The sequence below is a fragment of the Nonomuraea sp. NPDC052634 genome (genome assembly GCF_040678535.1).
GTDB classification, from domain to species: domain Bacteria; phylum Actinomycetota; class Actinomycetes; order Streptosporangiales; family Streptosporangiaceae; genus Nonomuraea; species Nonomuraea fastidiosa.
On the sequence record NZ_JBFATY010000001.1, the window covers coordinates 2,755,919 to 2,812,594 of the forward strand.

A 56,676-nucleotide genomic window follows, 5' to 3' on the forward strand; every position below is an offset into this window, starting at 1 on the left:
GCGCAGCGGCAGATCGACAAGGGCAAGGGCCCCTACTTCTACCTGCCGAAGATCGAGTCGCACCTGGAGGCCAGGCTCTGGAACGACGTCTTCGTCAGGGCCCAGGACCTCCTCGGCATCCCGCAGGGCACGATCAGGGCGACGGTGCTCATCGAGACCTACCCGGCGGCGTTCGAGATGGAGGAGATCCTCTACGAGCTGCGCGACCACTCGGCGGGGCTGAACGCCGGCCGGTGGGACTACCTGTTCAGCGTGATCAAGAAGTTCCGCACGCGGGGCCGCGAATTCCTGCTGCCCGAGCGGAACGCGGTGACGATGACGGCGCCGTTCATGCGGGCCTACACCGAGCTGCTGGTGCGCACCTGCCACAAGCGGGGCGCGCACGCGATCGGCGGGATGGCGGCGTTCATCCCCTCGCGCCGCGACCCGGAGGTCAACGCGGTGGCGCTGGAGAAGGTGCGGGCCGACAAGACCCGCGAGTCCAACGACGGCTTCGACGGTTCGTGGGTCGCGCACCCCGACCTGGTGCCGATCTGCCGCGAGGTGTTCGACGGGGTGCTCGGCTCGCGGCCCAACCAGATCGACCGGCTGCGCGAGGACGTCAACGTCACGGCGGCGGACCTGCTTGCGGTGTCGGACACGCCGGGCGACATCACCGAGGCGGGGCTGCGCAACAACGTGGACGTGGGCCTGCGCTACCTGGCGGCCTGGATGGGCGGGCAGGGCGCGGCGGCCATCCACAACCTCATGGAGGACGCCGCCACGGCCGAGATCTCGCGTTCGCAGATCTGGCAGTGGATCCACAACGACATCACGCTGTCCGACACCGGAGAGCAGGTGACGAAGGAGCTCGTGGAGCGGATCATCGGCGAGGAGCTGGCCAAGATCGCCGAGGAACCGGGCTACGACGAGGGTCTGTACGCGCAGGCGACGGCGCTGTTCAAGCAGGTCGCGCTGGACGACGACTTCGCGGAGTTCCTGACCCTTCCGGCCTATGCTCAAATGCCATAAAGAAGCGTACAAAGGGGGATCGGTGATGAAGACGCTGATTACGGCCCTGCGCTCACTGCTGCCGCACGACGCGGTGATCACCGATCCCGTACGCCTGCGCACGTACGAGTGCGACGGCCTGACCCATCACCGCGCGACGCCCGGCGTGGTCGTGCTGCCCGAGACGGCCGAGCAGGTCGCCGCCGTGGTCCGCCTGTGCAACGAGCACGGCGTGCCGTTCGTCGCGCGGGGCTCGGGCACCGGCCTGTCGGGCGGCGCGCTGCCCCGCGAGGACGGCGTGCTGATCGTCACCTCGAAGATGCGCGCGATCCTGGAGATCGACCTGCCCAACCGCAGGGCCGTGGTGGAGCCGGGGGTGACGAACCTGGCCATCACCGAGGCCGTGCGCGCCCAGGGCTACTACTACGCCCCCGACCCGTCCAGCCAGCAGGTCTGCTCGATCGGCGGCAACGTGGCGGAGAACTCCGGCGGCGCCCACTGCCTCAAGTACGGCTTCACCGTCAACCACGTCGAGGCGTGCGAGATCGTCACCCCGGAGGGCGAGCTGGTCACGCTCGACCGCATGGACCCGGGCTACGACCTGCTGGGCGCGTTCATCGGGTCGGAGGGCACGCTGGGCATCGCCACCAAGATCACCGTACGGCTGAGCCGCGCGCCCGAGGCGGTGACCACGGTGCTGGCCGCGTTCGACAGCATCGAGCAGGGCGGCAGGGCGGTGTCGGCGATCATCGGGGCGGGCATCGTGCCGGCCGCGATCGAGATGATGGACGCCCTCGCCATCGAGGCGGCCGAGGCGGCGGTGTCCTGCTGCTATCCCGAGGGCGCGGGCGCGGTGCTGATCGTCGAGCTGGACGGCCCGGCCGCCGAGGTCGAGCGGCAGTTCGCGCGGCTGCGCGAGCTGTGCTCGGAGGCGTTCGAGCTGCGGGTGGCCGACGACCCGGCCGAGCGCGCGGCGATCTGGAAGGGCCGCAAGTCGGCCTTCGCCGCCGTGGGGCGGATCAGCCCGGCCTACATCGTGCAGGACGGCGTGGTGCCCCGCACGTCGCTGCCCGCCGTGCTCGCGGCCATCGACCGGCTGTCGGCCGAGCACGACATCAGGGTGGCCAACGTCTTCCACGCCGGCGACGGCAACCTGCACCCGCTGGTGCTGTTCGACGACGGCGATCCGGGCGCGGGCGAGCGGGCGGAGGCGGTGTCGGGGGCCATCCTCGATCTGTGCATCGAGAACGGCGGCTCGATCACGGGCGAGCACGGCGTCGGCGTCGACAAGTCGCGCTACATGCCGAAGATGTTCAGCGCCGACGACCTCGACACCATGCAGCTCGTGCGCTGCGCGTTCGATCCCGCGGGGCTGGCGAACCCGGGCAAGGTGTTCCCCACCCCGCGCCTGTGCGGCGAGGTGCCGGGGGTGCGCAAGGGCGTGCACCCGCTGGTCGAGTCGGGGAAGGCGGAGCAGTTTTGAACGGCGGTACGGCGAGCGCGGCGATCGGCGGGGTGACGACCCGGCAGGCGGGACCCGACGACGTGGTGGGCGGCGTGCGGCCCCGCTGGGTCGTGCTGCCCGAGACCGTCGAGGAGGTCTCCGCCGCGCTGCGGGCCTGCGCGGAGCAGGACCTCGCGGTGGTGCCCGCGGGCGGCGGCACGAAGCTGCACTGGGCGCCGCCGCCGGAGCGCTGCGACGTGCTGCTCGACATGTGCTGCATGAACGAGGTGATCGAGCACGCCGCCGGTGACCTCGTGGTGCGCGCGCAGGCCGGGGTGACGATGGGCGCGCTGGCCGGGACGCTCGCGGCCGAGGGCCAGGAGCTGGCGCTCGACCTGCCGTACGCCGATGACTCCACGGTCGGCGGCACGCTGGCCACCGGAGGGCCGCCGGGGCCGCGCGCGTTCCGCTACGGCACCGCCCGCGACCTGCTCATCGGCATCACGGTCGTGCTGGCCGACGGCACGATCGCCCACTCGGGCGGCAAGGTCGTCAAGAACGTCGCGGGCTACGACCTCGGCAAGCTGTTCACCGGCTCGTACGGCACGCTCGGCGTGATCGCCGAGGCCACGTTCCGGCTGCATCCGCTGCCCGCCGATCGCCGCTGGGTGATCGCCCGCCTGCCGTCGGACGGCGCCGCCAAGCGCGCGGCCGGGGCGGTGGCGGCGCTGTCCGCCTCGCAGGCCGAGCCGAGCGCGATCGAGATCGACCGTCCTGAGCCAGGCGGGCCGATCACCATCGCCGCGCTCGCCGAGGGCACGGCGGCGGCCGACAGGGCTGCGGCGCTGCGCGAGCTGATCGGCACCGGCGAGGTCGCCGAGGAGCCGCCGGTCTGGTGGGGGCGGCTCCTCGGCGATGACGTGCTCATCGAGCTGCGCTTTCCTCCTGCGGCGACGGCGGCGGTGCTCGAAGCGGCGGACGCCGCGCGGATGGTGCTGCGCGGCTCCCCCGCCTGCGGGCGGCTGCTGCTGGAGCCGGTGCGGCCGATGGCGGAGGACGAGCCGGCGGCCGTCGTCTCCGCGCTGCGCGCCGGGGTCGAGGCGGCGGGCGGGCGGGCGCACGTGCTCGCCCTGCCGCCGGGGAGGCCGTACGAGAACGTCGACAGGTGGGGACACGTGGGCTCGCTGCCGCTGATGCGGCGGGTCAAGGAACGGTTCGATCCCGGTCGCAGGATGTCTCCCGGCCGGTTCGTGGGAGGCGTGTGAGGTGGACCCCGAGCTGATCAACGACTGCGTGCACTGCGGTTTCTGCCTGCCGACCTGTCCCACGTACGTGTTGTGGGGCGAGGAGATGGACTCGCCGCGCGGCCGCATCCACCTGATGCAGCAGCATGTCGAGGGCACCCCGATCACCCCCGAGATGGCCGGGCACTTCGACGCCTGCCTGGGCTGCATGGCCTGCGTGACGGCGTGCCCGTCCGGCGTGCGCTACGACCGGCTGATCGAGCAGACCAGAGTCGAGGTGGAGCGGGAGCACGTACGCGAGCCGCAGGAGCGCGCCATCCGCGGCATCGTGTTCAGCCTCTTCCCCTACCCGCGCAGGCTGCGGCTGCTGCGCCCGGCGATGAGGCTGGCCAGGCGGATGGCGGCGTTCCTGGAGCGGGCCCACCCGAGCCTGGGCGCGATGGCGGCGCTGGCGCCCCGCGTGGAGCACCGGCAGCGGCTGCCGCGCCTGGTCAAGGCCAGGGGCGAGCGCCGCGCCGTGGTGGGCATGCTCACCGGGTGCGTGCAGCGGGAGTTCTTCCCGCAGGTCAACGCGGCCACCGCGCGGGTGCTCGCGCTGGAGGGCTGCGACGTGGTGATTCCGCCCGAGCAGGGCTGCTGCGGGGCGCTCAGCGTGCACTCCGGGCTCGACCGTCAGGCGGGGCGGCTGGCGCGCAGGACGGCGGAGGTGTTCGAGCGAGCCGGCGTGGACACGGTCGTGGTAAACGCGGCCGGCTGCGGCTCCACCATGAAGGAGTACGCCGAGCTGCTCGGCCGCGAGCCGGGCTTCCGCGTCATGGACCTGTCCGAATACCTGGCTGAGCTGGGGCCGGTGGCCAAGCGGCACCCGCTGCCGCTCACCGTGGCCTACCACGACACCTGCCACCTGGCGCACGCGCAGGGCGTGCGGGCGCAGCCGCGCGAGCTGCTGTCCGGCATCCCCGGGCTGGAGCTGCGCGAGATCCCCGAGTCGGCGATCTGCTGCGGGTCGGCGGGCACGTACAACCTGCTGCGGCCGCAGGCCGCCCGCGACCTCGGCGACAGGAAGGCGGCCTCGGTGCGCACGACGGGGGCCGAGCTGCTGGTGTCGGCCAACCCCGGGTGCACGATGCAGATCGCCGCGGCCATGCGGCGGGCGGGCGCGGACATCAGGGTCGCCCACACCGCCGAGGTGCTGGACGCGTCCCTGCGCGGGGTCACGCTGTGAGCGTCCAGTCGGTCGAGCGGGCGCTCGACGTGCTGGAGGCGCTGGCCGAGCACGGCGGCGAGGCGGGGCTGTCGGAGATCGCGGCGCGCACGGGCCTGCCGTACGGGACCATCCACCGGCTGCTGCGCACGCTGCTGGCGCGCGGCTACGTCCGGCAGGAGTCCGACCGGCGCTACGCGCTGGGCGGCGGGCTGGTCAGGCTGGGCGGCATCGCGGAGAGCATGGTCGGGGTGTGGGCACAGCCGTACCTCGCGAAGATGGTCGAGCTGTCCGGCGAGACCGCGAACCTGGCCGTGCTGGAGGGCGACTTCGTCGTCTACGTGGCGCAGGTGCCGTCGCCGCGCAGGCTGCGGATGTTCGCCGAGGTCGGCAGGCGGGTGCTGCCGCACAGCACGGCGGTGGGCAAGGTGCTGCTCGCCGGGCGGCCCGAGGCGGAGGCGGTGGCGGTGTTCGAGCGCACCGGCATGCCGCGCCGCACCCCCAACACGATCACCGAGCTGGACGCGATGAGGGCGGAGCTGGAGACCGTCAGGCGCCAGGGGTACGCGCTCGACCTGGGCGAGGAGGAGCTGGGCGTGCACTGCCTCGCGGTGCCGGTGCGCGATGGCGGCCGGGTGGTCGCGGCCATGTCGGTCTCGGGTCCCGCCGAGCGCATCGACGCGCTCGACCGCGATGAGCTGGCCGAGGGCATGCGGAAGATCGCGTCGCAGTTCGGTGACGAGCTGGGACCGATCGCCGACTGAACGATATTCTGTTGCGGCATGAGCAACAGCACGTCGGTCCAGTCGGTCGATCGTGCCATCGCGATCTTGGAGATCCTCGCCCGCGACGGCGCCAGCCGGGTCACGGACCTGGCGACCGAGCTGGACGTCCACAAGTCCACCGCCTTCCGCCTGCTGTCGGCCCTGGAACAGGGCGGGCTCGTCGAACAGAGCGGCGATCGAGGACGCTACCGGCTCGGCTTCGGCGTCGTACGGCTGGCCGGCGCGGCCACCGCCCAGCTCGACCTGTCGGGCGAGAGCCGCCCGGTCTGCCTGCGCCTGGCCGTCGAGATCGGCGAGACCGTCAACGTGGCGGTGCCCCGCAACGGCGACGCCATCAACATCACGCAGGTGCGCGGCCCCGCCGCCATCAGCGGCCACAACTGGGTCGGCCAGCGCACCCCTGCACACGCCACCTCCAGCGGAAAGGTGCTGCTGGCCTTCGGGGCGCTGCGGCTGCCGTCCGAGCTGGAACGCTACACGCCCAACACCATCACCGAGCCCGACGAGCTGGGCCTTGAGGAGATCAGGGAGCGCGGCTGGGCCGCCGCCGTCGAGGAGCTGGAGGTGGGGCTCAACGCGGTCGCCGCGCCGATCAGGGGCTCCGACGGCACGGTGGTCGCCGCCGTCAGCGCCTCCGGGCCGTCGTACCGGCTGACGCCCGAGCGGCTGCCCGAGGTCGGGGCGATCCTGGTGGCGGGCGCGAAAGAGATCAGCCAGCGCATCGGCTATTACGGTTGAGTCATGTGTAGAAGCATCAAGACCCTCCGCCCGCCTTACACCGAGAGCGTGACCGAGGAGGACGTGCGGGCCGCGGCGCTGCAGTACGTCAGGAAGATCTCCGGCTTCCGCACGCCCGCCGCGCACAACGCGGAGGCGTTCGACCGCGCGGTCGAGGCGATCACGCGCGCGTCGGAGGAGCTGCTGGGCGCGCTACAGGTCCGCGGGAGCCGTTGACAGCCCTCACGAGCGAGACGGCTCCCGCGCGGGCGCGCCGGTGGTCCGCCACCGACGGGCGCGACGCCCGCCCCGGCGGCGGGGCCGTGTTTGACCGGCCGTTTCACCGGCCGCAGCACCGGCCGCAGCACCGGCCGCAGCACCGGCCGATGCTGTGACCGTGCGTGAACGGCCGCGCCGAGGCGGGCCGACAGCCGGCGTCAAAGATCGGGCAAGCCGCCCGCAAGCCGTGCTCCCTAGCATGAGAACCCGCACCAGGACCGGGCTCTCACATAGGAGGCAGCGGTGCCGCCACCTCGCGCACGTGCCGTCGTCAGTCTGCTGGTGCCTTGGCTCGCCGCCAAGCGCGCGTTCAAGCCCCCGGTCGGCTCGACTCCAGAGGAGCGGCGGCTGGACCGGCTCGCGTTCTGGCGGACGATGCTCGGCCTGATCACGGTCGTCATCGCCACGCATCACTATCGGAATGTCCTCGAGGTCCTCGCGAGCGCCACCGCGAAGACCTACGACACCCTGCAGTACGCGCTGGCTCTGCCGCCGCTGGCCTTCCTCGCCGTCTTCCTGCTGACCCGCCGCGACCGGCGCCGCACGCTGTGGCCGCGCGTCCGGCGGTACCTGGTCCGCGGGGTGCCCGGCCTGCTCGTCCTCCTCATGCCGTTTCTGCTCTCCCAGCTCTACCTGTGGCTGAACGACGGCGACGGCGCCATCCCCGGCTCGGCCATCGGGCCGAGGGAGATCTTCATCTTCCTCTGGGCCGCCTGCTTCTACGGCAGCACGCTCTACTGGGCGACGCGCACCGGGCTGTGGATCTCCGACATGCACCCGTTGCTCGCGCCGGTCGGCTCCACGCTCGTCATGCTGCTGGTCAGCGGACAGGAGCTCATCAGCCTGGAAAGGAACGGCGTGCCCTCCTGGCTGTGGCTGACCCTGAACATCAGCGGCGTCGTCTCGTCCCTGACGCTGGCCGTGATGGAGTACCGGCTGCTGCGCACGATGGGCTACCGCTGGCGCGAGGGGCCTGACCCGGTCACCGGCCCGCAGGGTCAGCTCTCGCGGACGACGGGCTCACCGTCCGAGCAGACGATCTTGAGTTCGACCTCCTCGCCCTCGTCCGGCTCGAACTCCACCTTCGCCTCGTGATCCGGCCCGGGATCGACCGAGTCCACCTTGTAGCCCTGGGCGGGGCTCCACGAGCGCAGCGTGACCCGGCCGCCCTCGCAGGAGGCGATCACCGTGCCGCCCGCGCTGCGGATCAGCCTGCTCTGCCCCGTCGGCGACGCCGCGGGGACGGGCGCGGCGGTGGCGCGGGAGGTGGCCGTGGCCAGCTCGGCGCGCACCTCCTCGGGGGCGAGCACGTGGCGGTCGGTGCCGGTCAGTCCGTTGCCGAGCAGGCCGAGCACCGCCACGGCGGCGCCGGTGGCGGCGACGGCGGTGGCGGCCCAGGCCGCGACGAGTCTCTTCATCCCGCTCAGGTTCCCCCCTGTCCGGCTAAGGCCAGGTTAAGGCGACGCTAAGGCTGCTCTAGGCAGCGGAAGAAACCGTCTACGTTCTTCCTATGGCTGACATCCTGCTCATCGAGGACGATGTGGCGATCCGTACGGCGCTCAGCAGGGGGCTGCGAGACCTCGGCCATGCCGTCTCCTCCTCCCCCACCGCCATGGACGGGCTGCGCCTGGCCGTCCAGGACCGGCCCGATCTGATCGTGCTCGACCTCGGGCTGCCCGACCTCGACGGCGTCGAGCTGCTGCGCATGCTGCGGGCGGTCAGCCAGGTGCCGGTCATCGTGGCCACCGCGCGCGACGGCGACGCCGAGATGGTGCCGGTGCTGGACGCGGGCGCCGACGACTACGTGGTCAAGCCGTACAGCGCGGCGCAGCTCGACGCCCGGGTACGCGCGGTGCTGCGGCGGGCGGGCGGCTCCGCGCCGGAACCGCTGGCGGTGGGCGGTCTGCGCGTGGACCCGCGCGCCCGTACCGCCACGCTCGACGGCCAGCCGCTGGACCTCACGCCGCGCGAGTTCGACGTGCTGCACTACCTCGCGGCCCGGCCAGGCGAGGTGGTGACCAAGCGGGAGCTGCTGACCGAGGTGTGGCAGCTGCCGTACGGGGGCGCCGACAAGACCGTGGACGTGCACCTGTCGTGGCTGCGCAGAAAGCTCGGAGAGACCGCCGCCGCGCCGCGCTACCTGCACACCGTGCGCGGCGTGGGCGTCAAGCTGGTCGATCCGTCATGAGGCGCTGGCTCGCGCTGCTCGTGGCGGCCACCACCTCGCTCGTGCTCATCGCGCTGCTGGTGCCGATGGCGCTGCTGATCAGGGCCGTGGCCGAGAACGGCGCGATGAGCCGGGCCACCGCCGCAGCCGAGTCGGTCGCCGTCGCGGTCGGCACGCCCGATCTGCCGCTGACGGTCGAGCAGGTGTCCCGCCCCGTGACGGTGTTCCTGCCGGACGGCGGCATCGTCGGCACCCCGGCGCCGCGCTCCGACGCCGTACGCCTGGCCGCGACCGGGCGCAGCGTCACCGCCACCGCACCCGGCGGCAGGGAGGTGCTGGTCTCCGCGCAGTCGCCCGGCGGCACGGCGGTGATCAGGGTGTTCGTGCCGGACGACGAGCTGGTGCGCGGCGTGCGCGAGGCGTGGCTGGCGCTGCTGCTCATCGGGCTCGGGCTGATGGTGCTCGGCATCGTGCTCGCCGACCGGCTGGCGCTGGCCGTCACCCGGCCGGTGGACGGGCTGGCCAGGGTCTCGCACCGGCTCGCGGGCGGCGATCTGACCGCGCGGGCCGAGCCGGGCGGGCCGCCCGAGGTGCGGTCGGTGGCGCTCGCGCTCAACCATCTCGCCGGCCGCATCGACGAGCTGCTCGCCGCCGAACGGGAGTCCGCCGCCGACCTGTCGCACCGGCTCCGCACGCCGCTGACCGGCCTGCGGCTGGACGCCGAGTCGCTGCGCGACCCTGAGGAGAAGGCCCGCCTGCAGGCCAGGGTGGACGCGCTGGAACGGGCGGTCAGCGCGGTCATCACCGAGGCGCGGCGGCGCACCGCCGACCGGGAGTCGTGCGACGCGGCCGCCGTCGTGAGCGAGCGGGTGCGGTTCTGGTCGGTGCTCGCCGAGGACCAGGGGCGCGAGCTGACGGTCACGCTGCCCGACGGCCCCCTGCAGGTCGCCGCGGGCGCGGGCGAGCTGGCCGCGTGCCTGGACGCGCTGCTCGGCAACGTCTTCGCGCACACCCCCGAGGGCGCCGCCATGTCCGTACGCCTCCAGAGCCGCCCACCCGGGGCCCTGCTGTCCGTCGAGGACGCGGGACCCGGGTTCGAGCCCGCGCTGCTGGAGCGCGGCACCAGCGGAGGCGGCTCGACCGGGCTCGGCCTGGACATCGCCCGCCGCACCGCCGAGTCGTCGGGCGGCGGCCTCTCGGTCTCCAGCTCCGAACTCGGCGGCGCCCGCGTCGACCTCCACCTGGGCGCGCCTTGAGCCTCCTCCTGCGCCTCCAACTGGGCGCGCCTTGAGCCTCCTGTGCCTCCCCATTGACGCGCCTTGAGCCTCCTTCTGCGCCTCCCCCTTGGGCACGCCGTAAGGCTCCAGAGCGCGCCCATTTCGGCCTTCTCCCCGCCTTAACCGCCGTTTAGCGCGCGATTACCGGGGCCGGCGGTTTCGTAGAGGCATGCGAATCACAAAGAAGCTGCTCGTGGCCGGTGCCGGTGTCGTCTCCCTGATCGCGTGCGGTGGCGCGGCGTACGCGACCGCCTCCGCCGCGGCGGAGGCCGCCGCTCCCATCGCTCTGACGGCCACCGCGCCCGCCGCTCCGAAGGTCACGGCCGAACAGGCCATCGCGATCGCGCACCGGCAGGTGCCGGGCGCCTGGATCCGGGAGGTGGAGCTCGACAGGAACGGCGCCGCCCCCGACGTCTGGGAGGTGAAACTGATCAAGGGCTCCCAGCGGTACGAGGTGAAGGTGAACGCCGCCTCCGGCAAGATCACCAAGTCGGAGATCGACAGGGACCATGACCGCGACGACGACCACGGGGGCCGTGGCCGCGACCACGCCGAGGACGACTGATCCTCACCGACCTCTCCGGCTGCGCCGGCTCACCCCCACGGTGGGCCGGCGCGCTCATGCGGTCAGCAGGAGCTCAGGACGTTCTTCATGGCGTCCTTCTCCGCGGCGGTCACCCACACGCCGTACTTGGCCTTCACATCGATCTGCCGGGCGATGTAGGTGCACCGGTACTCCTTGCGCGGCGGCAGCCAGGTGGCCGCGTCGGAGTCGCTCTTCTGGCCGTTCAGCGGGCCGTCAACGGCGAGCAGGTTGAGCGGGTCGTTGGCGAACTCCTTGCGCTTGGTCGCCGACCACTGCTGGGCGCCCTTCTGCCAGGCGTCCGACAGCGGTACGAGGTGGTCGATCTGCACGGCGCTGCTAGTGCTCTGGCCGCGCTTGAACTTGATGGTCTTGCCGCTGTAGGGGTCGTGCAGGGTGCCGGTCAGCACGATGCAGTCGTGGGTGCCCGGCTTGAACGTCTCGTCCTCCATGTCCCGCTTGAGGATGTCGTTACGGGTGTCGCAGCCGTTGCGATCGACGTCGGCCCAGGCCGGGCCGAACTTGTCGCGGTCGAACCCGGTTTTGGGCGCGCGGCCCTTGACGGTCAGCTTCTCCAGCTTCTCCTTGGCTTCGGCGATCGCGGCCGAGTCCGGCTTCGCATCGCCGATCGAGCCGCTGGTCTGCGCTTCGAGTCCGCCGCAGCCGGCCAGCAGTCCCACCGTGGCCAGACCGGCCATGAACGCCCGTACGCGCACGCTCTTCTCCCCAGACTTCAAGCAAAAATCTTCGTAAAGTCTAGGTAATTCCCAGGTATGGCGGTTATCACCCCTGAAGGGCGTCGAGCAGCCACTCCGCCATGTACCGGGTGAAGGACGATCTTACGTAGATCCAGTACATATCGGGCGCTCGCCGCTCCAGGACGACCGGCGCCTTGCCGAGCAGGGTCTGAGCGTGCCCGGCGAAGGCCGACGGGTGCAGGTCGAGCGGGCATCCGGTGATGAGCACGTCTTCGGTCCCAGGGCCCGACAGCTCCAGGATCGTCCGCTGGCCCGAGACGTCCACCCAGCGGGGGCCAGGCGTCGCGTCTCTGGCAGCGTCCCCCACGACGAGCCACCAGGACGGCCCGAGCCGCAGCCCCGTCCCCGGATCCGCGCCCCTGACCTCCCACATCGGTTCGAACGGCACCTCGCGCAGCCGCACCCGCTCACCGCTCGCCGCCGCGAACCGCGCGGCGAAGGAGGCGGCCGGGCTCTCCGCGCGGCAGCCGGTCAGCGGCGCGATCTCGCCGGGCGGCAGCGGCTCGCCGTCGCGGCGGGCGTTATCAGGGTCGTAGAAGACCGGCTCCACGACCGTCACGGGCAGCGCCGCTCCCCCGGACACCGCCGTCAGCCGGTCGCCGGGGGCCGCCTCCTTGGCCAGGGCCAGGCAGAACGTACGGCCCAGCACCTCGCTGTGGTAGCTGGAGGTGACGTGGCCGAGCATCGGCACGACACCGGTGAGTGCCTGCCCGGCCGCCACGAGCTGCGCGCCCTCCTCCACCCGCGCGGCGGGGTCGTCGGGCAGCAGCCCGACCAGGCGCTTGCGATCGGGACGCGCGGTGTCGGGCCTGGCGTGCGAGCGCTTGCCCACGAAGTCCGGCTTGCGCGTGGAGACCAGCCACGACATGCCGAGGTCCTGCGGGGTGACCGTGCCGTCGGTCTCCTGACCGACGATCGCGAAGCCCTTCTCGGCGCGCAGCACGTGCATGGTCTCGGTCCCGTACGGCACCGCGCCCAGCTCCAGCACCGCGTCCCACAGCGCCCGCCCGTAGGCCCAGGGCACGTTCACCTCGTACGCCAGCTCGCCGGAGAAGCTGATCCTGAACACCCGGCCGGGCACGCCCATCACGTCCACGGCCGCGTACCGCATGAACGCCAGGTCGAGCGCGCCGGGCGCGACGGCCGCGATCACCCGCCTGGCCTGCGGTCCCACCACGGCGACCGTCGCCCAGTGGTCGGTGACCGAGGTGAACGACACGTCCAGGCCGGGCCACTCGGTCTGGTGCCACTCCTCCAGCCAGTCGAACACGGCGGCGGCGTTGCCCGTGGTCGTGGTCATCAGGTAGTGGTCGCCGGCGAGCCTGGTGGTGGTGCCGTCGTCGAACACCATGCCGTCCGCCCGGCACATCACGCCGTACCGGCAGGCCCCGACGGGCAGCGTGGAGTACATGTTGGTGTAGATCCGGTCGAGGAAGACCCCGGCGTCCGCGCCCCTGATGTCGATCTTGCCGAGCGTGGAGGCGTCCATGGCGGCCACGGCGGTGCGGGCCGCCCGGCACTCGCGCCGTACGGCGTCCTCCATCGACTCGCCGTCCTGCGGGAAGTACCAGGGGCGCTTCCACTGGCCGACGTCCTCGAAGACCGCGCCGCGCGCGACGTGGGAGTCGTGCATGGCGGTGGTCCTGACCGGGTCGGACAGCTCGCCCCTGTCGCGCCCGGCCAGCGTGGCGAACGACACCGGCGTGTACGGCGGCCGGAACGTGGTCGTGCCCACCTGACCAGGCTCGGTGCCGAGCAGCGCCGACATGACGCCCACCACGACCGCGCCCGACGTCTTGCCCTGGTCGGCGCCGGTGCCCGCGGTGGTGTAGCGCTTGACGTGCTCGACCGAGCGCATGCCGGTGCCGGTGGCCCTGGCCAGATCGGCCACGGTCACGTCGCGGTGCAGGTCGGCGAAGGCCGGCTCGTCACCGCCCGCCCCCTCGCCTTCGACCAGCCACAGCGCGGCGGGCGGCGCTGTGATCGGCCGCTCGTCGCACTCGGGCACCCGCAGCTCGCCCGGCCCGCCCCGATCGCGCATGCGCGTCTCCGGCCCTGCCTCACCGGAGTCGCGGGTGGTGCCGAGCGCCAGGGACGCCGCCTCCGCGCCCGCCGCGTAGCCGTCGGCGATGGCCGCGGCCGTGCCGTACACGCCTTTGCACGCCCCCGCCGACCGCTCGGCCTGGGCGGACGTGCCCGGCACGAACGCCTGCAGCTCCTCGTCGAACCTGACCCGCCCCTGCGACTGGCTGAACAGGTGCACGGCCGGGTTCCAGCCGCCGGCCACGGCGAGCAGGTCCGCCTCGACGTGCCGGGAGCCGATCGAGACGCCGGTCAGCACGCCGTCGGCGTCGCCGGTCGTGCCGGTGACCACCCGCCCGTCCACGCGCGGGTCCACGATCTCGGCCACCTCCACCCCGGCCGCCGCCAGGTCTCCGGCCGCCTCGTACGCGGAGTCCGCGCAGGCGAACACGACCGCCCGCCGCCAGGGCGCGACGCCGTACCGGTTGGCGTAGGCGCGGGCCGCCGAGGCGAGCATCACGCCGGGCCGGTCGTTGCCGGGGAAGGCGACGGAGCGCTCGTGCGCGCCCGTGGCCAGCACCACCTGGCGGGCCCTGAGGTGCCACAGCCGCTCACCGCGCGCCCGCCGTTCCACGGCCACCACGTAGTTGTGGTCGTAGTAGCCGATGGCGGTCGTCCTGGTGAGCACCCGGCCCGGCAGATCGAGCCCGTCCACCCAGTCGAGCGCGGGCGCGCCGTCGATGCGCAGGCGGGAGTTGAGCAGGTCGCCGCCCAGGCGGGGCTGATCGTCCACCAGGATCACCCGCGCCCCGGCACGGCCCGCCGCCACCGCCGCGGCGAGGCCCGCCGGTCCGCCGCCCACCACGAGCACGTCGCAGTGCAGGTAGCCCTTGTCGCAGCGGCGGTCGTCCACAAGCTCGGCCGCGGTGTGCGGGTCCACCCGGCCCTTGCCGCGCAGGCTCCACGCCTGAAGTCCGTCGTACAGCTCGACCGTGGTGGCGGGCAGCATGGGGTCGGGGCCGACGCGGACGAGCGCGTTCGGCTCCTCGGGCCCGGCGGTGAAGACGCCGCGCGGCCGGCCCAGCGCGACGCTGCGGCCCACCACCCGCACGCCGTTGCGCAGCAGGGCGGCGGCCAGCGTGTCGCCCGGCTCGCCCCGCAGCGGGCGGCCGTCGAAGGTGAACCTCATGAGGGCTTCCTGATCTCGTGGGTGACGGTGTGCCGCTCGACGTCGAACCAGGTCCGGCAGCCGTGCGCGTGGAACCAGCGCTCGCAGAACCAGCCCTTGGGGTTGTCACGGAAGAAGACGTACGCGGCCCACTCGGCGTCGGTGGTCTCGCCCGTGGGGCAGGCGATGCCGGCCTGGCCGCCGTAGCGGAACTCGGTCTCGTCGCGTGGACCGCAGTGCGGGCAGTCGATGAGCAGCATCAGTGGGCCACCGCCGCCGCGCCGTGCTCGTCGATGAGCGCCCCCGTGGTGAACCTCTCCAGCGCGAACGGCTCCGCCAGCGGATGCGGGCGGTCGTGGGCGATCGTGTCGGCGTAGACCCAGCCGGAGCCCGGGGTGGCCTTGAAGCCGCCGGTGCCCCAGCCGGCGTTGATGTAGAGGCCGCCGATCGGCGTGCGGCCGATGATCGGGGAGGCGTCGGGCGAGACGTCCACGATGCCGGCCCAGGTGCGCAGCACGCGGACCCGGCTGAAGATCGGGAACAGCTCCAGGGCCGCCGCCATCTGCGCCTCGATCACGTGGACGCTGCCGCGCTGTCCGTAGGAGTTGTACGCGTCGATGCCCGCCCCCATGACCAGCTCGCCCTTGTGGGCCTGGCTGACGTACACGTGGACCGCGTTCGACATCACCACGCAGTCGAGCACCGGCTCCAGCAGCTCCGACACCAGCGCCTGCAGCGGGTGCGACTGGAGCGGCAGCCGCAGCCCGGCCCGCGCGGCGAGCACCGAGGTGTGCCCGGCGGCGGCCAGCGCGACCTTGCCGGCGGCGATCCTGCCGCGCGAGGTCCCGACGGCGGCCACACGGCCGCCGGTGATCTCGAAGCCGGTGACCTCGCAGCCCTGGATCAGATCCACCCCGTACGCGTCCGCCTTCCTGGCCAGCGCCCAGGCGACGTGGTCGTGCTTGGCGATGCCGCCGCGCCGCTGCAGGGTCGCACCCATGACCGGGTAGCGGGCCTGCCGCGAGACGTTGATGATCGGGCAGAACTTCTTGACCTCGTCGGCGTCGAGCCATTCGGCGTCCACGCCGTTGAGCCGGTTGGCGTTGACCCTGCGCTTTCCCTCGCGCACGTCGCTCTGGTTGTGCGCCAGGTTGAGCACCCCGCGCTGGCTGAACTGCAGGTCGTAGTCCAGCTCCTCGCTCAGCCCCTCCCAGAGCTTGAGCGAGTGCTCGTAGATGGCGGCGCTCTCGTCCCACAGGTAGTTGGAGCGGATGATCGTGGTGTTGCGCGCCATGTTGCCGCCGGCCAGCCAGCCGCGCTCCAGGACGGCGACGTTCGTGATGCCGTGGTTCTTCGCCAGGTAGTACGCGGTGGCCAGGCCGTGCCCGCCGCCGCCGACGATGACGACGTCGTAGGAGGGTTTCGGGTCGGGGTTGCGCCAGAGGAAGTCGGGGTGGGTCACCGTCGGATCTTCTCCATCCCGGGGTCGTACAGGGGCTCGGCGGCGACCTCCGCGGGGATGCGGCGGCCGAAGTAGGAGATCTCCACCTGCGTCCCGGGCTCGGCCAGCTCCGCGGGCAGCCAGGCGTAGGCGATGGGGCGCTCGATCGTGTGGCCGTAGGCGGCGCTGGTGACGTAGCCGACCGTGCGGCCGTCGTGCCTGACCGGTTCCTTGCCCATGACGACCTCGGCGCTGAGCAGCGGCACCAGTGTGCGGGTGACGTCCGTGGTCAGCGCGTCGCGGCCGATGAAGTCCTTGTCCGTCTTGACCGCGAAGCCCAGCCCCGCCTCGTACGGGGTGTGCTCGGTCGTCATGTCCACGCCCCACAGCCGGTAGCCCTTCTCCAGCCGCAGGCTGTTGAAGGCCGCCCGGCCGCCGGCGACCGCCAGGCCCGGGGCCCACAGCGTGTCCCACAGCTTCAGCCCCATGTCGGCGCTGGTGTAGAGCTCCCAGCCCAGCTCGCCCACGTACGACACGCGCAGCGCGAGCACCGGCACGTGGCCGACGTAGCCGCGCCGGCAGCCGAAGTAGCGCAGGCCCTCGTTCGACAGGTCCATGTCGGTCAGCGGCTGCACCAGCTCCCTGGCCCGTGGTCCCCACACGCCGACGCAGCAGGTGCCGGGCGTGATGTCGCGCACCCGCACGCCGGACGGCGCGTGCCTGGCCAGCCATTCGAGGTCGAGGTTGCCGTTCGCGCCGACCTGGAAGGTGTCCTCGTCGAGCCGGGCCACGGTGAGGTCGGAGCGGATGCCGCCCCGGTGGTCGAGCAGCAGCGTGTACGTGACGGAGCCCGGCTTTCTGTCCACGTTGTTGGTGGTCATGCGCTGCAGGAACGCCGCCGAGCGCGGCCCGCTGACCTCGATCCGCTTGAGCGGCGTCATGTCGTACAGGGCCACGCTCTCCCTGGTGGCGCGGGACTCGCCGGCGGCGATCGGCGACCAGTAGCGGCTCGCCCACGCATCGCGCAGCTCGGCGCCGGTGGCCGCGCGGGGCAGCCCTTCGTTGGCCTCGAACCAGTGCGGGCGCTCCCATCCGGCCGCTTCGAGGAAGAACGCGCCCAGCTCCCGCTGCCGTACGTGGAACGGGCTCGTCCGCAGCGGGCGCGGCGACTCCATCGGCTGCAGCGGATGGACGACGTCGTACACCTCGATGAAGTTCTGCTTGCCGCGCTCCTCGATGAACGCCGGCGAGAGCTGCGCCTGCTCGAACCTGCCCAGCTCGCACTCGTGCAGATCGATCTCGGAGCGCCCGTTGACGAGCAGCTCGGCCACCGCGCGCGCCACCCCGGCCGAGTGGGTCACCCAGACGGCCTCGGCCAGCCAGAACCCGTCGAGGTGCGGGGCCTCGCCGATCAGCGGGAATCCGTCGGGAGTGAAGGAGAAGATCCCGTTGATGCCGTCCTCGTACTTGGATCCGGCCAGGGCGGGCAGCAGCTCGACCGCGTCGCGCCAGGCCGGGTCGAAGTCCTCCTCGGTGAACGCCTGCACCGACGGCATCGTGGTGGACTTGGGGCCGATCTCGTGCTGGGCGACCGGCATCGGGCGGTGGGAGTAGGAGCCGATGCCGACCCGGTCGCCGTGCTGCCGGAAGTACAGGTCGCGGTCCTGGTGGCGAAGTATCGGGCCGGGGCGCAGGTCGCCGAGGGGGCCCGACTTGGCGTACTGGTGGGCGAGCGGCAGCAGCGGCACGGTCAGCCCGGCCATGGCGCCGATCGACGGCCCCCAGAAGCCGGCCGCGCACACCACCACGTCGGCGGGGATGGTCCGGTGCTCGCCCCCGGCCACGACGGCGACGCCGGTCACCCGGCCGCCGCGCTGGTCGATGCCGGCCACGGTGTGCTCGCCGAGGAACGTCGCGCCGCGCTCGGTGGCGCGCGCCGCCTGACGCTCGCCGCAGGCGACCGCCGCCGCGAGCCCGTCGGACGGCACGTGAAAGCCGCCGAGCACCTTGGTCTGGTCGAGCAGCGGCCATAACCGCGCGCACTCCGCCGGGTCGATCAGGTGCGCCTCGACGCCCCACGACTCGGCCCAGCCGAGCTTGCGGTGCAGGTCGGCCCAGCGTTCCGGGGTGGTCGCCACCTCCAGGCCGCCGACCTGGGCGAAGCAGCCGGCGCCGAGCGCGGTGTACTTCCTGACCGTGTAGGCGGCGAACTCCGTCATCGTCTTCGACGGGTTGGTCTGGAAGACGAGGCCGGGCGCGTGGGAGCTGGAGCCTCCGGCGGCGAACAGCGGGCCCTGGTCGACGACCGTGACGTCCGTCCATCCCCGCTCGGTGAGCTCGTCGGCGAGGGCGCAGCCCACGATGCCCGCTCCCACGATCACCGTACGCGGTCGGCTCATGGTCGCCTCCGGAGTTGTTCCTTAATACGCAACACGCACCGCACTACGCAACGACCATAGATTCCCGGGACCGCCGGTACAAGAGTCACCTTCGGTGCGCGATCCGCCGGGGGACGAACGCCGCGAAATGTGATCATCCACAGCGGGCGTACCAGTACGCTGACCTCGGATCATCGCACGGGGAGGGGGCGTCACGAGACCATGGCGCAGCGGCGCTTACTGGAAGGGCTCGGTGTCACGGCGGCCGAGGAGACGGCCTACCGCGCACTGCTGCGGCACGGCCCGGCCACGCTGAGCGAACTGGGGGCGGAGACCGGCTCGTCCGCCGGCGCCATCCGCCGCATGCTGCCCAGACTGGAGGACCTCGGCCTCGTCTCCCGCGTGGCCGGCCGTCCGCTGCGCCTGGTCGCCACGCCGCCGAGCATCGCCATCGACATCCTCGTCGCCCGCCGCCAGGAGGAGCTCACCCACAGCAGGGCCGCCGCCGCGCTCCTCGCCACCGAGGTCGCCGACCGCGGCGGGCCGCACCCTGAGGAGGTACTCGAGGTGGTGACCGGGCGCGACGCCGTCGCCCGCCGCTACCTCCAGCTCGAACGCAACGCCACCCAGGAGCTGCTGGTGCTGGTGCATCCGCCGTACGCGGTGGACATCAGCGACGATCAGGAGAACCGCCGCCGCGCCGCCCGCCGTGGCGCGCCCGTCACGCGCGGCATCTACAGCCCGCTCGCCTTCGAGCAGCCCGGCATGCTCGCCCACACCCGCCGCGCCGTCGCCGACGGCGAACTCGCCCGGCTCGGCCCTGTGCCCGTCAAGCTCGCCATCGCCGACGCCCAGACCGCGATACTCCCGCTGGTCTCCGACGAGGACCAGGCGGTGGAGAGCGCCCTGGTCGTGCACCCGTCGGCGCTGCTCGACGCCCTCGTCGGGCTCTTCGAGACGCTGTGGCGGGCGGCCGTACCGCTACGGCTGTCGGAGGACGGCCTGGAGACCGAGTCCTGGCCCTCGCCGTCCGACACCGAGGTCCTCGCCCTGCTGGCCGCCGGCATGAAGGACGACGCCATCGCCCGCCAGCTCGGCCTCAGCCCCCGTACGGTGCAGCGCCGCGTCCAGGTGCTCGCCGAACGCCTCGGCGCCCGCACCCGCTTCCACGCCGGCTACCTCGCCGCCCAGAACAAACTTCTCGCCCGCGACCCCTGACGACCACCTGCCGCACCCTCCGGCGGCCAGGGGCCGCAGCCCGCGCCCTCTCACGGTCGCGAGGCGATGCATGCGGCCCCTTACGACCATCGGCTGCGGCCCGCACCCTGACCGCCGCAGGTCCGGCCGGCACACCGGATAGACATCCTGCTATCCCGCTGAGGGACCGCCTTCCAGAGCGCTGGATTCTCCCTCCCATCGCGATGCGCAACCGGGCGGAACGCGATCGTGAGGCCCTGCATCGCCGGAAGGTGGTCTTGGCCACCCGCTGGCGCTCCGGGCGTCGGCTTCGTCTTCGAGCCGCGGGCCGCTAGGTGAGGAGGAGGCCGCCGTCCACGGGCAGGGTGACGCCTGTGATGTACGACGAGGCGTCGCCGGCGAGGAAGACGGCGGCGGCCACGAGCTCGGCCGGGTCGCCGGCGCGGCCCATGATGACGCGGGCCTCCGTCATGCGTTCGAGGTAGCCCGGCTTGTACTGCTCGGTCATCTCCGAGGCGAAGAAGCCGGGCTCCAGGCAGTTGACCCGGATGCCGCGCCGCCCCGTCCACTGCTGGGCCAGGTCGCGGGTGAGACCCACGACGCCGGCCTTGGAGGCGCTGTAGGCGGCCTGCGGCAGCCCGGCCGTGGTCTCGCCGAGCACGCTGCCGATGTTGACGATCGACGAGCCGGGCCGCATCACCCGCGCGCACGCCTGTGCCATCCAGTACGTGCCGTGCAGGTTGATGTCGATGACCCGCCGGAACTCCTCGGGCGTCTCCCGCAGAGCGGGCACGGCGGTGCCGACCCCGGCGTTGTTGATGAGCACGTCGACCGCACCCATGCCCTCGACGGCGGCGGCGACCAGCGCGTCGCACTCCTCGGGCTTGGACACGTCGGTCTGGACGGCCAGGCACCGGCGGCCGGTCTCCTCGACCAGCCGCCGCGTCTGCTCCAGGCGTTCGGCGCGGCGGGCGGCGATCACCACGTCGGCCCCGGCCTCGGCCAGGCCGCGGGCGAAGGCGACGCCGAGGCCCGAGGACGCGCCCGTGACGATCGCCACCTTGCCGTCGAGCCGGAACCGCTCCAGCACCACCGGCCGCCCTCCGATCGGTCTAGAGCCCGTATTCCTTCACGATGCGCTCGTGCCGCTCGACCTCGACGCCGATCTCGCGCGCCAGGTCGAGCCAGGCCAGCGGGTGGACCCAGCGCTCGGTGGCATCGTCGAGCAGCGCGTCGACCTCGGCGGGCGTGACGTTGGGCGGCACCGCGACCCAGCCGAACACGCCGGGCAGCGGCTCGCCGGTGCTCGGGTGGGTGACGGTGTAGTTCTCGTCGCTGTAGACCCACATCGGCCAGCCGCGCTCGGCCATGACCTCGGTGAACTCCGCCCAGTCCTCCTCGCTCGGCGCGGCACCGTCGAAGAAGTAGCTGGTGTAGCCGCCGGGCCGCAGCATGCGCACCGCGGCGAAGGGCGGCACGAAGTTCTGCTGCTCCTCGGGGTCTTCGGGCACCGGCTCGAGCAGCTGCGGGTCGAAGACGACGAGGTCGCCGGCGTTGTAGTCCATGCCGCGCGGCTGCGGCAGGGCGAGCCGGGCGGTGGCGGGGCCGGTGCGGATGGACAGCACCTGGCGCTGGCCGCCGTCGGGCGCGGGCAGGACGAGCCGGATGAGGCCCATCTCCTCCTCGATCGGCCCCTCGGTGGACTTGAGCGGCATGCCGATCTTGGCGGCGCCCTTGCGCACGATCTCCCAGTCCTCGGCCGAGGTGGCCATGACGATCATGCGCCAGGTGTCCTCCTCGGTCAGCTCGTCGAGGGCCTCGGCGAGCACCTGGGCGGCCCTGGCGTTCTGGTCGATCTGCTGGGCGGCGCCGGCCAGCAGGCGGCGGGCCTCGACGCCGGCCCCCGCCGCGATGGCGTGCTCGGCCGCGTCGACCGCCTCGGGCCAGCGCTCGCGGGCGCTGTGCAGGCGGGCGAGCGCGAACTGCTGGTCGGCGTGCGGCAGCATGGCGGCCATCTGCTCGAGCCGCTCGTCCTGGCGGGCCTCGATGAGCAGCGTGGTGAGGTAGGCGACGTCGTCGCTGTGGGCCGTGGCGATCTCGCCGGTGTCGACCAGCATCTTCCAGTAGATGTCGGCGCCGGCGGCGGGGTAGCCGAGGAAGCCGAGCGTGGTGGTGTGGCGGCGGGTCGCCTCGATGTCGCTGCCGGACAGCGGGGCCAGCCATTCGACCCACTTCTCGGGGTCGGCGTTGAAGCCGTCTTCGGCGTCGAAGCGCCCGACCCGCTCCTCCAGGGGCACCTCAGCGGGCGGCGGCTCGGTGGCGTCGGCGGCGGCGCGCAGCGCGGCGATGCGCTCGGCCAGGCCGGCGGTCTCGCGCAGCTCGGCGGTGCCGGACTCGGCCAGGTCGGCGAGCAGCCTGGCCTGCCACACGCCCTTCCTGCCGATGGCGAGGTCGCCGCCGACCAGCGCCAGCTCGACGCGGGCGCGGTAGCCGCCCATCATGCCGAAGTAGTCGATCCACTGGCGCACGACGCGGCCGAGCTGCCAGGTGTTGGTGATCACACCGGACGGCGCGAGCTTGCTGACCGCCTGGGTCCACTCGACCCACACGCGCGGGTGGTCGCCCACGACGTCGAGGTCGGGCAGCGCGTCGACGGACTCGGCGGTACGGCCGAGCGTGGCGAGGATCAGCGCCCTGCGCACGCCGTCGCGGTGCTCCTTGGCCACCGGGTCGTCGGGCTTGAAGCCGGATGCGGCCTGCAGCGCGGTGAGCGCGTCTTCGGCGCGGCCCGCGGCCAGCAGCGCACGGGCGCTCTCGGCGCCCAGCTCGAAGCTCGCCTCACGGCCGGCCGCGCGCAGCCGCTCGACGGCGGACTCCGCGTAGCTGACGGCCTCGCCCGGCTTGCCGGCGTCGATGAGGGCCGCGACGTACTGCGTCACGAGACCGGAGAAGGCCGGGTTGTCCGGGCCGACGCCCTCGATGACGGGCGCGAGCGTCTCCAGCCGCTCGGCGGCGTAGCCGGGGCCGTCGGCGTTGGCCAGCGCGATGGCCATCGCCTCGGCCGCCGCGGGGGTGGCCGGGCAGTCGCGTACGTCTTCGCGCTGAGCGAACGCCACGAGCTGCCTGGCGTCGTCGATCGCGACCGCGCCCTGGGCGCGGTCGCCGATGCGGCCCATCAGATGCCAGTAGCGGGCGTAGAACTCGAGCCAGGGCAGCTGGAGGGTCTCCGCCTGCCCGGCGATGGCCGGCGCCATGACGTCGAGCTGCGGGTATCGGCCCTCGTAAGCCTGTGCGGGAAGGTCTCCCAGCGCCATGGCGAGGCCAACGTTGCCCGCCTCGGAAAGCTGCTGCTGGGTTTCGCCGACCCAGGCCCAGATGTCCACGTCCATGGGCAGTCAGTCTGCCAGGTCAACGAGCGTGCCCAAAACGCAGAAGCTCGATCAGCTCGTCCGATTCGCCGTCGCTCATGACCGAGAACACCTCCGCCATGAGATCGTCGGTGGCCTCTTCCACGGCCGCGCGCTTGGCGACGACCTCGGGACCGGGCTTTTCATACGGTTCCGGCCACTGGAAGAACCGCGCCAGGTCCTCCCCGCTCCGCCGCCCGAAGGGGGTGGCGTCGTGGTCGGCGGCCAGCGTCGCCTCCAGGGGGTGCAGCCCTGCCGCGAGCACCGCGTTGGCGTGCAGGCCGCCGCGCAGCTCGCGTACCAGATGCATGAGCTGGACGGCCCTGGCGGGCGGGTCGTCGGGCAGCGGCACCGCCCGCCAGCCGGCGAACAGCGGCGCGCCGACGGGGGACGCCTGCTCGATGACGGGCTCCAGCAGCTCCGCGATCCTCGCGCAGCCGTCGTAATCGCCCAGCTTGCGCCGCGCCCACTGGTGGCAGGCGGCGGCGTACAGCTCGACGGCGCGGTCCGTGGCGAGCTTGCGCCCGCCGTTCCAGCTCTCCTCGACGTGCTCGGGCGGGAAGAAGACCGCGACCGACGTGACGACGTCGGCCGCGCACTCGCCGAGCACGCCGCAGCGGCCGCGGAAGTAGAACTCGCGACCGCCGAGGCCGTACTCGTCGCAGACGGCCTTGACCTCGCGCGAGATCATCCATCCGCCGCCGAGCTGCCCGATCGGCCCCTTGACCTGGGCCGCCGTGGTACGTGGGTGCGCCATGTCCACCTCTCAGTCCGGAATGTGGACTCAGCATCCCCTACCAGAACATCATTCTGCAATAGTGAGTTCGCCCTGGGCGATGATCACCGCAGGGCCGGACAGGTAGCTGGTCTCCTCGTCCAGGATCACCGTCAGCGTGCCGCCCAGCACCTCGATCGTCCACGTGCCCGTGGTCTCGCCGCTCAGGGCCGCCGCCGCGACCGCCGTGGCCACCGCGCCCGTGCCGCAGGCCCGCGTCTCGCCGGAGCCGCGCTCGTAGACGCGCATGACCGCCCGGCTCGTGCCCACGGGGTTGAACAGCTCGATGTTGACCCCCGCGGGAAAGACGCCGGTGTCGAAGCCGGGCTGGCGGTCGAGGTCGAGCTGGGCGACCGGGTCGCCGATCGCGCAGGCCAGGTGCGGGTTGCCCATGTCGACGTGGAGCCCGGTGTACTCCTGGCCGCACACCGTCGCCACGCTCTCGCCGTGGACGACGGGCTTGCCCATGTCGACCGTGATGTCGCCGTTCGGCTCGACGCGCACCCTGCGTACGCCGCCTCTCGTCGCCACGGCGAACTCCGTGCCGTGCGCGAGCCCGGCCTCCAGCAGGTAGCGGGCGAACACCCGCACGCCGTTGCCGCACATCTCGGCCGTGCTGCCGTCGGCGTTGCGATAGTCCATGAACCACTCGGCCTGGGCCGCCTGATCGGCCACCTCCGGGCTCTGCTTCGTGGGCGCCACGCGGAGCACGCCGTCGGCTCCGATGCCGGCTCTCCTGTCGCAGATCTTCGCGACCAGCGAAGCCGACAGATCGACCTCACCGCCGGGATCAGGCAGGATGACGAAATCGTTCTCGGTGCCGTGCCCCTTGAGAAAGCGCATCTTAGGAGTTTATTCGTACGGGTGTCCGCCTATGAGCGCGAGGGAGCGCTCCAGAAGATCGGGAGCGTCGTACGGCAGCCAGTGCACCCGCGGATCCCGGCGGAACCACGACTCCTGCCGGCGGGCGAAGCGCCTGGTCAGCCTGATCGTCTCGGCCTTCGCCTGCTCCTCGCTCCACTCCCCCTCCAGGAAGCGGATGACCTGGGCGTACCCCAGGGCCCTGCTCGCCGTGCGCCCCTCGGCCAGGCCCTGCCCGAGCAGCGTGCGCACCTCGTCGACCAGCCCGGCCTCCCACATGCGCTCGACCCTGCGCTCGATCCGCTCGTCGAGCACCGGCCGCGGCACCTCGATGCCGATCTGAACGCTCGGGTAGACCGCGTCGTACGACGGCATGGTGGCCGAGAACGGGCGGCCGGACAGCTCGATCACCTCCAGGGCCCGCACGATGCGGCGGCCGTTGCTGGGCAGGATCGCGGCGGCCGCGGCCGGGTCGAGCTCGCGCAGCCGCTCGTACAGCGGCGCGGAGCCACGCTCGGCCAGCTCGGCCTCCAGCCTGGCCCTGATCTCCGGCTCGGTGCCGGGGAACTCCAAGTCGTCGATGGCCGCCCGCACGTACAGGCCGCTGCCGCCGACCAGCACGGGCACCTCGACGGCGTCGAAGACGGCCCTGGCCAGCTTCTGGTACTCGGCGACGCTGGCGGTGACCGTGACGTCCCAGATGTCCAGCAGGTGGTGGGGCACGCCGCGGCGCTCTTGCGGGGTGAGCTTGGCCGTGCCGATGTCCATGCCGCGATAGAGCTGCATGGAGTCGGCGTTGACGCACTCACCGCCCAGCCTGAGGGCGATGTCGACGGCGAGATCGGACTTTCCTGCCGCCGTGGGGCCCACGACGGCGATCACTGGCTGCTGGCGCACACCGACAAGTCTGCTAGAGATCCAGCAGGGTCGGCTGCAGGTAGCCCTCGTGGGTCAGCAGCCACCGCTTGGTCTCGACACCTTCGCCGCCGCTGAAACCGCCCAGCCCGTTGCCCGCGGCCACCACCCGGTGGCAGGGGATGAAGATCGGGATCGGGTTGGAGCCCATGATCGAGCCGATGCCCCTGGCGGGCACGCTGGAGCCCGCGAGCCTGGCCAGCTCGCCGTAGGTGACGGCGGTGCCGTACGGGACCTTGTGCAGCGCTTGGAGCACCCGCAGCCGCGCGCCCGCCATCAGCCGCCAGTCGATCGGCGTCGCGAACGTCTTCAGCTCGCCCGCGAAATAAGCCTTCAGCTCCGCGACGGCGGAGGCCGTACGATCCGCATCATGGACTTCCGCCAGATCGAGCCGGCCCGCCAGCCGGGCTCGGGTCCCCCAGCCCGACGCCACCAGACCGGTCTCGGTCATGGCCAGGGAGAACACGCCCACCGGCGTGGGCAGCTCGGCGATGGCGACCGTCTCCTCGCTAGGGGTCATCGTGTCCTCACGTGAGCTCGTGGTGCTGGGGACGTCGAGCGCGGTCCCCACCCGCCACCGTAACCACAACGGCTACCTGCTGCGCTGGGACGGCCAGGGCTTCCTGTTCGACCCGGGCGAGGGCACGCAGCGCCAGATGACGTACGCGGGCGTGAGCGCCAACGACGTGCACTGGATCTGCGTGACGCACTTCCACGGCGACCACTGCCTCGGCGTGCCGGGGATCGTACAGCGGATCGCCCGGGACAAGGTACGCCATCGCGTACGCGCCGTCTTCCCCGCCTCCGGCGGGACGTACTGGGACAGGCTCCGCCACGCCACCGCCTTCGCCGACACCGACGTCATCTCCGAGCACCCCGTCTCCGGCGAGGTGGCCGAGGTCGCGCCGATCGTCGCGCGCCGCCTGTCACATCCCGTCGAGTCGTACGGCTACCGCGTCCAGGAGCCGCCGGGCCGCCGCATGCTCCCCGAGAAGCTGGCCGCCCACGGCATCCGCGGCCCCGAGGTGGGCGAGCTGCAGCGCAACGGGTCGGTGCGCGGCGTCACGCTCGCCGAGTGCAGCGTGCCCAAGCCGGGCCAGAGCGTGGCGTTCGTGATGGACACCCGGCTCTGTGACGCCGTCTTCGAGCTGGCCTCCGGGGCCGACCTGCTGGTGATCGAGTCGACGTTCCTGACGCCTGAGGCGTCCCTGGCCAAGGAGTACGGGCACCTGACGGCGGAGCAGGCCGGTCAGGTGGCGGCCCAGTCCGGTGTGCGGCGGCTGGTGCTCACTCACTTCTCGGAGCGGTACGGCTTCGACGACGAGCCCGCCTTCACCGAGGAGGTGCGCAGGCACTTCGACGGCGAGGTGGTGCTGGCCAGGGATTTGATGAGGATCCCGGTCCCCAAGCGCCGCCACGCCCCTTCGCTCCATCGGCCGCGCTCTCAAGACACCCAGCAGCCGGCGAAATAGCCGACCCCGTAGGGGGCGGTGGCCGTGAGCAGGCGGCCTTTGTACGTCTTCCCGCCCGCCGCTCCCGCCAGCACCTGAAGGGCGGACCTGCCGCTCACCCACAGCCGGTCGGCCTCGTCAGGGCCGATGGCGGCCAGCGGCGCCGGGTCGCCCGCGGCGATGGCGCCCGCGATCAGGTCGTTGAGCGGCTCGGCCGCCTCGTCGTACCGGCCGGGCGCGCGCGGGCCCAGGCACGCCGAGCCGTCCGCCATGACCAGCAGCGCCACCCTGCCGGGGCCGTCCGCCAGCTCCTCGCCCAGCGCGGCGCACTCCTCAGGGGAGGTGTCGAACGCCACGGAGCGCAGGGCGTCCGGCGTCCGGTCGCCGAGCAGCAGCCGGCCGACGGTCAGCGACAGCGGCAGCACCGGCTCGCCGCCGCCCGGCGTCTCCATGTCGATGCCCCAGGGGCGCAGGGTGCCCGCGGCGTCACCGTCGTACGCGGCCGTGGTCTCGGCGCCGCCCACCACGATCAGCGTCTCCGGACGGGCCTCCGCCAGGCTCGCGATCGCGTCATGGCAGGCGGAGCGAAGGCCGGGCAGCGCGAGCACGACCAGCGGGGTTGGCGGGCAGACGGCCGCGGCGACAAGCACGCCGCCAGCGTACTCAGCCCCGGTCCGCCCGCCTCCACCCGGACCGGCTCACCGAAGGGCCGCGGCGCCTCCCGCTCAGAGCGGGCTGCGGCCTTCGGCCACGGCGGCGAGCAGCCCCTTCGTGTACGCCTGGGCCGCCCGGTGCAGCCCGCTGCCGAAGCTGACCCTGGCCACGCCCAGCTCCGCCAGCCGCGCGGGCGGCGGGGTTCCGGGCTCGCACAGGACGTTGACCGGCCCGCCCAGCTCGCTCACCAGCGCCCGGATCTCGTCCTCGCCGGCCGCGCCGATCGGGTACACGCAGTCGGCCCCCGCCTCCAGGTAGCGCCGCCCCCGCCGTACGGCCTCCTCCAGGGAGGGCCGCTCGGAGAGGTAGACGTCCACCCTGGCGTTGATCACCAGCCCTGGGCCCGCCGCGGCGCGCACCTCGGCGAGGAACTCCGCCTGCTCGCCGGGATCGACCGGCTCGCCGGTGTCCGGCCGCGAGTCCTCCAGGTTGCAGCCGACGGCTCCGGCGGCGAGCAGCCCTTCGGCCAGCTCGGCGGGCTTGAGCCCGTAGCCGCGTTCGACGTCGGCCGTCACGGGCACGTCCACGGCCGCGGCCACCCGGGCGATCGCCGCCAGCATCTCCGCCACCGGCGTACGCTCGCCGTCCTCGTACCCGAGCGTGCGGGCCACGGCCGCGCTGCTGGTGGCCACCGCCGGGAACCCCGCCTCGCGCACGGCCCGCGCGGAGGCGGCGTCCCAGGCGTTGGGCAGCAGCAGCGGGCGTCCGGGTACGTGCAGGGCGCGCAACTCGGATGCCTTGTCAGTCGTCATGCGCCGACCCTAGGCACCCGGACGCCCCGCGCCGAAGGTCCAGTACGCCCCAGAACCGTCGAGCCACTTGGCTCAGCGAACCGGCGGCTTCGCGCTGCCGTCGGCGCGAAGCCGCTCAGCGCCTCTCAGCCGCCTTGTGGACCGATCCGGGCAAATGGGGCTAGGCAGCCCGCCGACCGGGCGTAGGGAGCGAGCACAGCCGCTCCCAGCCGCCTTCTGGCCGCACACCACCACCGGCCACCGCACCCGCCGGGCCGAGCGGGGCCGCTCCCGCCGGCGGGCTGGGGTGGGCTCGGTGCGTCAGCAGCCGCTCTTCGAGCACTGCCCGGGGACGAGGCCGGCGGGGCCGTCGGCCGGGGAGTCGGACTGCCCGCCGTCGCCGGCGGACTGCGGTGCCTTGGTGGGGGACGAAGCGGGCTTCTTGCCGTCGCTCGCCTTGTTGCCCGACTCGCCGCGGGAGGTGGCGACGTTCTCGGATCCGCTCCTGTCGCCGGACGGGTCGCCGCCGACGCCGGGGTCGGCCACGTCGCCCACGCCGTCGTCGGCCGGGGCGTCGGCGGCCCGGTCCTTGGCGCCGTCACCGGCCGCCTCGTCGGCGTTGACGTCACCCATGGTCGCCTCGTCGTCGCCCTGGAGGTCGTCGGCGGCGCTCTGGGACGTCTGCGGCCGGGCGCCGTTCTGCGGGGCGACCTCACCGTTGGCGTTGGCCAGCAGATAACCGGCGCCACCGGCGGCGATCAACGCGACGAGCGCAGAGGCGGCGAGGATCGTCGCCTTCTTGTGGTTCTTCGTCGATCGGTTTCTGCGCGGCCTATTCAACTCATCGCGCCGGGCGTCTCCGGGCCCGGACAGGATCTCCTGACGATCCGCCTGGTTCGGATCTTGCATGACGTTACAGCTCCCTGCGGTCGTATCGGGGAAAGCTCACCGGCTTCCGCGGGTGATGGACCACACTAGCCGCAACAGCCGAATGCTCGCACAACAATCACAAAGGAATCACGACTTGTCCCCCCAAAGATCCATTTTCCCAGGTAGCCGCGCCCAGCTCGCGCCCATGGCCGGAGCCTTCGGGGTACTCGTCACCGCCATGCTGGGAATTTTCCTGGCATTCACCGACTCGCCGGAGCCATCATCGCAAACTCGGCATGGATTGGATCGGGAAACCCCGCTTTCCACAAGATCAAAATCATCTGATTCGCCACTCTCGGCGTCGATCAGAACACAAACCGCCACATCAACTCCGACACCCGCTAATGGAGCGATCCATTCATCGCAGCATCCGGCGTCGATCATGTTCGGTCCGCTGTCGCCGCCCTGGATCGAGGCCGTCCCGCCGTGGGACCCCGCCGCCGACCTCCTCCCGGCTTGGGACGCCCCTGCGGGTACGGCGACTCCCGGCGTCCCCTCGACCGGCCCGCTGGCCTCCCCCGTCCCTCCGCCGTACGACAAGAGCCTCCCCCTCCCGGGAACGGCACGGCCGCCCGCGCCGCCCCACAAGGACGTGGAGCGCCCGCAGGGCTCACCTGCCCCGCAGGCGCCGCCACGGCCGCCCGCGCGCCCCGCTCACGAGCCCGCCCGGCCGCCCGTCGAACCCCGGGCCATCGCCCCGGTCAGGCCGTCGTCCGGCCCGCCCGCCCAGGTGACCCGGCCCGCGCCGCGCCCCGGCATGCCCGACCCGTGTGCAACGTTCCACGACTTCCGCCGCGGCCCCTGCTACGACGTGCTGAACCGCCTCACCCGCTGAAGGGCACGCGAAAGGGCGGCACCGTCGAACCGGTGCCGCCCTCTACGGAGAAACGTGCGGCCCGTGCGGCCGCCCTCGCGCGGGCCGATCGCTGATGGCCGAGGGCCGCTCCAACGCGGCCATCGTGCCACCGCCCTCACGCGGGCCGAGCAGCCGCGGCCGAGCGTGCGGCCGACGGGCCCCGGTGAGCGCACGTCAGTGGGCCGAGCAGCCGCCCGTCGCGGCGGGCAGCGGCGCCGGGCGACCGATGGTCGGCATGCCGAGCATCACCCCGGAGGTGCTGGGGCCGCCGCCCTGGCGGGCCTCCCAGGCGTCGCCCGCGCGGGTGCGCCGGACCCCGAGCACGGGCCCGTCGGCGACCAGGTGGTGCGGCGCCGCGTACGTCACCTTGACCGTCACCATGTCGCCGGGCCGCGGCGTCTCGTCGCCCACGGCGAAGTGCACGAGCCGGTTGTCCGGCGCGCGCCCCGACAGCCGGCGGGTGGCCTCGTCCTTGCGCCCCTCACCCTCGGCGACCAGCACTTCGAGCGTGCGCCCGACCTGCTTCTTGTTCTCCTCCCAGGAGATCTCCTCCTGCAGGGCGACCAGCCGCTCGTAGCGCTCCTGCACGACCTCCTTGGGCACCTGGTCGGGCATGGTGGCGGCGGGGGTGCCGGGCCGGATGGAGTACTGGAAGGTGAAGGCGTTGGCGAAGCGGCTCTGGCGTACGACGTCGAGGGTGGCCTGGAAGTCCTCCTCGGTCTCGCCGGGGAAGCCGACGATGATGTCGGTCGAGATGGCCGCGTCGGGCATGGCGGCGCGTACCCGCTCGATGATGCCGAGGTAGCGCTCGGCGCGGTAGGAGCGCCGCATGGCCCGCAGGATGCGGTCGGAGCCCGACTGCAGCGGCATATGGAGCTGGTGCATGACGTTGGGCGTCTCGGCCATGGCGGCGATGACGTCGTCGGTGAAGGCCGCCGGGTGGGGCGAGGTGAAGCGCACCCGTTCGAGGCCCTCGATGTCGCCGCAGGCGCGCAGCAGCTTGCCGAAGGCGAGCCGGTCACCGAACTCCACGCCGTAGGTGTTGACGTTCTGGCCGAGCAGCGTGACCTCGAGCACGCCCTGGTCGACCAGCGCCTGCACCTCGGCGAGCACGTCGCCGGGCCGGCGGTCCTTCTCCTTGCCGCGCAGCGACGGCACGATGCAGAACGTGCAGGTGTTGTTGCAGCCGACGGAGATCGACACCCAGGCGGCGTAGGGGGACTCGCGCTTGGTGGGCAGCGTCGAGGGGAAGACCTCGAGCGACTCCTTCAGCTCGACCTGCGACTCGCCCTCGATGCGGGCCCGCTCCAGCAGCACCGGCAGCGAGCCGATGTTGTGGGTGCCGAACACGACGTCGACCCACGGCGCCCGGCGGATGATCTCGCCTTGGTCCTTCTGCGCCAGGCAGCCGCCGACCGCGATCTGCATGCGGGGGTTACCGGCCTTGGCCGGGCGGAGGTGGCCGAGGTTGCCGTAGAGGCGGTTGTCGGCGTTCTCCCGCACGGCGCATGTGTTGAACACGACCACATCGGCCGTCTCACCGTCGGGGACGGGCACGTAGCCGGCCTCCTCCAGCAGGCCGGACAGCCGCTCGGAGTCGTGGACGTTCATCTGGCACCCGTATGTGCGCACTTCGTAGGTGCGGGCGCCCTCCTGGGTCACAGTCATGGCAGGTTCAAGAGTAGTCGCAGTCGGGCTTGACAAGGCCCGTACGGTTCTAAAAGGCCAGCTTGACGGCTTGATGTGATCGGATCGGTACCGCTCGGTTAGTGCACAGCGTTCTAATGCCCTCTACGTTTTACTCCATGACGGAGAACGGCGACGCCACTCCACTGGTCCAGTTGGAGAACGTCAACAAGCACTTCGGGTCGTTGCACGTCCTGAAGAACATCAACTTGACCGTCTCTCGTGGCGAGGTTCTGGTCGTCATCGGCCCTTCGGGCGGCGGCAAGTCGACGTTGTGCCGCACGATGAACCGGTTGGAGACGATCAGCGACGGAAAGATCATTTTTGACGGCCAGGAGCTGCCGCAGGAGGGCAAGGCGCTCGCCAAGCTGCGTTCCGAAGTCGGCATGGTCTTTCAGTCGTTCAACTTGTTCGCGCACAAGACCATCAGAGAGAACGTCACTCTCGGGCCGATCAAGGTGCGCGGAGTCGCCAAGGACGCCGCGGACAAGCGCGCGATGGAGCTTCTCGAACGCGTGGGCATCGCCGCTCAGGCGGACAAATATCCGGCCCAGCTTTCCGGTGGCCAGCAGCAGCGGGTCGCCATCGCCAGGGCGCTGGCCATGGACCCGAAGATGATCCTGTTCGACGAGCCGACCTCCGCGCTGGACCCGGAGATGGTCCAGGAGGTGCTCGATGTCATGATCGGGCTGGCGCGTGACGGGATGACCATGGTGGTCGTCACGCACGAGATGGGATTCGCCCGCAGGGCCGCGAACCGGGTCGTGTTCATGGCCGACGGGCAGATCGTGGAGCAGAACACTCCCGACGAGTTCTTCACCAACCCGCAGACTGACCGGGCGCGTGACTTCCTTTCGAAGATTCTCACGCACTGACTATCAAGGCAGGGAACACATGCACATGCGTCGAATGGGAGCAGTGCTCGCGGCGGCGGCCATGGTCGCCGGCCTCGCGGCCTGCGGCGGCGACAGCGGCGGCGGTGGCGACTACGCCACCGTGGCCGACAAGATCGCCGGTGGCGCCACCATCGTGGTCGGCACCAAGTGGGACCAGCCGAGCCTGGGCCTGAAGACGGGCGCCGAGCCTGAGGGCTTCGACGTCGACGTCGCCAAGGCCGTGCTGAAGGAGGTGGCCGGCGGCAAGGACGTGAAGATCGAGTGGAAGGAGTCGGCCTCCTCCAACCGTGAGCCGTTCCTCCAGAACGGCACGGTCGACATCATCTTCGCCACGTACTCCATCACCGAGGAGCGCAAGGGCAAGGTGACCTTCGGCGGCCCGTACGTCATCGCGCACCAGGACGTCATGGTCCGCAAGGACGACACCTCGATCAACAGCCCGCAGGACCTCAAGGGCAAGAAGATCTGCAAGGCGGCGGGCTCCAACTCCTACAAGCGCATCACCGACCCGCCACCGGACGGCGAGCTCGACATCGACGCCACCACCGTCGACGCCGCCAACTACTCCGAGTGCGTGCAGAAGCTGCAGGGCTCCAACCTCGACGCGGTCACCACCGACGACCTGATCCTGGCGGGCTTCGCCAAGCAGGCCGGCGGCAACTTCAAGGTGCTCGGCCAGGGCTTCACGGATGAGAAGTACGGCGTCGGCCTGAAGAAGGGCGACACCAAGACCTGTGAGGCCGTGAACACGGCGATCAAGAAGCTGTGGGACGACGGCACCATGAAGCAGCTGCTGGACAAGTGGTTCGGCGGTATCCAGGGCCTCAACCTCTCGACGGAGGCGCCGCCGGCCGAGGGCTGCGCCTGATCTCACCAAGAGCGGCGGCCGGTGCTCCGGCCGCCGCTATCTATGCGGTGGAGCACAATGGACGAACTCATCAAGTACGGCCCCGACCTCGCGCTCGGATTCCTGGAGAACATCAAGCTCTCCCTCGTGGCCGGGGTCGCCTCCATGATCCTCGGCACGATCCTGGTGGCGATGCGGGTCTCACCCATCCCCGTACTGCGAGCGGCCGGGACGATCTATGTCAACGTGGTGCGCAACACCCCGCTGACGCTGGTCCTGGCCTTCTCGGCGTTGGGCCTGAGCGACAAGCTCGGCCTGGTGTTCTCCGAGACGCCGACGACCAACTCGTTCTGGATCGTGTCGATGGGCCTGTCGGTCTACACCGCGGCCTTCGTCTGCGAGGCGCTGCGCGCCGGCGTGAACACGGTGCCGCTGGGGCAGGCCGAGGCGGCCAGGGCGATCGGGCTGACGTTCATGCAGTCGCTGCGGCTGATCATCCTGCCCCAGGCGTTCCGCTCGGTCATCGCGCCGCTCGGCAGCGTGATCATCGCCATGATCAAGAACACCACGGTCGCGACGGCCGGTGGCTACCTCCTCGACTCCGCGGCGGTCATGAAGATCACCTTTGACCAGACCGGCGCGTCCATCCCGATCTTCCTCGGCATCGTCGTGGCGTTCATGGCGCTGACGATGCCGATCGGCTTCTTCACCGGGTGGCTGGCCCGGCGACTGGCGGTGGCCCGATGAGCACCTCCGTACTTTTCGACGCTCCCGGGCCGCGCGGCCGGCTGCGCAACCACGGCCTCACCGTTATCAGCGTCGTCGCGGTGCTCGCCGTCCTGTACGGCGTCTACCGAGGCTTCGACGCCAAGGACCAGTTCGACGGCAAGATCTGGGCGCCGTTCCTGGAGTGGAACACCTGGCAGGTCTACATCATCCCGGGCCTGATCGGCACGCTGCGCGCGGCGGCCGTGGCGGCAGTGCTGGCGCTGGCGTTCGGCGCGATCTTCGGCCTGGCCAGGCTCTCCGACCACGCCTGGATCCGCATCCCGGCCGGCGTCGTGGTCGAGGTCTTCCGGGCGATCCCGCTGCTGCTGCTGATCTTCTTCATCTTCTACCTGGCGCCCCAGCTGTTCGGCGGCGGCGACTACGCGTTCATCTCCGTCGTGCTCGGCCTCATGTTCTACAACGGCTCGGTGCTCGCCGAGGTGGTCAGGGCGGGCGTGCACGCGGTGCCCAAGGGGCAGTCGGAGGCGGCGTACGCGATCGGCATGCGCAAGAACCAGGTGATGCGGCTGGTGCTGCTGCCGCAGGCCGTCACGGCGATGATGCCGGCGATCGTCAGCCAGCTCGTGGTGCTGCTGAAGGACACCGCGCTCGGTTACATCATCGCCTACGTCGACCTGCTCAACACCGGCTTCAAGATCCTGCCGGCCGCGCTCTTCGGCACGCTGATCCCGGCGGCGATCGTCATCGGCATCATCTATGTCGCCCTGAACCTGTCGCTGAGCTACCTGGCCACCTGGCTGGAGCGGCGCAGCCGGCGCAGCCGCAAGACGGCGGCGGCCCCCGTCGCCGCGCCCGGCGCCGCCGAGGTGGGCGTGGCCGCGGGCCAGGGCACCGAGGGCGGTGGCATGGCCCCCGACCGTCCCGTGGAGTGAGACAGAGGCCCTACCTTGAGCCCCCGGCGAGCGCCTCGCCGGGGGCTCCGGCTTTTCCGGCGTTCCAAAGATGGTCAAGAAACTGCTATGCGCCGTCTGTTCGCTTTTGGGCGGGTTACCGTATTCCATGCGCGTGGTGGTGCTCGCGGCGGCGGCCGTGACGGTCGGCCTGACCGCCTGTAGCAGCGGAGGCCCGGACCTCACCGTCCTCGACAAGATCAAGCACACCCGGAAGGTCGTCGTCGGCACCAAGTGGGACCAGCCCGGCGTCGCCCTGCGCACCGGCGACGGCGAACCGCAGGGTTTCGACGTGGACGTCGCCCGCTACCTCGTCCGTCATCTCGCCGGCGGCGCCAAGGTCGACATCACCTGGCGGGAGTCGCCGTCGTCGACCCGCGAGGCGCTGCTGCAGAACGGCAGCGTGGACATGATCGTGGCATCGTACTCGATCATCGAGTCGCGCAAGCCCAAAGTGACGTTCGCCGGGCCGTACGTGATCGTCAATCAGGACACCATGGTCCGCGCCGCCGATCCCCGGATCCAGAGCGTCCGCGACCTGCGCGGCAGGCGGATCTGCCTGGCCGAGGGCTCCAACTCGTACCGGCGGATCGTGGACCCGCCGCCCGACGGCAAACTGGACCTGCCCGCCGAGCTCGTGCCCGCGGCCAACTACTCCATGTGCGTGCGCAAGCTCCAGGACAACCTGCTGGACGCCGTCAGCACGGAGAACCTCATCCTGGCCGGCTACGCGGCGCGCTCCCCCGGCCGGTTCCGGCTGCTCAACCAGCCGATCAGCGACGAGCCGTGGGCGGTGGGCCTGAAGGAGGGCGACATCAAGACCTGCCAGGCCGTCAACCGCGCCATCGCCGCCATGTGGCGGGACGGCACGACGACCCGGCTGCTGCGCAAGTGGTTCGGCCGCACCAACCTCGCGCTCCCGTCCGCCCTCCCCCGCTCCGCCTCCTGCCCCTGACCCCGCGCACCCGCCGAGACCTCCACCTCGACGCCGGTCGCACCCGGGGCCTTCGCACGCCCCGACCCGCGCACCCGCCGAGGCACACACCGCCCCCGCGTCCCTACGACGGCACCTCCACCCCGAAACCTCACTCCTTGCCCACGCCCCCGCCGGGACCTCGCCACGCACGGCCCCCACCCGCGCCCCCCACTTACACACCCACCGAAGACTCCACCCCGGAACCTCACTCCCTGCCCACACCCCCGCCGGGACCTCGCCGCCCACAACCCCACCCCACCGGCGGTCCCTTCCGGGAAGGGCGGGACGGCATCCAGGGGGTGGGTGATCTCGGCTTCACGGGGTGGGTGATCTCGTGGAACGTGCGCTGAACTGTGAGGACCGGCCCGCACTCCCGGCGATCTTCCGGCAGGATGCGGGTATGCCTTTCTGGCCCTCCCCCATTTCGACCAGAGACGTGGCCGCCGCCGGCGTACGTCCCGGCTGGCCCACGGCCCGCGACGGCCGGGTGTGGTGGACCGAGGACCGCCCTGACGAGGGTGGGCGCACCGCGATCGTGCGCCGCGACCCCGACGGCACCCGCCGTGACCTGCTGCCCGCCCCGTGGTGCGCGCGCACCCGGGTCCACGAGTACGGCGGCCGCCCCTACGCGGTCACCCCTGCGGGCGAGGTGGTGTTCGCCAACCTCAAGGATCAGCGCCTCTACGTTCTGGGCGAAAACGGCGAACCGAAACCCCTCACGGAGGAGGGATCCCGCTACGCCGACCTGGTGGTGCGCGACGGCCAGGTGTGGTGCGTACGCGAGAGCCACGGCGAGGACGGCAAGATCACCCGGGCCGTCGTCTCCATCCCGCTCGACGGCGGCGAGATCCGCGATCGGGCCACCGGCTGCGACTTCTACGCCTCCCCCGCCCTGTCCCCCGACGGGCGGCACCTCGCCTATGTCTGCTGGGACCACCCGCGCATGCCGTGGAACGGCACCGAGCTGCGCGTCACCCGCCTGGCGGACGGCGAGACCTGGACGGTTCGCGGCGGCCCCGACGAGTCCGTGCTGTCGCCGAGCTGGAAGGACGACTCGCGGCTCTACCTCGTCTCCGATGCCTCCGGCTGGTGGAACCTCTACGAGATCGGCCTGCGCGGCGAGGACGCACGGGCGCTGTGGCCGGCCGAGGAGGAGTTCACGCTGCCGCCGTGGCGGCTGGGCGGCATGCCGTACGCGGCGCTCGACGACGGCCGCCTCGCCGTCCTGCACGGGCGCGGCGACCTGCGGCTCGGCCTGCTCGACCCGGAGCGGGGCACGCTCACCGACCTGGAGACGCCCTGCACCGGCTGGGACGCGGCGCTGGCCGCCGACGGCACCACGGTGACCGGCATCGGGCACGCCGCCACGACGCCCCGCTCGGTCGTCACCGTCGACACCGCCACGGGCGGCCACCGGCGTCTCACCGGCGAGACCGCCGCCCTGCCCGACCCCTCCTACCTGCCGCTGCCCCAGGCCGTACGGGTGGGAGGCGACGTCCACGCCTATCTCTACCCGCCGCACCCCGAGGCCGCCGACGACCGCCCGCCCCCTTACGTGATCTTCGTGCACGGCGGTCCGACCGCCCACGCCGACACCGGGCTCGACCTGGAGAAGGCGTTCCTGACCTCGCGCGGCATCGGCGTGCTCGACGTCAACTACGGCGGCTCCACCGGCTACGGCAGGGCCTACCGCGACCGGCTCAAGGGCCAGTGGGGGCTGGTCGACGTCGCCGACACCGTCGCCGCCGCCGAATGGCTGGCCGCCGAGGGCCTCGCCGACCCCGCCAGAATCGCCGTGCGCGGCGGCAGCGCGGGCGGCTGGACCGTGATGGCGGCCTGCTGCAGGTCCGACGTGTTCGCGGGTGGAGTGTCGTACTTCGGGGTGAGCGCGCTCGGCCCGCTCATCGCCCACACCCACGACTTCGAGTCACGCTACGTCGAGTGGCTGGTGGGGCCGGAGGACCCCGAGGTGTACGCGAGCCGCGAACCCCTCGCCCTCGTCGACGGCGTCACCTGCCCCATGCTGCTCCTCCAGGGCCTCGACGACCCCGTGGTGCCGCCCCAGCAGTCCACGGCGTTCGCCGACGCGCTGTCCGAACGTGGCGTGCCGTGCACGTACCTCGCGTTCGAAGGCGAGTCGCACGGCTTCCGCCGTATGGAGACCCGCGTCGCCGCCCTGGCTGCCGAACTCGCGTTCTACCAGCAACTCTTCGCCTGACGCGCCCTGGCTCGGCAGGGCAGGACAGGGCAGGGCCGGGCCGGGGCGGCCTGGGGTTCAGGCGAGGGCGCGCGAATCCGGCGCAGGCCCAGGAATGAGGTCTAGCGGGCGAACTCGGTCGCCCGCGACTCCCTCACCACGGTGATGCGGATCTGCCCCGGGTACGTGAGCTCCTCCTCCACCTGCTTGGCCACGTCCCTGGCGATCACCTGGGCCTGGATGTCGTCGATGGCGTCGGGCTTGACCATCACCCGGATCTCCCGCCCGGCCTGCATGGCGAACACCTTCTCCACGCCCTCGTACGACTGCGCGATCTCCTCCAGGCGCTCAAGCCGCTTGACGTACGCCTCCAGCGACTCCCGCCTGGCGCCGGGGCGGCTGCCGCTGATCGCGTCGGCGGCCTGCGTGAGCACCGCCTCGACCGTACGGACCTCGACCTCGTTGTGGTGCGCCTCGATGGCGTGCACCACCTCCTCGTCCTCGCCGTAGCGGCGGGCGATCTCGGCTCCGATCAGCGCATGGCTGCCCTCGACCTCGTGGGTGAGCGCCTTGCCGATGTCGTGCAGCAGCGCGCAGCGCTTCACCAGCGCCTGGTCCAGCTTCAGCTCGGCCGCCATGATGCCGGCGATGTGGGCCGACTCGATGAGGTGCTTGAGCACGTTCTGACCGTAGGAGGTGCGGTAGCGCAACTGCCCGAGCAGCAGCGTCAGCTCCGGGTGCATGTCGGTGATGCCCAGCTCGACCAGGGCGTCCTCGCCGGCCCGCGCGCACAGGTCCTGCACCTCCTGGCGGCTGCGGTCGTGGGCCTCCTCGATGCGCTGCGGGTGGATGCGCCCGTCGAGCACCAGCTTCTCCAGCGTCAGCCGGGCGGTCTCCCGGCGTACCGGGTCGAAACACGACAGCAGCACCGCTTCCGGGGTGTCGTCGATGATCAGATTGACCCCGGTCGTGGACTCGAACGCGCGGATGTTACGGCCCTCGCGCCCGATGATGCGGCCCTTCATCTCGTCGCCGGGAAGGTGCAGCACGCTGACGACCGACTCGGCCGTCTGCTCCGCCGCCAGCCGCTGAACGGCCAGCGTGATGATCTTCGTGGCGCGCTTCTCGCCCTCTTTGCGCGCCTGCCCCTCGATCTCCCTGACGATGAGCGCCGCCTCACGCTTGGCCTGGTTCTCGATCTCTTTGACCAGCTCGGCCTTGGCCTGCTCGCTCGTCAACCCGGCCACCCGCTCGAGGATGCGGCGGCGTTCCTCCTCGACCTGCAGCAGCTCCTCGCGGCGGTCGGCCAGCTCGATCTCCGTCTCGGCCAGCTTCCTGTCCCGCTCGGCCTGCCGCCTGGCCTCCTCGTCCAGCCGCTGCTCCCGCTCGGCCAGGCGGGCCTCGCGGCGTTCGAGGTCGGCGCGCAGCTCCTTGAGCTCGGACTTGAGTATCCGGCTCTCCTCCTCGACCTCCCGCCGCATCTGCGCGGCGCTCTCGGCCGCCGCCTCCGACCTGCGCAGGATCTCCTCGGCGTCGCTCTCCGCCTTGCTGCGAATCTCCCTTGCCTGCTCGCGTGCCTGCTCCAGCTCCTGCTGCACGGCCTCCATCTGCGCGGGGTCAGGCTCAGCGGCGCGCGGCACAACGGCCGATGTGCGCCGTACGACGACGAGGAGCGCCCCCACCATGCCGAACGCGAGCACGAGCACCGCCACCATCAGCACCACGACCAGCGGCCCCATGTGCGCCCCGCCCTCCTCGCGTCGTCAGGAACTCATAACGCGGCCACAAAACAGGAGGGGTCACAGGCGCGCCGCGGATCGCCAGGTCGGCACCATCGCCACGATCGAGGCCAAGACACGGCCGACCGGGCGCCGACCCCCGCGGCCGACACCTCGCCTGCCTCGATCAACCCTGCTCGTTCGTCCGTCGTTCACCGGTATGGCAATCCGCGCTGCGCGGAGTAACTCCTCACTGCCGTCGAGGTTATGCGTCGAACAGGTCACGAGCAAGCAAACGCGGCATCAAGCGTGTCTTACGAGCCCCGCCCGCACACCCCACCCCCGACGCCTCACAGAGCCACCACACCAAGCCCCGCGAGCCACGCCGAAGGCCACGCACGCGAACCTAGAACCCGGCACACCACGAAAACCCGAACCGTGCACCCCACCCCCACCCGCGCCTTTCAACCACCCAACGCCCAAAACACCGTCAATCTGTGAAGACCGCACACGCGAGGCCCGTAACCGCACCTGCAAAGCCGGAACTCAACGGTCCCAGCACCTCACACCGCCTGAGAATCAGGCCCCTCAACCCCGACCGCATAAGACCGGAAGCCCGGAATCCACGGTGAGACTTCGTAACCCCGCCTGGCCAAGACGGAGCCACGTGAGTCGGCGACGAGGCACGATACGACCACAGAGCCGCCCGAATCGACGATAAGACGCGACACCACCGCCAAACCGCTCAACCCGACAGCAAGACGCAACACCACCGCTGATCCACCCGAATCAACGGCAAGACGCTACGCAACCACCGAACCGCTCAAACCGACGACAAGACGCAACACCACCGCCAAACCGCCCGAACCGACGACAAGACGCAACACCACCGCCAAACCGCCCGAACCGACAGCAAGAGGCAGCACAACCGCCGACGCGCCCGAACCGACAGCAAGACACGACGCGACCACGCACTCCGATGCACGACTACGTGCTCCGGTGGCCCCTAAGCGTCGCGGCCGGCCTGCTTACGACGGGAACTCTTCGTCCATCTCGATGCCCTCCTGTTCGAGGGCTTCGCGGATGACGCGGTAGGCGAGGCCTGAGGGGTAGCCCTTGCGGGCCAGCATGCCGGCCAGGCGGCGGGTGCGCTTCTGCGGGTCGAGCGAGCGGGTGGAGGCGAGCTTGCGTTCGACGAGCCGCCGGGCGGTCTCCACCTCCTGCTCGGGGTCGAGACGCTCTACGGCCTCGCTGACCGTGTCGCTGTCCACGCCCCGCTGTCGCAGCTCGGCCGCCAGCGCGCGCTTGGCCAGCCCACGGCCGTGGTGACGCGAGTCGACCCACGCCGCCGCGAACGCCTCGTCGTTGATCAGCCCCAACTCGGAGAAGCGGCTGAGCACCGCCTCCGCGGCCTCCTCCGGCACGTCCCGTTTGCGCAGGGCGTCCGCGAGCTGGGCACGGGTCTTGGGGGCGATGGTGAGCAGCCGCAGGCAGATGGCCCGCGCCACTGCCTCCGGATCCGCGTGCGGCCCGGTGCCTGCCGGGCTGTCGTCGTCCGGCCCGTCAGGCAACCATCCCCGACGCCGCCCTCGGCGCCGCTCCCCTGAGCCGGCCCCACCGTCAGCGTCGGACCCCTTAGGCGACCATCCCCGACGCTGCCCTGAGCCAACCTGACCGTCGTCGTCGGCCCCCTCAGGCGACCACCCCCTACGCCGACCTTGGCGCCGGAAACCTGGGCCGGCCCCACTGTCATCATCGGACCCATCAGGCGACCAGCCTCGGTCCTGGGTGCCGCTTCCGCGGGACTTCCTCCCGTAGCGACCGCCCTTCCGTCCGCGCCGCACGGCCCCCTCGCGGAACGACCCGTCTCCCTCGCCGAACGGCCCGGCATCCTCCTCGAAGGCCCCTGCGCCGCCACCGAACACCCCGGTTTCCTGCACGGAGGCCCCTGCGCCATCACCGAACGACCCTGTGTCTCGCCCGAAAGGCCCTGCGTCCCCACCGAACGGCCCGGTGCCCTCTCCGGAGACCTCTGCGCCCCCACCAAACAGCCCGGTGCCCTGCCTGGAAGCCCCTGCGCCCCCACCAAACGACCCGGTGTCCTGCCTGGAGGACTCTGAGCCCTCACCGAACAGCCCGCTCTCCGCGCTGAACGAGCCACGCTCCCCACTCGAAGAAGCACGCCCGTCACCGAACGAGCCCCGCTCCTCACCTGAGGAACGACGCCCGCCACCTGACGAGTCACGCTTCCCGCGTGAAGAGCCACGCCCTTCGCCGGGCCAGTCAGGCTCGCCGCCGAGCTGAGCACGCCCGCCACCGCCTGGCTCGTGCTCCCCATGCAAGGGACCGATTGTCCCCGCGAGCGAATCGCGCTCCTCGTCCCCGGAACCGGCTGCTCCACCGACCGAGTGGTGCGCCCCGTCCGAAGAGTCACGTCCTTCGTCGGGCCGGCCGGACTCGCCGCCGAAGGGGGCGGGCTCGGCGTCGATCCGCCCGGGGTCGGTGGGCGGGCGGCTGCGGCCCTTGCGGGATCGGCCGCCTGCCGGGGGCTCTGCGGACGGCGTACCGAATCGGCTGGAACGGTCGCCGGACGCACTGCCGGAACCACCGCCGCGGCGTGCTCGGCCTCGCCGTCGCGAGTCGCCCTCGTCAGGGACGGGAGCGAACCAGCTCGGACCGGCGAGCACCTCCGAGTGCCATTCATCCGCCGGGCGGCGCTGCTGTGAACGCTCTGGACGGACCTCGTCGCCGTCCTGAGCCGTTGTGAAGTTCGATCCTTCGCTGTGCTGGAAGAACGGGTGTGGGGCCTTGGAGGGCGGCTCTGGCGGAATGCCGGCGGTGTGAGAGCCTCGCCGATCCGCGTCTCGGGAGTCCCGCCAGTCCCCGCCTAGGGAAGCTCGCCAGTCCTCGCCATAAAGGCCCCGCCGGTCGTCACCTCGAGTGCCCCGCCAGTCCTCGCCATAAAGGCCCGGCTGACCGTCACCTCGGGCGCCCCGCCGGTCGTCACCTCGGGCGCCCCGCCAGTCCTCGTCTGCACTGCTCTCAGGCACATCCGCAGGCGGTTCGGCCTCCGCACGACGCCTGGTGCCGTCAGCCGACGGCTGTGGGACGGCCTGCACGGAGAGGGCCTGCGCAAACTCGGCCTGCACGGACTCGGCTTGCACGAACTCGGGCTGCGCGGAGTCGGCCGTTGCGGAGGTGTCCTTCTTGCGGCTCCCTGTGGCCGGGTTCGGAGCGTCTCCCGTGAGGACCCTCGCCGCTGGGCTTTCGGGAGGGTTCTCTGCCGGGTTCGCCGGTGGTGCTGGTTCCTTCTCTGCTGATGGGGTTTCGTGGGCGCGTTGGCGGGCGCGCTGTTCGCGCCATTCGGCTACCGACGGCCAGCCGTCCGTGGCTGAGCGGGCCAGGTCACGGCGGCGGGAGGAGGGGTCGGGCCAGGCGCCCCGATCCGGTGTACGGGGCACCTGTGGCCGGTCGGTGTTGCTCATGCGGCCGACGCTCAGACGTCACCCGGCTTGGGAGTGGACTTGGAGCCGCGGCCCGAGGAGGCGGCGGCCGGAGCCGGAGCAGCGGTCTCGGCGGGAGCGTCGAGGCGCGGGCCCACACCCAGCTTGTCCTTGATCTTCTTCTCGATCTCGTTGGCCATGTCGGGGTGGTTGCGCAGGAAGTTGCGAGCGTTCTCCTTGCCCTGGCCGAGCTGCTCGCCCTCGTACGTGTACCAGGCGCCGGACTTGCGGACGAAGCCGTGCTCCACACCCATGTCGATGAGGCCGCCCTCGCGGGAGATGCCCACGCCGTAGAGGATGTCGAAGTCGGCGACCCGGAAGGGCGGGGCCATCTTGTTCTTGACAATCTTGACCCGGGTGCGGTTGCCGACCGCCTCCGTGCCGTCCTTGAGGGTCTCGATGCGCCGGATGTCCATGCGGACCGAGGCGTAGAACTTCAGCGCCTTACCACCGGTCGTGGTCTCGGGGCTGCCGAACATGACGCCGATCTTCTCGCGGAGCTGGTTGATGAAGATGGCGGTGGTGCCGGTGCTGCTGAGCGCGCCGGCGATCTTGCGCAGCGCCTGCGACATCAGGCGGGCCTGGAGACCGACGTGGCTGTCGCCCATCTCGCCCTCGATCTCGGCCTTGGGCACCAGGGCGGCCACGGAGTCGACGACGATGATGTCGACCGCGCCGGACCTGATCAGCATGTCGGCGATCTCGAGCGCCTGCTCACCCGTGTCGGGCTGGGACACCAGCAGGGCGTCGGTGTCGACCCCGAGCTTCTTGGCGTATTCGGGGTCGAGCGCGTGCTCGGCGTCGATGAACGCGGCGATGCCCCCGGCGCGCTGGGCGTTGGCCACCGCGTGCAGGGCGATCGTGGTCTTACCCGACGACTCGGGGCCGTAGATCTCCACGATGCGCCCGCGCGGCAGACCGCCGATGCCGAGGGCGACGTCCAGGGAGATGGACCCAGTGGGGATCACCTCGATGGGAGCTCGGGCGTCGTCGCCCAGCCTCATGACAGAGCCCTTGCCGAACTGCCGCTCGATCTGAGCGAGGGCGGTCTCGAGGGCCTTCTCGCGGTCGTTGATAGCCATGGGAACTCCCCCTGGAGGGTCGTGGTCCGATCAGTCGAGTGAAAGCTACGGCCTGCCACCGACATTTTCGACGCAGTCGGGGAAGACGTGGCCCGGCTTCGTCCATCGTAGCCGAACGGCTGTTCGATCACAGCAGGAACACGCAGGAACACGCAGGTGACCTCTCCCCTGGTGGTTTCACTCCCGACCCCTGGCCCCTGGTCTGTTTCCCTCCCGACCCCTGGCCCTGGCCTGTTTCCCGGCCCCTGGCCCTGGTCTTCCTCCCGGTCCCTGCTCCGGGTTCTCTCCAGACTCTGCTCTGGTTTCTCTCCCTGCTTCTCCCCTGGCTTCCCGCCCGGCCTCTCCCCGTCCTCCCTCGTCCCCTTCGTCCCTCGCTCGGCATGCGGAGGCGCGGCCTATCCGTTCTGTGCACGTACTGGCTTTTCGTGGGGGTCAGGCGGCTCTCCGTGGGGTCGGGCGCGCCTCCGATGACGCGGATGGCGCCCTTGGGACATCCGGCCTCTGCGGGATCGAGGGCCCTTGCGATAGGGCGGGCGTCCAGACAGGACAGGCCCAGCCGCGGTGGCGGGCCCAGCCGCTGAGGCGGGCGCGACCGAAGGGGACGTACCGGAAGAAATGGACGCCTCGAAGGGGTGAACGTAGCGGGAGCAATGAGCGTCCTGAACGAGCGGGCGTAGCGGAAAACGGGTGGCGGTCTCAGCGTGCGGTGACGTTGCGATCACGGGCCGCCCACGCCGCGACTCCCGCGTACGGATCACCCGCCGATGATGCCGTCCCGCATGTTGATCGGCGGCTGAGCTGGGGAGACTCACTGCAACGGCGACGGTTGGAGGCGCACGTGGCGAGCGGCTACACCGGGGAACGGCGCGCTCATCTTCAGGCCCTCGCCGACCTGTTGCCCGCCCACGGTCTGGTCAGCCGGATGGTCGGAGGCGACGATCCGGTGCTCTGGGTGTGGCATCCGCATACGGGCCGCAGGACGCTCGTCTTCGCCACCCCGTCGAACCGGGGCTGGCAGTTCCTCTGGTCGCCGGGCGGTCAGGGGGCGGCCGATGATCTGTACGGCACGTGCGTCGCGCTGCGCCGTACGCTCGACGCGCCGCAGCCCGGCACGGAGTGAGACGCACCCCGGCCCGGCACGGAGTGACCGGTCAGCGGAGCTTCGGCGAGACGTCCTCCACCTGGCAGACCGCGCGCCACACCGTCTTGGCGCTCTCGCCCTCGGCCAGCGCCTGCATGACGGTGCGACCGCCCAGCGGGGCCAGGACGTAGTCGCGGGCCCACGACTCGGCGTACGTCTCGCCGAAGTGGGCGTTCATCCGTCTCCAGAACTCGGTCAGGCGCATGCACTCAAGTATGGAAGCGCCTCTGGGGTGGGTACGACATCCTCATGCCAAAGACCCCCAAGTCTTCACCCCCGAAGACCGCCAAGACGAAGGCCAACAGGGCGAAACGCCGCCGCCTGTTAGCGATGCTGCGGCAGGTCGTACAGAAGGAGAAGGCCGCGCGCGCCGAGCGGCACGCCGGCATCAGGCAGGCGCCGCGTGCGGGCAAGCCGAGGGCGCGCAGGCCGTCGCGGCGCTAGCCACATCACCTGCGCGGCACTGGCCGCGTCACCCGCGTTAGCGGCATCACCCGTGCGACGCTGGCCGCGTCACCCGCGCGAGACTGGCCGCGTCACCCGCGCTAGCCGCATCACCCGTACGAGGCTGGCCGCGTCACCCGTACGAGGCTGGCGTGTCACCCGTACGAGGCTGGCGTGTCACCCGCGCGAGTCACATCACCCGCGCGCCGTACATCTCACCGAGAGGGTCGGCGAGCAGCTCCAGCCGGGCGCCGTCGGGGTCCCTGAAGTAAATGGAGGCGCCGCTTTCGATCTGGTGCGGCACGCCGGCCATCTCGAGCTTCCCGCGCAGCCGTTCCCATGTGGCGGGATCGACGGAGATCGCGATGTGGTGCAGCCCGCCGAGCACTTCCCGGTACGGCCCCAGGTCGAGCCCCGGAAAGTCGAAGAAGGCCAGCAGGTTGCCGTTGCCGATGTCGAAGAAGAAGTGGTTGGAGCCCTTGTAGTCGCGGTTCTCGAAGATCTCGGTGAGCGGGAACTCCAGAAGCTCCTGGTAGAACTTGATGGTCCGTTCGACGTCGGACGAGAGCAGCGCCACGTGGTGCAGGCCGCGTGCGCTGCTCGATGGCCGGTGCGCTAACAGGTAACGCTCGCGTATTTCCGCACGGCGGGCTTCGATGGCCGCGTAGTCGATGGTCACGGTCGCTGTATGTCCGCCAGGGCCCGCACCCAACCGTCACGCCGCGAAGCGACATGCGTTTTCTGTCGGTGGCGCGAGGCAGTATGGGCAGGTGAGCTCGCTAGCCCAGTTCAGCCAGGTGACCAGGGAATGGTTCACCGGAGCCTTCCAAGCCCCCACGGCCGCGCAGGAGGGGGCGTGGGAGTCGATCTCGCGTGGCGACAACACGCTCGTCGTGGCGCCCACGGGGTCGGGGAAGACGCTGGCGGCGTTCCTGTGGTCGCTCGACCGGCTCGCCGCACGCGACCTCGAAGCGACGCGAGATCTCGACGCGACGCGCTCCCCGAAGAAGCAACCGAAGGAGAAGCGGCCTGCCGGTACGCGGGTCGTCTACGTCTCGCCGCTCAAGGCGCTGGCCGTCGACGTCGAGCGCAACCTGCGCGCCCCGCTGGCCGGGCTGAAGCAGACGGCGCGGCGGCTCGGCCTTCCGGTGCCGGAGATCTCGGTGGCGATCCGCTCGGGCGACACCCCGGCGGAAGACCGCAGGCGGTTCGCATCACGGCCGTCCGACATCCTCATCACCACGCCGGAGTCGCTGTTCCTGCTGCTCACGAGCCAGGCGCGGGAGGCGTTGCGCGGCGTGGAGACCGTGATCGTCGACGAGGTGCACGCGGTCGCGGGCACCAAGCGCGGCGCGCATCTGGCGCTGACGCTGGAGCGGCTCGACGCGCTGCTCGACAAGCCGGCGCAGCGGGTGGGGCTGTCGGCGACGGTACGCCCGGTGAGCGAGGTGGCGACGTTCCTGGGCGGCACGCGCCCGGCCACGGTGGTGCAGCCGCCCGCGGACAAGCGCATCGAGGTCGAGGTCGTCGTCCCTGTCGAGGACATGACGGAGATGGAGACGCGCCCGAGGAGCCAGGTGGAGGGCGAGGAGTTCGCGCCCGAGCCGGGCAACCGGTCGATCTGGCCCCACGTCGAGGACCGGTTGTTCGACCTGATCGAGTCCCACAGCTCCACCATCGTGTTCGCCAACTCGCGGCGGCTGGCCGAGCGGCTGTGCACGCGGCTCAACGAGCTGGCGTACGAACGCGAAAACGGCCCGGATACCGTCGATTTGTCGATCTGGGAGACCCGGGCCGGCCCAGAGGAGACTCGGGCCGGCTCAGAGGAGACCCCGGCAGGGCCGGACACAACCCCGGCGGGCCCGGACACAACCCCGGCGGGTTCTAGGAAGACCTCAGCGGGTCAGGTGAAGACCCCGGAGCCTTCGCAGCCGCCCAAGCGCATGCCCGCCGACCTGATGGCGCAGGCCGGGGCGAGCAAGGGCGCGGCGTCGGAGATCGTACGCGCGCACCACGGCTCGGTCTCCAAGGAGGAGCGGGCGCAGATCGAGGAGGCGCTGAAGTCGGGCCGGCTGCCCGCCGTGGTCGCCACGTCCAGCCTGGAGCTGGGCATCGACATGGGCTCGGTGGACCTGGTGGCGTGCGTGGAGGCGCCGCCGAGCGTGGCCAGCGGCCTGCAGCGCATCGGACGGGCCGGACACCAGGTGGGCGCGGTGTCCAAGGGCGTCATCTTCCCCAAATACCGCGGCGATCTGGTGCAGACGGCGGTGGTCGCCGAGCGTATGAAGAACGGCCTCATCGAGGAGCTGCGCTATCCGCGTAATCCGCTCGACGTGCTGGCGCAGCAGATCGTGGCGATGACCGCGCTCGACGAGTGGACGGTCGACGAGCTGGAGCGCGTGGTCAAGCGGGCCGCCCCCTACGCGACGCTGCCGAGGAGTGCCCTTGAGGCCACGCTCGACATGCTGGCGGGGCGCTATCCGAGCGAGGAGTTCGCCGAGCTGCGCCCGCGCATCGTGTGGGACCGCGTCACCGGCACGCTCCAGGGCCGTCCCGGCGCGCAGCGGCTCGCGGTCACCAACGGCGGCACGATCCCCGACCGTGGCCTGTTCGGCGTGTTCCTGGTGGGCGAGCGCGGCTCCCGGGTGGGCGAGCTGGACGAGGAGATGGTCTACGAGTCGCGGGTCGGTGACGTGTTCGTGCTGGGCGCGACCTCGTGGCGCATCGAGGACATCACCGCCGACCGGGTGCTGGTCTCGCCCGCGCCGGGGCAGCCGGGCAAGCTGCCGTTCTGGCACGGCGACGCACCGGGGCGTCCTGCCGAGCTGGGCCGGGCGATCGGGGAGTTCCTGCGCGAGCAGGCGAAGGACGACTCGACCGAACGCCTGCGCGCGGCCGGCCTCGACGAATACGCCGCGGGCAACCTGCTCGCCTACCTCCGTGAGCAGCGCGAGGCCACCGGCTACGTCCCCGACGACCGCACCTTGGTGGTCGAGCGCTTCCACGACGAGCTGGGCGACTGGCGGGTGGTGATCCACTCCCCCTACGGCGCGCGGGTGCACGCCCCGTGGGCGCTGGCGATCAACCGGCGGCTGCGCGAGCGCTACGGCATCGACGTGCAGGCCGTCCACTCCGACGATGGCATCGTACTGCGCATCCCCGACACGCTGGCCGAGCCGCCCACCGACGTGGCGGCGTTCGACGCCGAGGAGATCGAGCAGATCGTCACCGAGGAGCTGGGCGGCTCGGCGCTGTTCGCCTCCCGGTTCAGGGAGTGCGCGGGCCGGGCGCTGCTGCTGCCGCGCCGCACGCCGGGCCGGCGCAGCCCGCTGTGGCAGCAGCGGCAGCGGGCCGCGCATCTGCTGGGCGTGGCATCGCAGTACGCCTCGTTCCCGATCGTGCTGGAGACCATGCGCGAATGCCTCCAGGACGTCTTCGACGTGCCGGGGCTGGTGCAGCTCATGCGCGACATCGCCGCCCGCCGGGTGCGGGTGGTGGAGGTGGAGACCTCGCAGGCCTCGCCGTTCGCCACCTCGCTGCTGTTCCACTACATCGGCGCGTTCATGTACGAGGGCGACGCGCCGCTCGCCGAACGCCGCGCTCAGGCACTGGCGCTCGACACCACGCTGCTCGCGGAGCTGCTCGGCCAGGCCGACCTGCGCGAGCTGCTCGACCCCGACGTCATCTCCGACACCGAACGCGAGCTGGCCAGGCTCGACCGGCCGCTGCGCGACATCGAGGACCTCGCCGATCTGCTGCGCTCGCACGGTCCGCTGCTCGCGCCCGACGTGAGCGTGCGCGGCGGCGACCCGGCATGGCTCGATGAGCTCGAACGCGCCAGGCGGGCGATCCGGGTGCGGGTCGCCGGCGAGGAGCAGTGGGCGGCCATCGAGGACACCGCCCGCATGCGCGACGCGCTCGGCGTCCCGCCGCCGGTCGGGGTGCCGCACGCGTTCCTCGAGCCGGTGACCGACCCGCTGGCCGACCTGCTGGCCAGGCACGCCCGCACGCGCGGCCCCTTCCACGCCTCCACGGCCGCGGCCAGGTTCGGTCTCGGCGTCGCCGTGGTGACCGACGCGCTGCGGCGGCTCGCGGCGTCGGGGCGGGTCGTGAGCGGGGAGTTCCGGCCCGGCGGGCGGGGCGAGGAGTGGTGCGACGCGGGCGTGCTGCGGCTGCTGCGCCGCAGGTCGCTGGCCCGGCTGCGCAAGGAGGTCGAGCCGGTCGCGCCGGAGACGCTCGCCCGGTTCCTGCCCGCCTGGCACGGCATCACCGCCGCCGCCGAGACCGCGCCCGGCGCCATCGGCTCCGCCCGTGCCATGGACGCGCTCGTACGCTCCATCGAACAACTCCAGGGCGCCGCCGTCCCCGCATCCGCGCTGGAGACGCTGGTGCTGCCGTCGCGGGTGCCCGGCTATCACCCGGCTCTGCTCGACGAGCTGACCTCGTCGGGCGACGTCATGTGGGTCGGCCAGGGGTCGCTGCCCGGCGGCGACGGCTGGGTGTCGCTCTACTTCGCCGACACCGCGCCGCTGCTGATGCCCGAGCCCGCCGAGATCACGATGACCCCGCTCCACGAGCGGATCCTGGAGCTGCTGGGCGGTGGCGGGGCGCTGTTCTTCCGCGACATCTCCGACCGGCTCGGCTCGCTCGACGACGGCACGCTCGCATCGGCGCTGTGGGACCTCGTGTGGGCCGGGCGCGTCTCGGGCGACACGCTCGCGCCGCTGCGGGCCACGCTCGGCACCGGGCGGCCCGCGCACCGGCCCGCCACCACGCGGCGGCGCAGGGCCGTGCTGCCGAGCAGGAGCGGGCCGCCGACCGTGGCGGGGCGGTGGTGGCTGCTGCCGCCGCCGGCCGCCGACGCCACCCAGCGGGCGCACGCGCAGGCCGAGGTGCTGCTGGAGCGGCACGGCGTGGTGACGCGCGGGGCGGTGACGTCCGAGCGGCTGCCCGGCGGGTTCACGCCCGTTTATCAGGTGTTGCGGGCGTACGAGGAGAGCGGGCGGTGCCGGCGCGGCTACTTCGTCGAAGGGCTCGGGGGCGCCCAGTTCGCGCTGCCCGGGGCGGTGGACCGGATGCGCGCCATGTCACCGAGTGCGGGCTCGCCTGAGGGGCGGGCGGCCGACGGTGACGGGCGGGGGCGGCGGGCCGTGGTGCTGGCCGCCGCCGACCCGGCCAGCCCGTACGGCGCCGCGCTCCCCTGGCCACCGCATCCCGGGGAGGTCTCGCACAAGCCGGGCAGGAAGGCCGGGTCGCTGGTCGTGCTCGTGGACGGTCACTTGGTGCTGTACGTCGAGCGCGGCGGCAAGACGCTGCTGTCGTTCACCGACGGCGAGCGGCTGCGGCCTGCTGTGGACGCGCTGGCTCTGGCCGTACGCGACGGGGCGCTGGGCAAGCTGACCGTCGAACGCGCCGACGGGACGAGCATCGTCGACTCCCCGCTGGCGGCCGCCCTGGAAGAGGCCGGCTTCCACCCCACCCCGCGCGGCCTCCGTCTCCGCGCCTGACCTCTGCCGGCGAAGCCGCGCACCACTCCCGCCCGAAGGGTGTGGAGGCCGCTGGTCGTCCGGGGACGCCTGAGACGAGGAGCTGTCGCAGCCGCAGCACGCGACGAGGCGCGGGGCCACAGCGCGTAGCAGGGCCCAGCAGCGGCGGCTGCCCGAGGCGGAAGGCGTAGCGGCGCTGTACGCAAGGCGTCGTATACAGCGAGGTAGGAGGGCTACGCCGGACCGGTGGCGGTCGCAGCGCACGGCGAGGACTGCCGGCCGTGCCTGGTCGCCGTCGCTGTCACCACCGCTGTCGCCCACGACCGCGTGCCATCGCCGCACGCACCGAGCCACGCAGCCGCCAGACACCAGACGGCGGACGGCGGACTTTCCTCAGGCGGAACCTGAGTGTGGTTTGGTGGGGCGAAAGTGGTAGATGATGGGCTTTGCGTGACTTCGGGCTTGAAGCGCCGAGCGGCCGGCGCGCAGAGCGCTGAGCGGCGAGCTCGCCGATCGCAGGCGCGCCATCCGGCACCGACCGGCAGGCGCACCGGCAGGCAGGCGCATCGTCCGGCACCCGACCGGGAGGCGCACCGGCAGGCAGGCGCGTCGTCCGGCACACCGACCGGCAGGCGCGCCGTCCGGCAGCCAGCCGGCCGGGGCTGCCACAGCCGCGGCGCGGCGGCGCCGCACGGCGCCCTGGCGGCAGCGCGCCATCAAGACCGGGTCAAGCGAATCTGTCCGTTGTATACGATAAGTTCCCCTATGACTGATCTGACGCTGGGCGCGGCCCACCGGACCTTGCGCGACAAGGTCACCGGAGAGCTTCGCCGCCGCATTCTCTCCGGCGAGCTGGCTCAGGGTGAGCGACTGGTCGAGGACCGGCTGGCCGCCGCGCTCGGCGTCTCGCGCAACCCCGTACGCGAGTCCATCAGAGTCCTGGCCGCCGAGGGGTTCATCGAGGTCGTCCCCCGGCTCGGCGCCACGGTCGCGCGCCTGTCGGCCGAGGAGGGCGAGGAGCTCTTCGACGTGCGCATGGCGATCGAGGGCCTGGCCGCGCGGCTGGCCGCGCGCAAGCGCACCCCCGAGGCGGTCGCCCGGCTGCGCCAGGTGCTCGACCAGGCCAAAGAGGCGGTGGAGAGCGGCCGCCTGGAGCAGGTGGCCGACCTGAACACCGCCTTCCACCTGGCGGTCGGCGAGGCGGCGGGCAACTCGTACCTGGCGCTGATGATGACGCCGATGCTGCAGCGTGCGCAGTGGGTCTTCAGCCAGACGGCCGCCGTGCGCGGCCCGCACTCATGGCAGGAGCACCTGAGCCTGTGCGAGGCCATCGAGGCGGGCGACGAGGACGAGGCGCAGGCGCGCGCGGTCGCCCACGTGGCGGCGGCGCGGCGGTCGTTCCTGGCGGCGGCGGGCCGCAAGCCGGGCCACGATCGCCAGCCAAAGCCCCCAAACGATTAGGAAACGCTCAGATAACGACATAGGGTCCCGAAACACCATTGAAACGTCAGACCTTGTATACAGTCTCCTAAACGTTCAACCGGAGGCCCCATGCGACCGTCACCCAAGGTCGTCGCGGCGCTCGTCACACTCCCCCTTGCCCTGACGGCCTGTGGTGGAAGCGGGACGAGCAGCACCCCCGCGGCACCTAGTTCCATAGCCAGCGCCTCGGCCGACGACCGGCCGGTCAAGGACGGCGGCACACTCAACATCGCGCTGAACGCCGACCCCGACGCGCTGGACCCGAGCATCTCGACCACGCTGGTGGGCCGCGAGGTCTTCACCAGCATGTGCGAGAAGCTCTACGACATCGACGCCTCGTCCGCGATCGTCCCGCAGCTCGCCGCGGCACCGCCCGAGCTGTCGGACGACGGCAAGGAAGTGACGATCAAGCTGCGTGAAGGCGTGAAATTCAACGACGGCACGCCGTTCGACGCCGACGCCGTCAAGAAGTCGCTTGACCGCCACCGCACGTGGGAGAAGTCCGCGCGGCAGGCCGACCTGGCCGCGGTGTCGAAGGTGACGGTGGTCGATCCGGCCACGATCAAGCTCACGCTGACGCAGGCGTTCACGCCGCTGACCGCGCAGCTCGCCGACCGCGCCGGCATGATCATGTCGCCGAAGGCGCTCGACTCCGAGGGCGACAACTTCGGCGCGAACCCGGTGTGCGTGGGCCCGTTCAAGTTCGTCAGCAGGACCTCGGGCAGCCAGATCGTGCTGGAGAAGTCGGCCGACTACTACGACGCCGACAAGGTCAAGCTGGACAAGCTCGTATACAAAATCATCGTCGACCCCAACGTGCGCGCCGCGAACCTCAAGTCCGGCGACGTGCAGGTGGCCGACCAGCTCGCCACCAACACGGTCAAGGGCGTGCAGGACGACCCCAACCTGACCGTCGTCTCCGGCGGCGGCCTGGGCTACTACGGCTTCCAGATCAACATCGGCAACGTCAAGGGCTCGACCGCGAAGCCGGGCCCGGTGGACACGCCGCTGGGCAAGCACCCGCAGCTGCGCGAGGCGTTCGAGCTGGCCCTCGACCGGGACGCGATCAACAAGACCGTCTACAACGGGCTGCACGAGGTGGACTGCTACCCGGTGCCGATCGACAGCCCGTACCGGCCGAAGGACCTGCCCGCCTGCCCCAAGCGTGACATCGCCAAGGCCAAGCAGCTCGTGCAGGCGTCCGGCGTGCCGACGCCGATCCCGGTCACCATGGCCACCCCGAACGACGCCGTGAACCAGCGCCTCGCGCAGGTCATCCAGTCGATGACCAAGGAGGCCGGCTTCGACGTCAAGGTGCAGACGGCCGAGTTCGTCAGCGTGCTGGAGCAGGGCAAGGCCGGCAAGTTCGACGTGCTGCTGAGCGGCTGGTCGGGCCGGGTGGACCCGGACGGCAACCTGACGAACCTGATCACCACGCAGGGCAGCAACAACTACGCCGGCATGTCCGACCCGGGCATCGACGAGCCGATCAAGCAGGCGGCCGCCGAGACCGACCCGGCCAAGCGGGCCGAGCTCTACGGCGCCGCCATGAAGAAGGCCGCCGAGCTGCGGGGCGTGGTGTACCTGTACCACAACCTGTACTACCTGGGCATGCACAAGAGCGTCGCGGGCGTGGAGTACTTCAAGGACGGCCTGCCGCGCTTCCGCACCGCCGGGTTCGCCGCCTGATGCTGTGGTTCATCCTCCGTCGATGCGGTTCTGCCGTGATCGTGCTGTTCGTGTCGAGCGTGCTGATCTTCCTGGGGGTACGGGCGCTGCCCGGTGACCCGGCCACCGTCATGGCGGGCCAGGAGGCGTCGCCCGAGGCGATCGAGGCGATCCGGCACGAGTTCGGCCTGGACAAGCCGCTGCCCGCGCAGTACCTCGACTACCTGGGCCAGACGCTGAGCGGCAACTTCGGGCGTTCGACGCAGGACCAGCTGCCGGTGGCCGACATCCTTCTGGAGCGGCTGCCGGTCACGCTGGAGCTGTCGGTGCTGGCCATGCTGGTCGCGATCGTGATCGGCGTGGGTGCGGGCATCGTGGCGGCCGTACGGCGCGGCAAGCTCGCCGACTACCTGGCCACGGCCTTCGGCCTGGCCGGGTTGTCGGTGCCGCACTTCTGGCTCGGTCTGCTCGGCATCCTGCTGTTCGCGGTGACCTGGCGGGTGCTGCCCGCCTCCGGGTACGTGCCCTTCACCGAGGACCCCGTGCAGAACCTGCAGCGCATGATCCTGCCCGCCCTCGTGCTCGGCACGGGCTTCGCGGCGATCCTGATGCGGCAGACCCGCTCGGCCATGCTGGGCGCGCTGTCGGCCGACTACGTCAGGACCGCGCGGTCCAAGGGCCTGCCGGAGGCCAAGGTCGTCGGCGCGCACGCGCTGCGCAACAGCCTGACGACCGTGGTGACCGTGCTCGGCCTGCAGCTCGGCGCGCTCATCAGCGGCGCCGTGGTGACCGAGCAGATCTTCGTCATCCCGGGTTTCGGCAAGCTGACCGTGGACGCGGTGCTGACCAGGAACTACCCCGTCATCCAGGCGGTCGTTCTGGTCACGGTCGTCGGCTACGTGCTGGTCAACCTCCTGGTGGACATCGCCTACGCCTTCCTCAACCCGCGGATCCGGCTGTCGGGAGGCGGACATGACTGAGGTGATGCGCCGCAGGCGGCTGTGGCGGCGCTTCCGCCGCAGGCCGATGCCGATGGCCGGTCTCGTGCTGGTGGTCGCGTTCGTGCTGCTGGCGCTGATCGGGCCGCTGGTGACCGGCGACCCGGCCGCGCAGGACTACATGGCCACGCTGGCCCCGCCGTCGCCTGAGCACCTCATGGGCACCGACGACCTGGGCCGCGACGCGTTCGCCAGGATCGCGCACGGCGCGCAGGTCTCGCTGCAGGCGGGCGTGCTGTCCACGCTGCTCGCGATGGTGGTCGGCATCCCGATCGGGCTGGTGGCCGGCTTCTACCGGCGCTGGCTGGACCCGATCGTGATGCGGCTGGTGGACGTGACGCTGGCCTTCCCGTTCCTGGTGTTCGCGGTGGGCCTGGCCGCCATCATCGGCCCGTCGCTCAAGGGCGTGGTGCTGGCGCTCGGCTTCTCCCAGCTCCCCGCCGTCATCCGGATCACCCGGGGCGAGGTGCTGGCGGTCAGGGAGATGGACTACGTGGCCGCGGCCGTCGCCGACGGCGCCGGAGACGGTCACATCATCTTCCGTTACGTGCTGCCGAACTGCCTCAGCCCGCTCATCGT

At 71.7% G+C, this 56,676-nt stretch carries 49 protein-coding genes (2 of these 49 only partly in view); 27 read left to right on the forward strand and 22 right to left on the reverse strand.

From position 1 onward, the window contains the following. The 8 genes from aceB to AB0K67_RS12290 form a co-directional block, all read left to right on the forward strand. On the forward strand, window positions 1-1,011 hold the 3' portion of the coding sequence (gene aceB / locus AB0K67_RS12255; protein WP_364057114.1) for a malate synthase A. Its footprint begins 567 nt before the window's first position; 1,011 of the gene's 1,578 nt are visible here — the last part of the coding sequence; its start codon lies beyond the left edge, outside the window; the stop codon is at window positions 1,009-1,011. A 25-nt stretch (window positions 1,012-1,036) separates the two neighbouring features. After that, window positions 1,037-2,473, forward strand: a complete 1,437-nt coding sequence (locus AB0K67_RS12260) for an FAD-linked oxidase C-terminal domain-containing protein (protein ID WP_364057117.1) — start codon at window positions 1,037-1,039, stop codon at window positions 2,471-2,473. Further along, entirely contained in the window at window positions 2,470-3,699 is a 1,230-nt protein-coding gene (locus tag AB0K67_RS12265; RefSeq protein ID WP_364057120.1) for an FAD-binding oxidoreductase, read from the forward strand. Before AB0K67_RS12260 ends, AB0K67_RS12265 begins: the two co-directional genes overlap by 4 nt. 1 nt (window position 3,700) lies before the next feature. Beyond that, window positions 3,701-4,903, forward strand: a complete 1,203-nt coding sequence (locus AB0K67_RS12270; RefSeq protein WP_364057123.1) for a heterodisulfide reductase-related iron-sulfur binding cluster — start codon at window positions 3,701-3,703, stop codon at window positions 4,901-4,903. Further along, window positions 4,900-5,646 (forward strand): IclR family transcriptional regulator, encoded by a 747-nt coding sequence (locus tag AB0K67_RS12275; protein WP_364057126.1) that lies wholly within the window; start codon window positions 4,900-4,902, stop codon window positions 5,644-5,646. The genes AB0K67_RS12270 and AB0K67_RS12275 overlap by 4 nt, the downstream gene beginning before the upstream one ends. Before the next feature lie 18 nt (window positions 5,647-5,664). Further along, a complete protein-coding gene (locus AB0K67_RS12280) occupies window positions 5,665-6,405 on the forward strand; it encodes an IclR family transcriptional regulator (RefSeq protein ID WP_364057129.1) in 741 nt (246 codons plus the stop codon). A 3-nt stretch (window positions 6,406-6,408) separates the two neighbouring features. Continuing rightward, window positions 6,409-6,621 (forward strand): DUF2277 domain-containing protein, encoded by a 213-nt coding sequence (locus AB0K67_RS12285; RefSeq protein WP_364057132.1) that lies wholly within the window; start codon window positions 6,409-6,411, stop codon window positions 6,619-6,621. A 285-nt stretch (window positions 6,622-6,906) separates the two neighbouring features. After that, entirely contained in the window at window positions 6,907-7,758 is an 852-nt protein-coding gene (locus AB0K67_RS12290) for a hypothetical protein (protein ID WP_364057135.1), read from the forward strand. Here AB0K67_RS12290 and AB0K67_RS12295 read toward each other — a convergent pair. Beyond that, entirely contained in the window at window positions 7,662-8,081 is a 420-nt protein-coding gene (locus AB0K67_RS12295) for a hypothetical protein (RefSeq protein ID WP_364057138.1), read from the reverse strand. The two genes, AB0K67_RS12290 and AB0K67_RS12295, sit on opposite strands and share 97 nt — an antisense overlap. A gap of 92 nt (window positions 8,082-8,173) precedes the next feature. On the opposite strand from AB0K67_RS12295, the gene AB0K67_RS12300 reads away from it, so the two are divergent. From AB0K67_RS12300 to AB0K67_RS12310, 3 genes are all read left to right on the forward strand, one after another. Beyond that, window positions 8,174-8,851 carry a response regulator transcription factor gene (locus tag AB0K67_RS12300; protein ID WP_364057141.1) on the forward strand — a complete coding sequence of 226 codons (678 nt, stop codon included), beginning with the start codon at window positions 8,174-8,176 and terminating at the stop codon, window positions 8,849-8,851. Further along, window positions 8,848-10,086, forward strand: a complete 1,239-nt coding sequence (locus AB0K67_RS12305) for a HAMP domain-containing sensor histidine kinase (RefSeq protein ID WP_364057144.1) — start codon at window positions 8,848-8,850, stop codon at window positions 10,084-10,086. Before AB0K67_RS12300 ends, AB0K67_RS12305 begins: the two co-directional genes overlap by 4 nt. Window positions 10,087-10,276: 190 nt before the next feature. Next, the gene (locus tag AB0K67_RS12310; RefSeq protein WP_364057147.1) at window positions 10,277-10,672 is read left to right on the forward strand and encodes a PepSY domain-containing protein; all 396 of its coding nucleotides are present in this window, start codon (window positions 10,277-10,279) and stop codon (window positions 10,670-10,672) included. Window positions 10,673-10,734: 62 nt separating this feature from the next. Here AB0K67_RS12310 and AB0K67_RS12315 read toward each other — a convergent pair whose 3' ends face one another. Genes AB0K67_RS12315 through AB0K67_RS12335 form a run of 5 tightly spaced genes read right to left on the reverse strand, consistent with a single transcriptional unit; the run spans window position 10,735 to window position 18,478 of the window. Then, window positions 10,735-11,427 carry an HNH endonuclease family protein gene (locus AB0K67_RS12315; protein ID WP_364057149.1) on the reverse strand — a complete coding sequence of 231 codons (693 nt, stop codon included), beginning with the start codon at window positions 11,425-11,427 and terminating at the stop codon, window positions 10,735-10,737. 46 nt (window positions 11,428-11,473) lie between these two features. Further along, complete coding sequence (locus AB0K67_RS12320; RefSeq protein ID WP_364057152.1) at window positions 11,474-14,659, reverse strand: 2Fe-2S iron-sulfur cluster-binding protein; 3,186 nt, start codon at window positions 14,657-14,659, stop codon at window positions 11,474-11,476. Continuing rightward, window positions 14,656-14,898: a sarcosine oxidase subunit delta gene (locus AB0K67_RS12325; protein ID WP_364057155.1), complete on the reverse strand. Its 243-nt coding sequence runs from the start codon at window positions 14,896-14,898 to the stop codon at window positions 14,656-14,658. The genes AB0K67_RS12320 and AB0K67_RS12325 overlap by 4 nt, the downstream gene beginning before the upstream one ends. Next, on the reverse strand, window positions 14,898-16,100 hold the full coding sequence (locus tag AB0K67_RS12330; protein ID WP_364057158.1) for a sarcosine oxidase subunit beta family protein: 1,203 nt from the start codon (window positions 16,098-16,100) through the stop codon (window positions 14,898-14,900). Before AB0K67_RS12330 ends, AB0K67_RS12325 begins: the two co-directional genes overlap by 1 nt. After that, window positions 16,097-18,478, reverse strand: coding sequence for an FAD-dependent oxidoreductase (locus AB0K67_RS12335; RefSeq protein ID WP_364057161.1), 2,382 nt, complete (start codon window positions 18,476-18,478; stop codon window positions 16,097-16,099). The genes AB0K67_RS12330 and AB0K67_RS12335 overlap by 4 nt, the downstream gene beginning before the upstream one ends. 201 nt (window positions 18,479-18,679) lie before the next feature. On the opposite strand from AB0K67_RS12335, the gene AB0K67_RS12340 reads away from it, so the two are divergent. Further along, entirely contained in the window at window positions 18,680-19,675 is a 996-nt protein-coding gene (locus tag AB0K67_RS12340) for a helix-turn-helix domain-containing protein (RefSeq protein WP_364057164.1), read from the forward strand. 310 nt (window positions 19,676-19,985) lie between these two features. Here AB0K67_RS12340 and AB0K67_RS12345 read toward each other — a convergent pair whose 3' ends face one another. Genes AB0K67_RS12345 through AB0K67_RS12370 form a run of 6 tightly spaced genes read right to left on the reverse strand, consistent with a single transcriptional unit; the run spans window position 19,986 to window position 26,132 of the window. Further along, window positions 19,986-20,744, reverse strand: coding sequence for a glucose 1-dehydrogenase (locus tag AB0K67_RS12345; RefSeq protein ID WP_364057167.1), 759 nt, complete (start codon window positions 20,742-20,744; stop codon window positions 19,986-19,988). Between the two features lie 22 nt (window positions 20,745-20,766). Continuing rightward, entirely contained in the window at window positions 20,767-23,043 is a 2,277-nt protein-coding gene (locus AB0K67_RS12350) for a tetratricopeptide repeat protein (RefSeq protein WP_364057170.1), read from the reverse strand. A gap of 19 nt (window positions 23,044-23,062) precedes the next feature. Further along, window positions 23,063-23,818 carry a hypothetical protein gene (locus AB0K67_RS12355; RefSeq protein WP_364057173.1) on the reverse strand — a complete coding sequence of 252 codons (756 nt, stop codon included), beginning with the start codon at window positions 23,816-23,818 and terminating at the stop codon, window positions 23,063-23,065. Between the two features lie 48 nt (window positions 23,819-23,866). After that, entirely contained in the window at window positions 23,867-24,679 is an 813-nt protein-coding gene (dapF, locus tag AB0K67_RS12360; RefSeq protein WP_364057176.1) for a diaminopimelate epimerase, read from the reverse strand. 9 nt (window positions 24,680-24,688) lie between these two features. Further along, window positions 24,689-25,594, reverse strand: a complete 906-nt coding sequence (gene miaA / locus AB0K67_RS12365; RefSeq protein ID WP_364057179.1) for a tRNA (adenosine(37)-N6)-dimethylallyltransferase MiaA — start codon at window positions 25,592-25,594, stop codon at window positions 24,689-24,691. A 13-nt stretch (window positions 25,595-25,607) separates the two neighbouring features. Beyond that, window positions 25,608-26,132, reverse strand: a complete 525-nt coding sequence (locus AB0K67_RS12370) for a methylated-DNA--[protein]-cysteine S-methyltransferase (protein WP_364057182.1) — start codon at window positions 26,130-26,132, stop codon at window positions 25,608-25,610. Between the two features lies 1 nt (window position 26,133). On the opposite strand from AB0K67_RS12370, the gene AB0K67_RS12375 reads away from it, so the two are divergent. Beyond that, window positions 26,134-27,084 carry a ribonuclease Z gene (locus AB0K67_RS12375; RefSeq protein ID WP_364057185.1) on the forward strand — a complete coding sequence of 317 codons (951 nt, stop codon included), beginning with the start codon at window positions 26,134-26,136 and terminating at the stop codon, window positions 27,082-27,084. Here AB0K67_RS12375 and AB0K67_RS12380 read toward each other — a convergent pair. The 4 genes from AB0K67_RS12380 to AB0K67_RS12395 form a co-directional block, all read right to left on the reverse strand. After that, on the reverse strand, window positions 27,057-27,713 hold the full coding sequence (locus AB0K67_RS12380) for a hypothetical protein (RefSeq protein ID WP_364057188.1): 657 nt from the start codon (window positions 27,711-27,713) through the stop codon (window positions 27,057-27,059). The two genes, AB0K67_RS12375 and AB0K67_RS12380, sit on opposite strands and share 28 nt — an antisense overlap. 75 nt (window positions 27,714-27,788) lie before the next feature. Continuing rightward, window positions 27,789-28,529 carry an isocitrate lyase/phosphoenolpyruvate mutase family protein gene (locus tag AB0K67_RS12385; protein ID WP_364057191.1) on the reverse strand — a complete coding sequence of 247 codons (741 nt, stop codon included), beginning with the start codon at window positions 28,527-28,529 and terminating at the stop codon, window positions 27,789-27,791. A 300-nt stretch (window positions 28,530-28,829) separates the two neighbouring features. Further along, window positions 28,830-29,417 carry a hypothetical protein gene (locus tag AB0K67_RS12390; protein WP_364057194.1) on the reverse strand — a complete coding sequence of 196 codons (588 nt, stop codon included), beginning with the start codon at window positions 29,415-29,417 and terminating at the stop codon, window positions 28,830-28,832. A 108-nt stretch (window positions 29,418-29,525) separates the two neighbouring features. Further along, a complete protein-coding gene (locus tag AB0K67_RS12395; protein ID WP_364057197.1) occupies window positions 29,526-29,822 on the reverse strand; it encodes a hypothetical protein in 297 nt (98 codons plus the stop codon). On the opposite strand from AB0K67_RS12395, the gene AB0K67_RS12400 reads away from it, so the two are divergent. Next, the gene (locus AB0K67_RS12400) at window positions 29,821-30,273 is read left to right on the forward strand and encodes a hypothetical protein (RefSeq protein ID WP_364057200.1); all 453 of its coding nucleotides are present in this window, start codon (window positions 29,821-29,823) and stop codon (window positions 30,271-30,273) included. The genes AB0K67_RS12395 and AB0K67_RS12400 overlap by 2 nt on opposite strands. Window positions 30,274-30,468: 195 nt before the next feature. Here AB0K67_RS12400 and miaB read toward each other — a convergent pair whose 3' ends face one another. Then, complete coding sequence (gene miaB, locus AB0K67_RS12405) at window positions 30,469-31,962, reverse strand: tRNA (N6-isopentenyl adenosine(37)-C2)-methylthiotransferase MiaB (RefSeq protein ID WP_364057203.1); 1,494 nt, start codon at window positions 31,960-31,962, stop codon at window positions 30,469-30,471. Between the two features lie 137 nt (window positions 31,963-32,099). Here miaB and AB0K67_RS12410 point away from each other — a divergent pair, with 137 nt between their 5' ends. The 6 genes from AB0K67_RS12410 to AB0K67_RS12435 all read left to right on the forward strand — a co-directional run bounded on the left by AB0K67_RS12410 (window position 32,100) and on the right by AB0K67_RS12435 (window position 38,596). Continuing rightward, window positions 32,100-32,855 carry an amino acid ABC transporter ATP-binding protein gene (locus tag AB0K67_RS12410; protein ID WP_364057206.1) on the forward strand — a complete coding sequence of 252 codons (756 nt, stop codon included), beginning with the start codon at window positions 32,100-32,102 and terminating at the stop codon, window positions 32,853-32,855. A 34-nt stretch (window positions 32,856-32,889) separates the two neighbouring features. Continuing rightward, complete coding sequence (locus tag AB0K67_RS12415) at window positions 32,890-33,744, forward strand: glutamate ABC transporter substrate-binding protein (protein ID WP_364057209.1); 855 nt, start codon at window positions 32,890-32,892, stop codon at window positions 33,742-33,744. 57 nt (window positions 33,745-33,801) lie between these two features. Beyond that, window positions 33,802-34,470: an amino acid ABC transporter permease gene (locus tag AB0K67_RS12420; RefSeq protein ID WP_364057212.1), complete on the forward strand. Its 669-nt coding sequence runs from the start codon at window positions 33,802-33,804 to the stop codon at window positions 34,468-34,470. Then, window positions 34,467-35,384 carry an amino acid ABC transporter permease gene (locus AB0K67_RS12425; RefSeq protein WP_364057215.1) on the forward strand — a complete coding sequence of 306 codons (918 nt, stop codon included), beginning with the start codon at window positions 34,467-34,469 and terminating at the stop codon, window positions 35,382-35,384. Before AB0K67_RS12420 ends, AB0K67_RS12425 begins: the two co-directional genes overlap by 4 nt. A 127-nt stretch (window positions 35,385-35,511) precedes the next feature. Beyond that, window positions 35,512-36,357, forward strand: coding sequence for a glutamate ABC transporter substrate-binding protein (locus AB0K67_RS12430; RefSeq protein ID WP_364057218.1), 846 nt, complete (start codon window positions 35,512-35,514; stop codon window positions 36,355-36,357). A gap of 421 nt (window positions 36,358-36,778) precedes the next feature. Beyond that, the gene (locus AB0K67_RS12435; protein ID WP_364057221.1) at window positions 36,779-38,596 is read left to right on the forward strand and encodes a prolyl oligopeptidase family serine peptidase; all 1,818 of its coding nucleotides are present in this window, start codon (window positions 36,779-36,781) and stop codon (window positions 38,594-38,596) included. A 101-nt stretch (window positions 38,597-38,697) separates the two neighbouring features. Here AB0K67_RS12435 and rny read toward each other — a convergent pair whose 3' ends face one another. From rny to recA, 3 genes are all read right to left on the reverse strand, one after another. Continuing rightward, the gene (rny, locus tag AB0K67_RS12440) at window positions 38,698-40,314 is read right to left on the reverse strand and encodes a ribonuclease Y (RefSeq protein ID WP_364057224.1); all 1,617 of its coding nucleotides are present in this window, start codon (window positions 40,312-40,314) and stop codon (window positions 38,698-38,700) included. 1,007 nt (window positions 40,315-41,321) lie between these two features. After that, on the reverse strand, window positions 41,322-41,864 hold the full coding sequence (recX, locus tag AB0K67_RS12445) for a recombination regulator RecX (protein ID WP_364057227.1): 543 nt from the start codon (window positions 41,862-41,864) through the stop codon (window positions 41,322-41,324). A gap of 1,925 nt (window positions 41,865-43,789) precedes the next feature. Beyond that, window positions 43,790-44,878: a recombinase RecA gene (recA, locus tag AB0K67_RS12450; protein WP_364057230.1), complete on the reverse strand. Its 1,089-nt coding sequence runs from the start codon at window positions 44,876-44,878 to the stop codon at window positions 43,790-43,792. Between the two features lie 838 nt (window positions 44,879-45,716). Between recA and AB0K67_RS12455 the strand changes: the two genes are divergently transcribed. Next, on the forward strand, window positions 45,717-45,998 hold the full coding sequence (locus AB0K67_RS12455; RefSeq protein WP_364057233.1) for a hypothetical protein: 282 nt from the start codon (window positions 45,717-45,719) through the stop codon (window positions 45,996-45,998). Window positions 45,999-46,029: 31 nt separating this feature from the next. Here AB0K67_RS12455 and AB0K67_RS12460 read toward each other — a convergent pair whose 3' ends face one another. After that, the gene (locus AB0K67_RS12460; protein ID WP_364057236.1) at window positions 46,030-46,224 is read right to left on the reverse strand and encodes a DUF3046 domain-containing protein; all 195 of its coding nucleotides are present in this window, start codon (window positions 46,222-46,224) and stop codon (window positions 46,030-46,032) included. Window positions 46,225-46,268: 44 nt separating this feature from the next. Between AB0K67_RS12460 and AB0K67_RS12465 the strand changes: the two genes are divergently transcribed. Beyond that, window positions 46,269-46,463 (forward strand): hypothetical protein, encoded by a 195-nt coding sequence (locus AB0K67_RS12465; RefSeq protein ID WP_364057239.1) that lies wholly within the window; start codon window positions 46,269-46,271, stop codon window positions 46,461-46,463. Between the two features lie 190 nt (window positions 46,464-46,653). Here the strand turns inward: AB0K67_RS12465 and AB0K67_RS12470 are convergent, their stop codons facing one another. After that, window positions 46,654-47,142, reverse strand: a complete 489-nt coding sequence (locus AB0K67_RS12470; RefSeq protein WP_364057242.1) for a VOC family protein — start codon at window positions 47,140-47,142, stop codon at window positions 46,654-46,656. Between the two features lie 91 nt (window positions 47,143-47,233). Here AB0K67_RS12470 and AB0K67_RS12475 point away from each other — a divergent pair, with 91 nt between their 5' ends. From AB0K67_RS12475 to AB0K67_RS12495, 5 genes are all read left to right on the forward strand, one after another. After that, the gene (locus AB0K67_RS12475) at window positions 47,234-51,970 is read left to right on the forward strand and encodes a DEAD/DEAH box helicase (protein ID WP_364057245.1); all 4,737 of its coding nucleotides are present in this window, start codon (window positions 47,234-47,236) and stop codon (window positions 51,968-51,970) included. Between the two features lie 744 nt (window positions 51,971-52,714). Next, window positions 52,715-53,410 (forward strand): GntR family transcriptional regulator, encoded by a 696-nt coding sequence (locus tag AB0K67_RS12480; RefSeq protein ID WP_364057248.1) that lies wholly within the window; start codon window positions 52,715-52,717, stop codon window positions 53,408-53,410. Window positions 53,411-53,500: 90 nt separating this feature from the next. Then, window positions 53,501-55,120, forward strand: coding sequence for an ABC transporter substrate-binding protein (locus AB0K67_RS12485; RefSeq protein ID WP_364057251.1), 1,620 nt, complete (start codon window positions 53,501-53,503; stop codon window positions 55,118-55,120). Continuing rightward, a complete protein-coding gene (locus tag AB0K67_RS12490) occupies window positions 55,120-56,079 on the forward strand; it encodes an ABC transporter permease (protein WP_364057253.1) in 960 nt (319 codons plus the stop codon). The genes AB0K67_RS12485 and AB0K67_RS12490 overlap by 1 nt, the downstream gene beginning before the upstream one ends. Beyond that, window positions 56,072-56,676, forward strand: the 5' portion of a protein-coding gene (locus AB0K67_RS12495; protein WP_364057255.1) for an ABC transporter permease. Its footprint extends 241 nt past the window's final position; the window shows 605 of its 846 coding nt (coding positions 1-605); it begins with the start codon at window positions 56,072-56,074; the stop codon falls past the right edge of the window. Before AB0K67_RS12490 ends, AB0K67_RS12495 begins: the two co-directional genes overlap by 8 nt.

Coding starts and splice junctions, on each gene's coding strand:
- AB0K67_RS12400 (WP_364057200.1), top strand. CDS start 29,821: ATGTTCGGTCCGCTGTCGCCGCCCTGGATCGAGGCCGTCCCGCCGTGG.
- AB0K67_RS12280 (WP_364057129.1), top strand. CDS start 5,665: ATGAGCAACAGCACGTCGGTCCAGTCGGTCGATCGTGCCATCGCGATC.
- AB0K67_RS12420 (WP_364057212.1), top strand. CDS start 33,802: ATGGACGAACTCATCAAGTACGGCCCCGACCTCGCGCTCGGATTCCTG.
- dapF (WP_364057176.1), bottom strand. CDS start 24,679: ATGCGCTTTCTCAAGGGGCACGGCACCGAGAACGATTTCGTCATCCTG.
- AB0K67_RS12370 (WP_364057182.1), bottom strand. CDS start 26,132: ATGACCCCTAGCGAGGAGACGGTCGCCATCGCCGAGCTGCCCACGCCG.
- AB0K67_RS12320 (WP_364057152.1), bottom strand. CDS start 14,659: ATGAGGTTCACCTTCGACGGCCGCCCGCTGCGGGGCGAGCCGGGCGAC.
- AB0K67_RS12485 (WP_364057251.1), top strand. CDS start 53,501: ATGCGACCGTCACCCAAGGTCGTCGCGGCGCTCGTCACACTCCCCCTT.
- AB0K67_RS12415 (WP_364057209.1), top strand. CDS start 32,890: ATGGGAGCAGTGCTCGCGGCGGCGGCCATGGTCGCCGGCCTCGCGGCC.
- AB0K67_RS12385 (WP_364057191.1), bottom strand. CDS start 28,529: ATGACGACTGACAAGGCATCCGAGTTGCGCGCCCTGCACGTACCCGGA.
- AB0K67_RS12295 (WP_364057138.1), bottom strand. CDS start 8,081: ATGAAGAGACTCGTCGCGGCCTGGGCCGCCACCGCCGTCGCCGCCACC.
- AB0K67_RS12260 (WP_364057117.1), top strand. CDS start 1,037: ATGAAGACGCTGATTACGGCCCTGCGCTCACTGCTGCCGCACGACGCG.
- AB0K67_RS12390 (WP_364057194.1), bottom strand. CDS start 29,417: ATGCAAGATCCGAACCAGGCGGATCGTCAGGAGATCCTGTCCGGGCCC.
- AB0K67_RS12490 (WP_364057253.1), top strand. CDS start 55,120: ATGCTGTGGTTCATCCTCCGTCGATGCGGTTCTGCCGTGATCGTGCTG.
- AB0K67_RS12325 (WP_364057155.1), bottom strand. CDS start 14,898: ATGCTGCTCATCGACTGCCCGCACTGCGGTCCACGCGACGAGACCGAG.
- rny (WP_364057224.1), bottom strand. CDS start 40,314: ATGGGGCCGCTGGTCGTGGTGCTGATGGTGGCGGTGCTCGTGCTCGCG.
- AB0K67_RS12425 (WP_364057215.1), top strand. CDS start 34,467: ATGAGCACCTCCGTACTTTTCGACGCTCCCGGGCCGCGCGGCCGGCTG.
- AB0K67_RS12460 (WP_364057236.1), bottom strand. CDS start 46,224: ATGCGCCTGACCGAGTTCTGGAGACGGATGAACGCCCACTTCGGCGAG.
- recA (WP_364057230.1), bottom strand. CDS start 44,878: ATGGCTATCAACGACCGCGAGAAGGCCCTCGAGACCGCCCTCGCTCAG.
- AB0K67_RS12350 (WP_364057170.1), bottom strand. CDS start 23,043: ATGGACGTGGACATCTGGGCCTGGGTCGGCGAAACCCAGCAGCAGCTT.
- AB0K67_RS12435 (WP_364057221.1), top strand. CDS start 36,779: ATGCCTTTCTGGCCCTCCCCCATTTCGACCAGAGACGTGGCCGCCGCC.
- AB0K67_RS12430 (WP_364057218.1), top strand. CDS start 35,512: ATGCGCGTGGTGGTGCTCGCGGCGGCGGCCGTGACGGTCGGCCTGACC.
- AB0K67_RS12310 (WP_364057147.1), top strand. CDS start 10,277: ATGCGAATCACAAAGAAGCTGCTCGTGGCCGGTGCCGGTGTCGTCTCC.
- miaB (WP_364057203.1), bottom strand. CDS start 31,962: ATGACTGTGACCCAGGAGGGCGCCCGCACCTACGAAGTGCGCACATAC.
- AB0K67_RS12300 (WP_364057141.1), top strand. CDS start 8,174: ATGGCTGACATCCTGCTCATCGAGGACGATGTGGCGATCCGTACGGCG.
- AB0K67_RS12480 (WP_364057248.1), top strand. CDS start 52,715: ATGACTGATCTGACGCTGGGCGCGGCCCACCGGACCTTGCGCGACAAG.
- AB0K67_RS12410 (WP_364057206.1), top strand. CDS start 32,100: ATGACGGAGAACGGCGACGCCACTCCACTGGTCCAGTTGGAGAACGTC.
- AB0K67_RS12340 (WP_364057164.1), top strand. CDS start 18,680: ATGGCGCAGCGGCGCTTACTGGAAGGGCTCGGTGTCACGGCGGCCGAG.
- AB0K67_RS12305 (WP_364057144.1), top strand. CDS start 8,848: ATGAGGCGCTGGCTCGCGCTGCTCGTGGCGGCCACCACCTCGCTCGTG.
- AB0K67_RS12395 (WP_364057197.1), bottom strand. CDS start 29,822: ATGATCGACGCCGGATGCTGCGATGAATGGATCGCTCCATTAGCGGGT.
- AB0K67_RS12285 (WP_364057132.1), top strand. CDS start 6,409: ATGTGTAGAAGCATCAAGACCCTCCGCCCGCCTTACACCGAGAGCGTG.
- AB0K67_RS12335 (WP_364057161.1), bottom strand. CDS start 18,478: ATGAGCCGACCGCGTACGGTGATCGTGGGAGCGGGCATCGTGGGCTGC.
- AB0K67_RS12355 (WP_364057173.1), bottom strand. CDS start 23,818: ATGGCGCACCCACGTACCACGGCGGCCCAGGTCAAGGGGCCGATCGGG.
- AB0K67_RS12465 (WP_364057239.1), top strand. CDS start 46,269: ATGCCAAAGACCCCCAAGTCTTCACCCCCGAAGACCGCCAAGACGAAG.